General features: G+C 63.0%; 40 protein-coding genes and 3 pseudogenes. 12 read left to right on the top strand and 31 right to left on the bottom strand.

Annotated features, from left to right (window positions below; translation table 11 throughout):
* The 10 genes and pseudogenes from AB4Z10_RS28105 to AB4Z10_RS28060 all read right to left on the bottom strand — a co-directional run.
* Nucleotides 1–1107, bottom strand: a 1107-nt coding sequence (locus AB4Z10_RS28105; protein WP_441473691.1) for a dihydrolipoamide acetyltransferase family protein, incomplete at its 3' end; no start/stop codon positions are given.
* A gap of 2 nt (nt 1108–1109) precedes the next feature.
* Nucleotides 1110–2109, bottom strand: a pseudogene (locus AB4Z10_RS28100) (alpha-ketoacid dehydrogenase subunit beta).
* Nucleotides 2109–3140, bottom strand: a complete 1032-nt coding sequence (locus AB4Z10_RS28095) for a thiamine pyrophosphate-dependent dehydrogenase E1 component subunit alpha (protein ID WP_441473690.1) — start codon at nt 3138–3140, stop codon at nt 2109–2111. The pseudogene AB4Z10_RS28100 and the gene AB4Z10_RS28095 overlap by 1 nt, the downstream one beginning before the upstream one ends.
* Before the next feature lie 3 nt (nt 3141–3143).
* Nucleotides 3144–4469 (bottom strand): NAD(P)H-dependent oxidoreductase, encoded by a 1326-nt coding sequence (locus tag AB4Z10_RS28090; protein WP_441473689.1) that lies wholly within the window; start codon nt 4467–4469, stop codon nt 3144–3146.
* A 158-nt stretch (nt 4470–4627) separates the two neighbouring features.
* Nucleotides 4628–5860 carry a phosphopentomutase gene (locus AB4Z10_RS28085; protein WP_441473688.1) on the bottom strand — a complete coding sequence of 411 codons (1233 nt, stop codon included), beginning with the start codon at nt 5858–5860 and terminating at the stop codon, nt 4628–4630.
* A gap of 21 nt (nt 5861–5881) precedes the next feature.
* Nucleotides 5882–6895 carry an ABC transporter ATP-binding protein gene (locus AB4Z10_RS28080; RefSeq protein WP_441473687.1) on the bottom strand — a complete coding sequence of 338 codons (1014 nt, stop codon included), beginning with the start codon at nt 6893–6895 and terminating at the stop codon, nt 5882–5884.
* A gap of 94 nt (nt 6896–6989) precedes the next feature.
* The gene (locus tag AB4Z10_RS28075) at nt 6990–8654 is read right to left on the bottom strand and encodes an ABC transporter permease (protein WP_441473686.1); all 1665 of its coding nucleotides are present in this window, start codon (nt 8652–8654) and stop codon (nt 6990–6992) included.
* A gap of 4 nt (nt 8655–8658) precedes the next feature.
* Entirely contained in the window at nt 8659–9582 is a 924-nt protein-coding gene (locus AB4Z10_RS28070) for an ABC transporter substrate-binding protein (protein ID WP_441473695.1), read from the bottom strand.
* A 278-nt stretch (nt 9583–9860) separates the two neighbouring features.
* Nucleotides 9861–10020, bottom strand: a pseudogene (locus AB4Z10_RS28065) (IS6 family transposase); the annotation flags it as partial.
* A gap of 216 nt (nt 10021–10236) precedes the next feature.
* Nucleotides 10237–10554, bottom strand: a complete 318-nt coding sequence (locus AB4Z10_RS28060) for a carboxymuconolactone decarboxylase family protein (RefSeq protein WP_441473685.1) — start codon at nt 10552–10554, stop codon at nt 10237–10239.
* 339 nt (nt 10555–10893) lie between these two features.
* On the opposite strand from AB4Z10_RS28060, the gene AB4Z10_RS28055 reads away from it, so the two are divergent.
* A complete protein-coding gene (locus tag AB4Z10_RS28055; RefSeq protein WP_441473684.1) occupies nt 10894–11376 on the top strand; it encodes an alkaline phosphatase family protein in 483 nt (160 codons plus the stop codon).
* A gap of 600 nt (nt 11377–11976) precedes the next feature.
* On the top strand, nt 11977–12183 hold the full coding sequence (locus tag AB4Z10_RS28050; RefSeq protein ID WP_441473683.1) for a hypothetical protein: 207 nt from the start codon (nt 11977–11979) through the stop codon (nt 12181–12183).
* Nucleotides 12184–12695: 512 nt separating this feature from the next.
* Here the strand turns inward: AB4Z10_RS28050 and AB4Z10_RS28045 are convergent.
* The 9 genes from AB4Z10_RS28045 to AB4Z10_RS28005 form a co-directional block, all read right to left on the bottom strand.
* The gene (locus tag AB4Z10_RS28045) at nt 12696–14108 is read right to left on the bottom strand and encodes a M20 family metallopeptidase (protein ID WP_441473682.1); all 1413 of its coding nucleotides are present in this window, start codon (nt 14106–14108) and stop codon (nt 12696–12698) included.
* 337 nt (nt 14109–14445) lie between these two features.
* Nucleotides 14446–15186, bottom strand: coding sequence for an aspartate/glutamate racemase family protein (locus tag AB4Z10_RS28040; RefSeq protein WP_441473681.1), 741 nt, complete (start codon nt 15184–15186; stop codon nt 14446–14448).
* 52 nt (nt 15187–15238) lie between these two features.
* Nucleotides 15239–16153: an N-carbamoyl-D-amino-acid hydrolase gene (locus AB4Z10_RS28035; RefSeq protein ID WP_441473680.1), complete on the bottom strand. Its 915-nt coding sequence runs from the start codon at nt 16151–16153 to the stop codon at nt 15239–15241.
* Nucleotides 16154–16182: 29 nt separating this feature from the next.
* The gene (hydA, locus tag AB4Z10_RS28030) at nt 16183–17688 is read right to left on the bottom strand and encodes a dihydropyrimidinase (RefSeq protein WP_441473694.1); all 1506 of its coding nucleotides are present in this window, start codon (nt 17686–17688) and stop codon (nt 16183–16185) included.
* Nucleotides 17681–18526: an ABC transporter permease gene (locus AB4Z10_RS28025; RefSeq protein WP_441473679.1), complete on the bottom strand. Its 846-nt coding sequence runs from the start codon at nt 18524–18526 to the stop codon at nt 17681–17683. Before AB4Z10_RS28025 ends, hydA begins: the two co-directional genes overlap by 8 nt.
* Nucleotides 18523–19500: an ABC transporter permease gene (locus AB4Z10_RS28020; RefSeq protein ID WP_441473678.1), complete on the bottom strand. Its 978-nt coding sequence runs from the start codon at nt 19498–19500 to the stop codon at nt 18523–18525. The genes AB4Z10_RS28025 and AB4Z10_RS28020 overlap by 4 nt, the downstream gene beginning before the upstream one ends.
* Before the next feature lie 18 nt (nt 19501–19518).
* Entirely contained in the window at nt 19519–21138 is a 1620-nt protein-coding gene (locus AB4Z10_RS28015) for an ABC transporter substrate-binding protein (protein WP_441473677.1), read from the bottom strand.
* 229 nt (nt 21139–21367) lie between these two features.
* Nucleotides 21368–22144, bottom strand: coding sequence for a FadR/GntR family transcriptional regulator (locus AB4Z10_RS28010; RefSeq protein ID WP_441473676.1), 777 nt, complete (start codon nt 22142–22144; stop codon nt 21368–21370).
* A 186-nt stretch (nt 22145–22330) separates the two neighbouring features.
* A complete protein-coding gene (locus AB4Z10_RS28005; protein WP_441473675.1) occupies nt 22331–23761 on the bottom strand; it encodes a chlorohydrolase family protein in 1431 nt (476 codons plus the stop codon).
* Between the two features lie 253 nt (nt 23762–24014).
* On the opposite strand from AB4Z10_RS28005, the gene AB4Z10_RS28000 reads away from it, so the two are divergent.
* From AB4Z10_RS28000 to AB4Z10_RS27990, 3 genes are all read left to right on the top strand, one after another.
* A complete protein-coding gene (locus AB4Z10_RS28000; protein ID WP_441473674.1) occupies nt 24015–24608 on the top strand; it encodes a hypothetical protein in 594 nt (197 codons plus the stop codon).
* A 547-nt stretch (nt 24609–25155) separates the two neighbouring features.
* Complete coding sequence (gene motA / locus AB4Z10_RS27995) at nt 25156–26199, top strand: flagellar motor stator protein MotA (RefSeq protein ID WP_441473673.1); 1044 nt, start codon at nt 25156–25158, stop codon at nt 26197–26199.
* A 28-nt stretch (nt 26200–26227) separates the two neighbouring features.
* Entirely contained in the window at nt 26228–27097 is an 870-nt protein-coding gene (locus AB4Z10_RS27990) for a flagellar motor protein MotB (protein WP_441473672.1), read from the top strand.
* A 1110-nt stretch (nt 27098–28207) separates the two neighbouring features.
* On the opposite strand, the gene AB4Z10_RS27985 is transcribed toward AB4Z10_RS27990, so the two are convergent.
* Genes AB4Z10_RS27985 through AB4Z10_RS27975 form a run of 3 tightly spaced genes read right to left on the bottom strand, consistent with a single transcriptional unit; the run spans nt 28208 to nt 31767 of the window.
* The gene (locus tag AB4Z10_RS27985; protein WP_441473671.1) at nt 28208–29092 is read right to left on the bottom strand and encodes an ABC transporter permease; all 885 of its coding nucleotides are present in this window, start codon (nt 29090–29092) and stop codon (nt 28208–28210) included.
* Nucleotides 29092–30045 carry an ABC transporter permease gene (locus tag AB4Z10_RS27980; RefSeq protein ID WP_441473670.1) on the bottom strand — a complete coding sequence of 318 codons (954 nt, stop codon included), beginning with the start codon at nt 30043–30045 and terminating at the stop codon, nt 29092–29094. The genes AB4Z10_RS27985 and AB4Z10_RS27980 overlap by 1 nt, the downstream gene beginning before the upstream one ends.
* A 45-nt stretch (nt 30046–30090) precedes the next feature.
* Nucleotides 30091–31767, bottom strand: a complete 1677-nt coding sequence (locus AB4Z10_RS27975) for a peptide ABC transporter substrate-binding protein (protein ID WP_441473693.1) — start codon at nt 31765–31767, stop codon at nt 30091–30093.
* A gap of 301 nt (nt 31768–32068) precedes the next feature.
* On the opposite strand from AB4Z10_RS27975, the gene AB4Z10_RS27970 reads away from it, so the two are divergent.
* From AB4Z10_RS27970 to AB4Z10_RS27945, 6 genes are all read left to right on the top strand, one after another.
* The gene (locus AB4Z10_RS27970; protein WP_441473669.1) at nt 32069–32686 is read left to right on the top strand and encodes a cupin domain-containing protein; all 618 of its coding nucleotides are present in this window, start codon (nt 32069–32071) and stop codon (nt 32684–32686) included.
* Nucleotides 32687–32743: 57 nt separating this feature from the next.
* A complete protein-coding gene (locus AB4Z10_RS27965) occupies nt 32744–33088 on the top strand; it encodes a RidA family protein (protein ID WP_441473668.1) in 345 nt (114 codons plus the stop codon).
* A gap of 82 nt (nt 33089–33170) precedes the next feature.
* Nucleotides 33171–34607, top strand: a complete 1437-nt coding sequence (locus AB4Z10_RS27960) for an NAD(P)/FAD-dependent oxidoreductase (protein ID WP_441473667.1) — start codon at nt 33171–33173, stop codon at nt 34605–34607.
* A gap of 663 nt (nt 34608–35270) precedes the next feature.
* The gene (locus AB4Z10_RS27955; protein WP_441473666.1) at nt 35271–36083 is read left to right on the top strand and encodes a methyltransferase; all 813 of its coding nucleotides are present in this window, start codon (nt 35271–35273) and stop codon (nt 36081–36083) included.
* A gap of 12 nt (nt 36084–36095) precedes the next feature.
* A complete protein-coding gene (locus tag AB4Z10_RS27950) occupies nt 36096–36593 on the top strand; it encodes an MmgE/PrpD family protein (RefSeq protein ID WP_441473665.1) in 498 nt (165 codons plus the stop codon).
* A gap of 8 nt (nt 36594–36601) precedes the next feature.
* Complete coding sequence (locus AB4Z10_RS27945; RefSeq protein ID WP_441473664.1) at nt 36602–37105, top strand: hypothetical protein; 504 nt, start codon at nt 36602–36604, stop codon at nt 37103–37105.
* 30 nt (nt 37106–37135) lie between these two features.
* Here the strand turns inward: AB4Z10_RS27945 and AB4Z10_RS27940 are convergent, their stop codons facing one another.
* The 8 genes from AB4Z10_RS27940 to AB4Z10_RS27905 all read right to left on the bottom strand — a co-directional run bounded on the left by AB4Z10_RS27940 (nt 37136) and on the right by AB4Z10_RS27905 (nt 46782).
* Complete coding sequence (locus AB4Z10_RS27940; RefSeq protein WP_441473663.1) at nt 37136–39232, bottom strand: catalase; 2097 nt, start codon at nt 39230–39232, stop codon at nt 37136–37138.
* An 804-nt stretch (nt 39233–40036) separates the two neighbouring features.
* Entirely contained in the window at nt 40037–40222 is a 186-nt protein-coding gene (locus tag AB4Z10_RS27935; protein ID WP_441473662.1) for a hypothetical protein, read from the bottom strand.
* Between the two features lie 637 nt (nt 40223–40859).
* On the bottom strand, nt 40860–41726 hold the full coding sequence (locus AB4Z10_RS27930; protein ID WP_441473661.1) for a hypothetical protein: 867 nt from the start codon (nt 41724–41726) through the stop codon (nt 40860–40862).
* A gap of 821 nt (nt 41727–42547) precedes the next feature.
* Complete coding sequence (locus tag AB4Z10_RS27925) at nt 42548–43615, bottom strand: histidine kinase dimerization/phosphoacceptor domain -containing protein (RefSeq protein WP_441473660.1); 1068 nt, start codon at nt 43613–43615, stop codon at nt 42548–42550.
* A 22-nt stretch (nt 43616–43637) separates the two neighbouring features.
* The gene (locus AB4Z10_RS27920) at nt 43638–44051 is read right to left on the bottom strand and encodes a response regulator (RefSeq protein WP_441473692.1); all 414 of its coding nucleotides are present in this window, start codon (nt 44049–44051) and stop codon (nt 43638–43640) included.
* A gap of 26 nt (nt 44052–44077) precedes the next feature.
* Complete coding sequence (locus AB4Z10_RS27915) at nt 44078–45574, bottom strand: sensor histidine kinase (protein ID WP_441473659.1); 1497 nt, start codon at nt 45572–45574, stop codon at nt 44078–44080.
* A 169-nt stretch (nt 45575–45743) separates the two neighbouring features.
* Entirely contained in the window at nt 45744–45998 is a 255-nt protein-coding gene (locus AB4Z10_RS27910; RefSeq protein ID WP_441473658.1) for a DUF6894 family protein, read from the bottom strand.
* Between the two features lie 34 nt (nt 45999–46032).
* Nucleotides 46033–46782: a Crp/Fnr family transcriptional regulator gene (locus tag AB4Z10_RS27905; RefSeq protein WP_441473657.1), complete on the bottom strand. Its 750-nt coding sequence runs from the start codon at nt 46780–46782 to the stop codon at nt 46033–46035.
* A gap of 291 nt (nt 46783–47073) precedes the next feature.
* On the opposite strand from AB4Z10_RS27905, the pseudogene AB4Z10_RS27900 reads away from it, so the two are divergent.
* A pseudogene (locus tag AB4Z10_RS27900) lies at nt 47074–47350 on the top strand (aldo/keto reductase); the annotation flags it as partial.
* Nucleotides 47351–47624: 274 nt separating this feature from the next.
* Here AB4Z10_RS27900 and scpB read toward each other — a convergent pair.
* Nucleotides 47625–48145, bottom strand: a 521-nt coding sequence (gene scpB / locus AB4Z10_RS27895; RefSeq protein WP_441473656.1) for an SMC-Scp complex subunit ScpB, incomplete at its 5' end; no start/stop codon positions are given.

Here is a 48145-nt window from a genome sequence, read left to right as displayed (position 1 = left end):
GTCCTTGACCCCGAACATGCCGAGGTTCGAGACTGCCGTCGTGCCGCCCTGATACTCCTCGGGCTTCAGCTTGCGGGCCTTGGCGCGGGCCGCCATGTCCTTCATCTCGTTGGAGATCTGCGACAGCGTCTTGTGGCAGGCATCGCGGATGATCGGCGTGATCAGACCGCCCGGAATCGAGACGGCGACGCCGACATCGGCATGCTTGTGCTTGAGCATCGTGTTCTCGGTCCAGGATACGTTCGCATCCGGAACGGCCTTGAGCGCCAGCGCCAGTGCCTTGATCACCATGTCGTTGACCGAGAGCTTGTAGGCCGGCTTGCCGTCCTTCTCCGGCGCTGCAGCATTGAGCTCCGCGCGCAGCTTGAGCAGCGCGTCGAGTTCGCAATCGACGGTGACGTAGAAATGCGGGACGGTCTGCTTGGCCTCGGTCAGGCGGCGCGCGATCGTCTTGCGCATGCCGTCATGCGGAACCTCCTCATAGGAGCCCGGCTCGAACAGCTTCTTGACCTGCTCGTCGGAGGGGCCGGTGGCAAGCGGCGCGGCGGCGGGCTTGGGCGCAGCCGGAGCGGCAGAAGGTGCAGCTGCCGGGGCAGCCTTGGCTCCGCCGCCCTTCCTGGCTGCCTCGACATCCTTCTCGACGATGCGGCCATGCGGACCGGAGCCGTTGATGGCGGCAAGATCGAGCCCGGCGTCCTTGGCGATGCGGCGAGCGAGCGGGGTCGCGCGCACATCACCATCGAAGGCAGTTCCATCGGTTAGGGGCTGCTCTAGCAAAGCGGCTGCAGGCCCAGGCTTGGCCAATGCTACCGAGACGCCGTTTTCAGCCACGACGGCAGCAGCCTCCGCAACGGCGCCATGAGCTTCCCCATCCTTGTAGATCCATGCGACAGTCGATCCGACGGCAATGTCGATGCCTTCCTTGCCTGTGATGCCGCGCAAGACACCACCAGCCGGCGCATCGACTTCCATAGCCGCCTTGTCGGTCTCGATCTCAAAGAGCACGTCGCCCTTCTCGACCTTCGCCCCGTCCGCGAAGAACCATTTCGATATGCGCCCGGTCGACATATCCATGTCGACCTTCGGTAAAATGACTTCGACGGGCATGATCAGCGTACTCCCCGGACGAGATCCCGCGCTGTCTCCACGATCCGGGGAACCTGAGGAACGGCGGCCTTCTCTAGATCGGGGTTGTAGGGAATAGGTGTTTCCGCGCCGCCCAGTCGCACGATAGGCGCATCAAGGCGGTCGAAGGCCTCGCTTTCGGCGATCATCGCGCTGATCTCGGCGCCTATGCCGAGCGTTTTCACCGCCTCGTAGACGCAGAGCAGCCTGTGGGTCTTGATGACACTGGCGATGATCGTCGCATTGTCCATCGGACGAATGCTGCGCAAGTCGACGACCTCGACGTCGATCCCCTCTGCAGCCAGGATCTCAGCGGCCTCAAGCGCCTTGTGCACCATGATCGAGGTGGCCGACGATGGTCAGATCCGTCCCGGCGCGACGGATCGCAGCCTTGCCTATCGGCACGGTATAATGGCCTTCGGGAACCGGCCCCTTCATCTTGTAGAGCAGCTTGTGCTCGAAGATCATCACGGGGTCGGGGTCCGCGACTGCGGCGAGCAGCATGCCCTTCGCATCGTGTGGCGTCGCCGGCTGAACGACCTTCAGACCCGGAACATGACCGAGCCAGGCTTCCAGACTCTGGCTATGCTGCGCGGCGGCGCCGGTCCCCGACCCGGCCGGGAAGCGCATGACCACCGGCACCGAGACCGCTCCGCCGAGCATGTAGCGCATCTTCGCAGCCTGATTGACGATCTGCTCCATGGCGAGCGTCGCGAAATCCGAGAACTGAAACTCGAAGATCGGCCGAAGACCCGTCACGGCTGCGCCGACTGCGACGCCAGCGCCACCGAGCTCTGATATCGGCGTGTCCATCACGCGCTCAGGCCCGAAGCGTTCGATCAGATCTCCGGTGACCTGAAAGGCTCCACCATAGACGCCAATATCCTCGCCCATCAGGACGACACGCTCGTCGGCCTCCAGCGCGATCGCCATCGCCTCCTGGATCGCCTGCGAATAGCTCAACTCCCTGACCTGGGTGTCCATCACTGTTGTTCCGTATAAACGTAATCGGCGAGGTCAATCGCCGCGGGAATGGGGCTCGCCTTCGCGAAATCGATACCCGCAGCGATCTCCACCTCCACGGTTTGGCGAACGTCCTTGAGCTCTGCCTCAGAAGCGATGCCGAACGTGATCAATTGCGCCTCGTAGCGCGCGATCGGATCGCGATTGGCCATCCAGTCCTCGATCTCGTCCTTGGTGCGATAGCGGTTCCGGTCGCTTTTGGAGTGGCCGCGATGGCGATAGGTCTTGCACTCGATCAAGCTAGGCCCCTCGCCACGGCGGGCCCTCTCCACGGCGTCATGGGAAGCTTCCGCCACCGCGGAAAGGTCGTTGCCGTCGACGATGACGCCCGGCATGGCATAGCCGGCGGCACGGTCGGCGATGTTGGGAACAGCGGTCGAGCGCTCGGTTGATGTCGACATGCCGTAACCGTTGTTCTCGCAGACGAAAACGACCGGTAACTTCCAGACCGAGGCCATGTTGAGCGCTTCATGGAAAGCGCCTTCGTTATTCGCTCCATCACCGAAGAACGAGACTGCGACCTTCCCTGTGCGCAGACGCTTGGCCGTTAGAGCGGCACCGACGGCGATCGGGATGCCGCCGCCGACGATCCCATTCGCGCCGAGATTGCCTGTAGAGACGTCGGCGATGTGCATCGAGCCACCCCGGCCGCCACAATAGCCGGTTGTCTTGCCAAAGAACTCCGCGAACATTCGCTTCACTTCGGCGCCTTTCGCGATGCAATGGCCATGGCCGCGATGCGTCGATGTAATCTGGTCATCGCGGGTCAGCGGCAGGCAGATGCCAACCGCGCTGGCCTCCTGGCCGATCGAGAGATGCATGGTGCCGTGGATCAGGCCCCGCATGTAGCTTTCTTCGGCGGCTTCCTCGAATCGGCGGATCAGATGCATGCGCCGCAGCGCGTCGAGCAGCTGTTCGCGCGGGTATTGCCGGTAAAGGAACGGCAGATTGGTTCCACCTGCCGCGGCAGGCACGTCTTGGGGATCCGTCATGTTTCAGGCTCCTTTGCCGTAGATGAGCGCATCCTGCCGGGCGCGAAGGGCGGCGAGCTTCGAGCCTTCCGCGACCGCCGCATTCGCGTAGGTCAGCATCTCTCCCTTTCGGATGGGCGCGGTGACCGTGCCGCCCTGGAGCATGCCGCAGGGGATGGCGCGCTCGGCGCGAGCCTCGTCAGCGGTCATAATCCAAGCGCGATAGGCGTACTCGCCGATGGCATCGAGCCGGTCGCCAGGCTGCAGATCCTTCTTGGCAAGCGCGCAGACCTCGGCCACCGGCCGGGCGAGTGGCACCATGTCCGGCTTGCCGTAGAGAACGACGCGCGCGCAGGTCAGCGGGACTTCCAGCGACGTCAGATGATAAGGCCGGTGGAAGGTGAAGTAGGGACCCTTTCCCATCTTCAGGTCTTCCATGCGCTCGGAAATGCGCGGGTGTGACATCTCCGCGACGACGAAGACGCCAGGCGCGACCCCCTTGCCGATCGAATAGTCGACGACGCCGACGCGCGAGAGTACGCCGCCGTCCTTCTCCGGAATCAAGGTCGAGGTCAGCTGGTCCAAGGTGGCGGCGGGGCCGTGCATGCCGGGCTTGTCAGGAATTAGGCCGGTCGCATTGGCGATCGCGGCCATTTCGACCATCGTCTTCGAGCCATCGACGAACTCGACGAGCATACGGACGTTCATGTGCCGGCGCGCGGCCTCCTCGGCATAGTCGTCCGGGACGGCGTCGAAATTGAGCGGATTGTTCTTGCCCTTTCCGGCTGCCACGATCGGATGCCCCATCGCGGTGACGAACTCGATCAGCTCCATGCAGGAAGAGGGCTCGTCGCCGGCGCCGAGAGAGTATGTGACGCCGAGCCGGTCTGCCTCACTCTTGAGATAGGCGCCGATGGTGACGTCCGCCTCGACGTTCATCATCACGAGATGCTTGCCGTGTTCCATCGCGGCCAGCCCGATCTCGGCGCCAACCGATGGCACCCCGGTGGCGTCGATGACGACATCAATCAGGCCGCTGTTGAGGATCAACCCGGGGTCGGATGTCACCGCGACTTTACCGGCTTCCATCGCTGCGTTCAGCCCGGATTGGTCGGACGCGTCACGGTAATGACCGTCCTCCTGATAGGCGATCTCGACGGCTTTCCGTGCGGCGGGGATATTGAGGTCGCAGATGGCGCCAACCGTCACGCCCGACATATGCGCGACGCGGGTCACGATATCCGTGCCCATTTCGCCGGAACCTATTAGGCCAATGCGGATCGGGCGCCCACTTTCGGCACGTGCCAGGAGATCACGAGTCAGTCCGGTTGGTGCGACATTGCTGCCCATTGAGCTTCTCCTATTCGAATCATCGGGCTGACCAATCAGCACAGATTCGTACATTTGGTGCTTATTTGATAATAATGTTCATTTTTGGCGCATGCAAAGGCGTCCATCGTGTCATTTGCCAAAGCGCCAAGAACCGCTTCGCCGACCTGCGCCTGCGATCAGTCCACTGCGATATCGTCCAGAAAGCTCGTGCCGATCTCTGTCGCCGCTACCGAGAAGATCTCGGCGGTCGTCGCCGCGATGTCTGACAGGCTGTCGCGCATGAAGATGCCCTTGGGCTTGATACCGGGCGTCCAGACAAGCAGGGGAGTAAACTCGCGGGTGTGCTTGTCATGGCCGATCGTGGGATCGTTGCCGTGATCGCCCGTGACGATCAGCAAATCCCGCGAACTCATTATCGACATCATGTTGCCGATGCCCTCGTCGGCTAGCCGCAGACAGGCGGCATAGCGCTCGGCGCTCTCGTCATGGCCTGCCAGGTCGGTCTCCTGGATGTTGATCGCGATGAGCCCGGAGCGGACACGCGCCATCGACGCGTAGGTCGCATCGAGCACCGGCTGTGTCAGAACATGCGGCTCCTTGTGTGCGCCTTCGCATGTAATGACGTCGGCAACTTTGCCGAGAAGTTCGACCTCATAGCCCGCCTTTTTCAGGATCGTCGGGACCTGAACGTCCGGCGTGGTGCCGCGCGTCAGATGCCGCACCACGTAGTTGCTGGTGTAGAGGCCAAGCGCGACATTGTTGACGCCGCACTGACCTGTCGGCCGGCGCTCCGTGCAATGGCGGATGTCGGCGGCGTGGAAACCGTAGCCGCCCATCGCGACGACCCGGCGCACCCGTGCCACCGAACGCAGGATCTCACCGACTTTGACGATATCCTCGTAGGCCATGTCCTCGATCGAGCCGACGCAGTGATAGGTCTGCAGCGGATCGCTCTCGAGATTGTCCCCGCAGATCATCTTGCCATCGACGAACAGGGCAGAAAGCCCATCTCCCGCCGGTTCGACATGATGCCCGGCCCGCCGCAGCGCCGCAGCTACATCGGCACTCACCGCATCGAACAGCTCTTCCGGCACGTCGGGCACGCGCGAGCCCATGATGACCTGATGGCCGAGATAAGTGTCGGCGCCCTTGTAGCCGAGATTGCACATGCCATGCACCGCGATAGGAGCAGGGTCGACCCTGAGGCCGGACCCCGGTGCGACGGTGCCGAGACCGAGACGTTCCAGGTTCGGCAGCGAAAGCCCGCCCACCGCGCTGACGACGTGTTTCAGCGTGTTGGAGCCAACATCATTGGGACGGACAAGGTGCACATCCGGAAGCGCGCCGATGCCGAGCGCGTCGAGGACGAGGATGATGACACGATCGAAGGAGGGTGTTGTGCCTGTCATGGCTGATCCCGTCGCGGCCCTTCAGGCGTTCGAGTCGCTGCGCGGCAGCAGATGGATGGTTTGTTCCTTGAAGCCGACCCCCACCTGATCGCCCTCGCGGATCCTCCACGAATCCCCGAGCGCAGACCGGACGGCCGTCAAGACCGTATCGCCAACGCGAACCCGGTATTCCGTCAGGTCGCCGAGATACTCGATCTCCTCGACACGGCCAGGAAGCCCTTCGCCCGGCTGGCCGAGGGTAATCGCCTCCGGCCGCAGAAGCGCCAGCACGTCTTTGGGGAAGGTCGCGCTTGGAACGGGAGCTCGCACGCGGGTTCCCAGAAGCTCGATCTCGACCTTCCCGTTCGGCTCGCCGACCACGCCTGCAGGCAGTGCGTTCACCTTGCCGACAAATTGGGCGACGAAGAGTGTGGCCGGACGGGCGTAGATTTCCTCCGGCGCACCGACCTGCTCGATCCGCCCGCTTTTCATGACCGCGATACGATCGGAGAGGCTCATTGCCTCGTCCTGGTCGTGGGTCACGAACAGTGCCGTCGTGCCGAGCCGCCGCTGCAGCCGGCGCAGCTCCGAGCGCACCTGCACGCGCAGTTTGGCATCGAGATTGGAGAGTGGCTCGTCAAAGAGGAGCAGGTCCGGATGCATGACAAGAGCTCGCGCCACGGCGACACGCTGCTGCTGGCCGCCAGAGAGCTGGCCGGGCAGACGTGGCCCATAGTCGTCCAATCCCACCGCAGCGAGCGCGGTAGCAACCTCGCTGCGGACAGTCGCCTCGGCGACGCGCCTTAGCCGCAACGAATAGGCGACATTTTCGAACACGCTCATATGCGGAAACAGCGCGTAGTTCTGAAAAACGAGGCCGATTCGGCGGTGATGGGCCGGCAGCCGCGCGATCGAGCGGGAGTCGAGCAGGATCTCGCCGGATTCGAAATCTTCTAAGCCTGCGAGGGTTCGCAGCACGGTGGTCTTGCCGCAACCCGACGGGCCCAACAGGGTGACGAACTCGCCAGGTGCAAGATCGAGGTTGAAATCCGTCACGACCGGCAGACGCCGCCCGCGGCCAAGCGGGTAAGATTTGTCGAGATTGCGGATTGCGAGGGCCTTGGCGAGTGTCTGTTGCATATCGGTATTCCTAGCGTGCTTCGCGCCAGTCGCTGCCGAGCAGCCGTGGCACACCGTGAATCACCGCAAGCACCATCAGGACGACGATGACGCTGAGAGCGGCGGCCTCGCCGACGTCACCGCGATCCATCTGCGAGAGGATCGTCGGTGTAACCAGAGACCAATGGGGTGAGACCACGAAGATGACGGCGCTGAGCGTGGTGACGCTGCGCGTGAAGGAGAAGATCATGCCGGCGAGCAGCGCCGGCTGTACGATGGGCAGCAGAATCCGCCACAGCGTCTGGCCCGAGGTCGCCCCCATGGTGGTGGAGGCCTCGTCCAACGTCCGATTGATCTGGTTCAGCGCCGCCACGCCGGAACGGATGCCATACGGCAGCGAGCGGACGACGAAGGCGGCGATGATGATCGCGGCCGTGCCGGTCAGCATCAAGGGCGGAGCGTTGAAGGCCAGTCCGAAGGCCAGGCCGATGACCGTCCCGGGAATGGCCAGCGGCAAATTGGCCACGAAATCGAGAAGCGATTGGCCTGGCGCACGCGTGCGGGCCACGACCCAGGCGATCAGCAGGCCGATCGTCACGGACAGGAAGGACGCGACGACCCCTAGCAGCAGCGTGTCCATGAGCGCGCCGCGCGACTTGGTCAGTGCAGCGACGAAATGTTTCGTTGTGAAGCTGTAGTTGATCCCGAATAGCTGGGTAAATGCGCCAGCCAGGATTGTCGCGTATTGCAGGCAGATCACGAGGGTGATCACACCGACAAAAACGAGCGCGRCGAACTGAACACCCCGATGGCGCACTTCGCGATGCCGGCTGGAGCCCTTGGCGCCGACCGATGAGAAGGACATCCGCGCCGTCAGCGCCTTGTGCGCAAAGAACATCAGCACAGCGGGCAAAAGCAGCAGCACTGCCAGCGCCGCCCCTTTCGGAATATCGTACATGCCAATGATGGTCTGATAGATCTGAGACGACAGGACCGGGAAATCGCCACCAAGCAGGAGGGGGTTTCCAAGGTCCGCGAAGGAGTAGCTGAACATCAGCAGCATCGACCCTGCCAGACCCGGCACGAGGAGAGGCAGGCTGACCGTTCGCAGCACGTTCCAGCCATTCGCCCCCATGGTCGAGGCAGCCTCCTCCAGCGAGGCATCGAGCCCGCGGAAAAGATTCAGCATCAGCAGATAGGCGAACGGAAAATATGAGATCAGTTGCGCGACGACGAGGCCGGTAAATCCGTAGAGCCCGGTTGTCTGCACGCCCAACAATTCATGCGTGATCAGGCCGCGGCGGCCGTAAAGCATGATCAGGGCAAGTGCCATCAGAATAGGCGGCGAGATCGTCGGTAGCAACGCGAAGAAGTGCCAGATCTTCTTGCCGGGTATGGCAACGCGGGCGATGGTATAGGCATAGAGCGTCGCGAGAACCGTGCCGAGCACCGCGACGGTTGCGCCGAGCAGCAGCGTGTTCCAGAAAACCTTGCGATTATAGGGATCGGCGACGGTTCCCGTCAGCGAAGCCAGGGAGAAGCGCCCGTCGGTCGTGAATGCCCGGGCCAGCAGGTCGAGCATGGGATAGGCTGTGAAGATGAAGACGAAGACTGCCACGCCGGGAAAGACCCAATAAAGGGTCCAATCCCGACGTTGCGTTCCCTCCGCCATGCCCGCAGGCGCAACGGACGTCATTGGCTCACTTGCGCCCCGCGAGGATATCGTTCTGGAAGCGCGCGATGATCGTCTTGCGCGTTTCCGAATTACCGGCCCAGTCGAAATCGAAGTCGATCAGCTTGGCGCTGGCGAACGGCTTCACGAGATCATGGACCTTGGCCTTGGAGTTGGTCGGCATGTCGAAATATTCCGACGCAGCCAGGATCTCCTGCGAGGCGGGTGTCACCGCCCAGTCGAGGAATGCCTTGGCGGCTTCCGCTTCCGGCGCATCCTTGAGCATGACGGCGCAGAACAGATCGTAACCCGTGCCCTCGCTCGGTAGTGTCATCTCCAGCGGGAAGCCCTTGTGCATGCTGCCGAGGATATCGTGCGCGAAAAGAATGCCGACGCCGACTTCGCCACGGCCGACAAGCTGGGTCGGACCAATTCCCGAACGGGTGTATTGCGAAACGTTGGTATTGAAGCGCTTGATATAATCCCAGCCCTTTTCCTGGCCCATCAATTGAAGGACGGTCGCCAGGAAGGTGTAGCCGGTGCCGGACGTCGCAGGGCTGCCGATGCAGATCTGCCCGGCGAATTCCGGCTTGGTCAGGTCCTCCCAACTGGTCGGCGCCTTGAGGCCCTTCTCCTTGAGAAAAGTCTTATTCGAGGCGATGCCAATGAAATCGACGTCGATGCCGGTCCAGTAGCCCTCCGGATCGACGTGCTTCGCCGGGATGTCCGTGACGCCCTTCGGCTTGTAGGGCTGCAGCAACCCCTCGCTCTTCAATGTCATCATCGAGGGCAAGCCGATGCCGTAAAGCACGCTGGCCTGCGGGCGCGCGCGCTCGGCACGGATCCGGTTCACGGCCTCTCCCGCGGATAGGCGGAGGAAAGTGGTCGAGATGCCCGAGCTACTCTCGAAATCCTTTGCCAACGCCGCGCATGTCGGCTCAGGCGGCCCCATATAGGCGGTCAATTTCTTAACCTGCGCCTGGGCGGCGAAAGCGGGGAGCAGGGTCGTGCCTAAAAGGCCGCCCGCGAACCGCCGGCGATTCAATTTCATCAGATTCCCTCCTTGAACATTATTGTTGCGCAAGGAATATTTGTTCAGTCACTTATTTGTCAAGCAGCCTCAGCCTTAAGCACTGGTTGGTCCCGTCAGCTGGGGGGCATGCACCTCACTTTCCAGCAAACTAAGCACTTAGAAATCCATGGCGGGCGTCCCTAATAATCAAGCACTAACTTCAGCGACCAGCGCCTAACCGTCTCGGAGGAAACGGCAAATGCCGCGCTGCAGCAGCATCTCCTCGACCAGTCGAAGGCTCAGCGGGAAGCGGAAGTACAGCCACACCGCATGGGCGATGATCGCGGGCGGGAAACGATGGCGCTTGTAGGTACGCAGGGCAGGCTTATGCGAACCCACCTACAAGGCTGGTGCTAGGCCGAAGTTAACGTGACAATGCCGTCGACGGGTTCTATGCGGTCAACGTGAAGGTATTCCGGATGCTTCCGTCGGGCACGGTAATCAAATGGTATGTCAAAGACTAGCCCGATCTCGCCACATCAAAGACCGCAGTGGCGCTTTATACGAAAGCTATTGAAGATCAAACTAGTGCACTCATCGATCATATTCGGCAAGCGCAACTGGCAGTGATTGTATGACCACGTTTCCTGCGGCTGGCAAACCGGCAAGAACGGCGCTCACTATTTCATTCCGGCTAGCGCCATGGCCTTTCGCCTGGGCAACGTGAAAAGGCAGGCCGCTGTCCAAGCGTGTGGCTGCTAGGATGCCAATGTAAACGAGCGCCTCTGTTTTCGCATCTAAAGCCGATGCCGTTCCAAGTTTCTCGACAGCTTCAAGCCACGCCTTCTGATGATCAGGCGCGTCGGTCAAGAATGTCTGAAACGCATTACTTACGCGTGAACTGGCCGTCATTGCCACCCCCCCACCCCGATTTGAATCTGTTCAATAATATCAATTTGACGCCATTTCTGCTGCGAACGGTTTATGGCAATCGGTGCATCGTCAGCAACCGGTGCAACCGTGACTTTCAGCGTGTATCGTTGGAGCGCCCTCCACGCCAGCGGTAGCCGCTGTAAGAAGGCATGCGCGACTGGTAGACGGCCACAGGCGTGTGTTTTGGAGTGCACCCCTGCGGGTAGACAGGATCAAGCTGCGGATTTGACCGTGAGGCGGGCGTGTTGATCCTCGAACTGCTGCGGGCTGAGATAACCGAGCGCGGAGTGCCGTCGGTCTGCATTGTAGGCCTGATCGATGAAGCGCGGAAGGTCGGAGAAGGCGCTTGCTGGCCATAATGCCGGAAGCAAGAGCTTCAAAGTGCACCTCGACGGCTATAATCAGGTGGAATACCTCTCTGGAAAGAGCCCGAAGACCGCGCGCAAGGAGTTCTTCTACTTCAGCGACGACGGAGACTTGCTCGCACTGCGCTATGAGCACATCAAGATCCATTTTATGATCCAGGAAGCGACCGGCATCGACGTCTGGCGCCGTCCCTTTACGACCCTGCGGGCACCGATCTTTTTCGATCTCAGCATCGACCCCGGCGAGCGCGCCCAGGAAGGCATGGGATACAACGACTGGTGGTATCGAAGGGCGTTCATCGCGGTTCCGGCGCAGAATATCATTGCGCAGACCCTGGCGTCGTTCAAGGACTTCCCACCCCGGCAGAGACCCACGAGCTTCACCGTGGATCAAGCCATGGAGGCGTTGACGCAGACGTCGGCTGGAAGCAAATAGAGCCGACTGAACCGACAGTTCACCGCATGGCAACTGGCTCGGCTGGGCTGACAGGCCTCACAATCCCCCGAAGGCCGTTGCGAGGCGTGAGGCTCATTTCAGTGTCGCAGACGGAGCCAGAAATCAGCTGACGCTGCGGGGGACGTTACGGGCCGGTTCGTTGCCTTACCGTTCGCACGATCGGGCTAGCCCCCGAGCGGACATTGCAGGTGGCCGCTTTGGGCCAAACTTCGATCGCCGCCCCTATGGCGGCGAATGACTGGGAGCTTAGGTTCGGCGGCACGCTCAGTTTCTGCCGATCCGCGCCCCATTTCCGGACATTGGCTGGCCTCCAGGAAGCGGACGTTAGCATCACCACGCTGAGCGTTCGCTTTCGCCCCGCAAATGGGGAAAGAGCGGGTTCAAACCTGTGGCCGGGCGAGACTGGATATCCAGTCGGAAATCTTTTCACTGGCCGAGCGGCTTTGCCAATCCGAGAAGGTGTAAGGCTTCGAGGCTGCTGCATCCTTGTCGAACAGAGCGGTTTGAAGGGGATCGGGCCATTCTTATTTGAGGAACTGCGCCCCTCGGCATGTGTTCATGGCCCAAGGAGGATACGCCATGAATGCACTGACTTTAGCTCTGCTCTTCGCAGCCGCGATCGCCGCGACAGCCTGTAGCACGACCGAGCAGCGCGTCGGCGGAGCCGCGGTCGGAGCCGGCACCGGCGCCGCAGTGGGCGGCCCGGTTGGCGCGGTTGTCGGCGGAGCAGCAGGTGCTGTTACAGCGCCAACGGTCGTGCGGGAGACGCGGCGGGCGACACGCTGAACCAAATTGCCTCTTGCATCGCCGCACTTGACTATGTCTCGGAAGACAAGGACGCCCCCTACTCTGGCGGCCGAACGATCCCGCGAAAGCGCGTTAAAGAATTTGGACCTCCATGAGATCGGGCGCAGGTCGAAATCGCTGCAGTTTGAACCAGGCCTCCGGCAGCCCAGCTTGCTCGATCATCAGCCGTCCGAGGCCTACCTTGTCGTCTGGTGCCTGCCTGTACCAAGCCTCCAGCCGGTCAACATTCGCCGTGATACCGATCGCCTCGGCTATTTTTCAGCATCGCGCCTGACTGCTGAGTCGGGCAGAAGCACGAAGAAAGAGCAAATGCCTCGATAGATCAGAAGTTACATGGTCGGAGCTCGTTAACATCCTGTCCGCAAGCGGACCTCCAGAATGCTGTTACAGCACAGGTCCTAGTGAGTTTCGGGGCCGGCAATTGGCGAACTCGCCTAAGCGCTTGGGCATGGCCCGACCAAAAGTCGACCCGGCCATCGATCTCCCATTCGTCAGAACATGTGGAAAGGCGGCTTGGCATCGTCCGGCAGGAGCGCCTTGTAGGGCGTCCGGACCAGACGCTCCTGGAAGTCGGCCTTAGCTTGTTCCAACAGCCCCGGTTCGACGAGCACGTCCACGGCGACGCCCGCCATGACCTTCGCGACGTGAACCATGCCCTTGTGCGCCAAGGGTGACTGGCCATGAGCCGTCAACTGCCAGGAATGGCCCGGCGTCCCAATCGTATAGGTCGCACCGCGCGCCTGGACTGTTGGCACTGCCCAGGAGACGTCACCGACATCGGTCGAGCCCATCATCCGCGGTCCCGGCACCTCCTTAGGCGCGATCGCGTTGCAGAGCGGGAAATCGGTCACCGGCAAACCCGAGCGGCGGAAAGCGCTTTCGATATGTGCAGGCGTCACGGTCTTCTGCATGCGCCGGGCGAAGGCGACGTCGTCCCCATCGAACGGAGGCGGACCGAGGCGATCGAAATTGCGCTGCATGGCCTCTTCGAGAGGTGTGTTCGCCAGCAGGTTGCTCATCGCGCTGACGACCTCATCGGTGACAGTGGTCTCGGTCATCAGCGCCGCGCCTTCGGCGATTTTCCGAACGCGGGCAAGGAGCTCGTGCACCTGGGAGACCATCGTCGCGCGCACGACGTAGCGCAGCCTGGCCTTGGCCTGCACGACGTTCGGCGCAATGCCGCCGGCATCAAGATAGGCGTAGTGAATGCGGGCATCGGATGGCATGTGCTCGCGCATGTAGTTGACACCGATATTCATCAGCTCCGCGGCGTCTAGTGCTGAACGGCCGAGATGCGGCGCTGCGGCGGCGTGGCTGGCGCGACCGGAGAACTCGAAGTCGATCGTTGTATTGGCGAGCGACATGGCCGCGGTCACCGCTGCGAAATCCGCCGGATGCCATGAAATCGCGATGTCGACATCCTTGAAGGCGCCTTCCTTGACCATGAACGCCTTGCCAGCCCCGCCTTCCTCCGCCGGGCAGCCATAGTAGCGGACACGGCCCTTGAGCCCACGCTCCGCAAGGAAATCCTTGACGGCCGCGGCCGCCAGCATGGCACCGGCTCCCAGCAGGTTATGGCCGCAGCCATGACCGGCCGGCTGGTTCGGAAGCGGCTGGTGCTCGGAGACGCCGGGAGCCTGCGACAGCTCCGGCAGCGCATCGTATTCGCCGAGGATGGCGATCACCGGGCCATCTTCTCCCGCCTCGCCCATGACGGCGGTCGGCAATCCGGCGATGCCTGTCTCCACGCGAAATCCCTCGCGCTGAAGCTGCTCGGCATGGGCCGCGGCCGACTTGACCTCCCGGTAGTTGAGCTCGGGCATTTCAAAGACGCGGTCGCTCAGCTCGATGTAGTCCGCCTGCTTTGAATCGACGATCGTCCAAATCTTATCGGTATTCTGCACAGTCTTCTCCCGAGATGCATCCGCGCCCGCATGGGCCGCTGAAGGCCGTCGTCAGCCGCGTTGCTCCGGCGTCGGCTGCCTCAGCCGCGAGAAGCTACTACAAGGCGGGCGGCAGAACGGCCGAATTTTGCTCCGAAGAATGGGCGAATGTTGCAGGCCGATCGCGTTTACGCGCGCCCTCCGAAACTCGGGAAGCTTGCCATTATCTGCTCCCGCGTTCAGGGCTTCCCTTGCGCCAAAAGCGGAAATTGGCTGCCTGCCTGATAGCGGGCCTTCATTGCCAGCACGTGTTCAACCGCGCACATCCTCCCGTCGCAGATATGCGGGACGCCTAACGCTACGGAGATTGAAAGCGGACGAGCTCGCCGAGATAGGGCTTCGCGATCGGAGAAGCATAGCCGCCGCTGCGGCTCGTCGACAGCCGCAGGTCGATGAGGCCTTCCAGGATTTTGACGCCACAGGCCACCCCGTCCACGATCGGCACACCGAGTTCGCGGGCCAGTGGGTCTACGAGATCGGCCATGCCGGCGCAGCCGAGAACGATGCAGTCGGCCTTGTCTTCGGCGATGGCCAGCCGGCACTCGGCCAGGATGACCGAGGCTGCATCTTTCCCCTCGGTCTCCAGGTCGAGCACCGCGAGCTCGGTGGTGCGCACACTGCGGCAAGCGTGGTCCATGCCGTAGGCGCGCACGAGATGCTCGAGGATGATCCGGCTGCGATGCTGCGTTGCCACGATCGAGAAGCCGCCGCTGATGAAGGAGGCCATGTGCATGGCCGCCTCCGCAATGCCGACGACCGGGCCATTCGCGATCTCGCGGGCGGCGCGCAGGCCCGGGTCGTCGAAGCAGGCGATCAGGTAGCCTTCATAGCCTTCGGCCGCGCCCTTGCGCACCTCGTCGAGGACGCCGAGCGCGCTGATCGCCTCGTCGTAATGCCCCTCGATCGAGACCGGCCCCATGGCCGGGCTGACCGCGAGGATCTCCGTGCCCGGCCGCGCAACTGCCAAGGCCGCCTCGCCGATCTTGCGGGTCATCGACAGCGTCGTGTTGGGATTGATGACCTTGAGCTTCATCCTCATGCCTCTCTTCTGCGGCGCGACTGCGGGGCACCGCCCTGCAGTCATCCTGCCCTTACTCGGCGGTGATCAGGGCGTAGTTCTTCGGCTGCCGGTGCTGGACGAAGTTGAAGATGTTGTCGCGGATCTCCCGGCAGCGCTCGAAATCCGCGACCGCCGTGATGACCTCGTCCTCCAGCGTCGTTGTCAGGGCAGCGAGTTCCCCCGTGGGCGCGATGATGCAGGAATGACCGAGCAGCATGCAGCCCTCCTCGACACCGGTCTTGCCGGCGGCGGCAGTCCAGGCGCCGTTCTGATAGGCGCCGGCCTGCATCGAAAGCAGATGGTGGAAAGAGCTTAGATGGTCGTGCTGCGGCACGGGCGGGTTGTGCAGCGGCGTGTTGTAGCCGCCGCAGATCAGCTCGGCGCCCTTCAGACCCATCACGCGCCAGGTCTCGGGCCAGCGCCGGTCATTGCAGATGAACATGCCGAGCTTGAAACCCTCGACGTCATAGACCGGGAAGCCGAGGTCGCCCGGCTCGAAATAGCGCTTCTCCAGATGCTGGAACGGCCGGTAGGCCTCGTAGTCCTTGTGGCCGGGGAGATGGACCTTGCGATACTTGCCGACGATGCGGCCGGCCTTGTCGACGGCGATCGCCGTGTTGAATCGGCGCTTGACCCCGCCCTCGACCACGAGTTCCGCGAAGCCGATATTGAAGCCGATGCCGAGCTCTGCCGCAGCCTCGAACAAGGGTCGTGTCGCCGGACCCGGCATCTGCGTCTCGTAGAAGGAATCGAGTTCGGCCTCGTCCTCCAGCAACCAGCGCGGAAAGAATGTGGTGAAGGCCAGTTCCGGAAAGACGACGAAGTCTGCGTTTCGCGCCGCCGCCTGCTTCAGCATGTCGATCAGCCGCGCCACCACGCGCTCCCGGCTGTCGCTGCGTTGGACCGGCCCCTGTTGGGCGACCGCGAGGATGATCTTGCCTGGCATAGTCCTGCCTCCTTGTCCGATGATCCGTTTCAACGCCGGGCTGCGTTGCCGCGCGGCCGGTAGCGCGCGCGCTTGAGGAAGCGGCCCTCGCCGGGCTCACCGACATAATCGCGGTTCTCGACGACCGTCTTGCCGCGCAGCAGCACCGTGCGCGGCAGGCCCTTCACGCTGCGCCCCTCATAGGAGGAGTAGTCCATGGCGTTGTGCATGGCTGATTGCGTGATCGTCATTTCGGCTTCGGGGTCCCAGATCACGATGTCAGCGTCGGAACCGACCGCGATGGTGCCCTTCTGCGGAAACAGGCCGAAGATCTGGGCCGGGCGGGTCGCGACGAGGTCGACGAATTCGGTGAGGCCGATCCGCCCCTCATTGACGCCTTGATAGACCAGCATCATCCGCTCCTCGACGCCGGGAGTGCCGTTCGGAATCTGGCGGAAATCGTCCTTGCCGAGGACCTTGTGGCGGCCGAACGACCAGGAGCAGTGATCGGAGGAGACGGTCTCCAAAACCCGATCGGCCAGCGCGTCCCAGAGCAGCTCCTGATCGGCCTTGGTTCGGGCCGGCGGCGTGAAGACGAATTTGGCGCCCTCGAAGCCCGGCCGGTCGAGATCGTCCTTGGTGAGGTAGAGATATTGCGTGCAGGTCTCGGCGATGGCGTCGACGCCGCGCCGCCTGGCCCGCAGCAATTCGTCGAGCGCCTCGGCGCAGGTGAGATGGACGATGTAGATCGAGGTGCCGACGATCTCGGCCAGCGCGATGGCGCGCGCCGTCGCCTCGGCCTCGACGCGGGGCGGCCGGCTCAGCGCGTGGTAGAGCGGCGCGGTCTTGCCTTCCGCGACGAATTTGTCGCGCAGATAGTCGGCGGCGTCGCCGTTCTCGGCATGGACCATGACCAGCGCGCCGCTCTGCTTGGCCTGTTCGAGCGCCTTGAGCAGGACGGTATCGTCGATCATGACCTCACCGCGATAGGCCATGAACAGCTTGAAGGAGGGAATGCCCTTCTCGGGCAGGGTCGCGAGTTCCGCGAAAACCGCCTCGTTCATGTCGGTGACGATGATGTGGTAGCCATAGTCAACCGCCGCCTTGCCTGCCGCCTTGGCATCCCAATGGGCGATCGCGTCGGCGAGGCTGCCGCCCCGCTTCTGCGCACAGAAGTCTATGATCGTCGTCGTCCCACCGCAGGCCGCCGCGATCGTGCCCGTGCGGAAATCATCGGCGGAGCGCCGCTCCCCCTCACCTACATCGATATGGGTGTGCACGTCGATGCCGCCCGGCATGACGTAGCAGCCGGCGGCGTCGATCTCCCGCGCTGCTTTCGGGAAGCTGCCGCCGATCTGCACGATCTTGCCGTCGGCGATGCCGATGTCGGCCTTCGAGAGCCCGGCCGTGCTGACGACCGTTCCGTTGCGGATGATCACATCCATCGCGTCGCTTCCCTTTCTCATCTGTTGTCTTGCAGCGCCTTGCCCCTTCGGACCCGGGCGCGGGGAGGTCTTCGAGAGATCGTTCCGTGACTCTCGTTCCGCGTCAGCGATTGCGCAGCCTTGGATTGAGGGCGTCGTTCAGGCCCTCGCCGATCAGATTGATGGCGAGCACGGTGAGCAGGATGGCGACGCCGGGAATGGCCGTCAGATACCAGGCGGTGCGAAGCTGGTCGCGGCCGGCACCGATCATCGTGCCCCAGCTCATCACATTGGGGTCGCCGAGCCCGAGGAAGGCCAGCGAGGACTCGGTCAGGATCGCGCTCGCGACCATGATCGAGGCGGTGACGATCACCGGCGAGAGCGTGTTGGGCAGGATCTGGCGGAAGATGATCCGAACATCGCTCATGCCGATCGAGCGGCAGGCCAGCACGAAGTCGCGCTCGCGCATCGTCATAAACTCGACCCGGACCAGGCGCGCCACCGGCGGCCAGGAGACCAGCGAGATGGCGAGGATGATGGTGAGGAGCGAGGGATGAAGCAGGGTCACGATCACGATCGTCAGCAGGAAGGGCGGCACGGTCTGGAAGGATTCCGTGCAGCGCATCAGGATGTCGTCGACCTTGCCGCCGTGATAGCCAGCGAAGGCGCCTGCGACGATGCCAAGAAACAGGGCCGCCAACGTCGCCGCGATGCCGATGCAGAGGGAGATCCGGGCGCCGTGGAAGATGCCGGCGGCGAGATCGCGCCCCAGCGCGTCGGAGCCGAGCGGGAAACCGGCTTCCTCGCCAGGCCACAGCATCGGGCGGGTCACCATCGACCAGGGGTCTTCCGGAAAGACGAGGGATGCGAGCAGCGCCATGGCGACGATCGCGATCAGGAGCAAGCAGCCCAGGACGCTCGTCCAGCGCTGGCAGAAGGCGCGGAGGAACTTGCTGCGAAGGAGCGTCACGACAGGATGATCCTTGGGTCGACCAGCGCGTAGACGATGTCGACGACGATGTTCATGACGAGGACGAGCACGCAGCTGATAACCAGCACGCCCATCAGCAGGTTGAAGTCGCGCTGGAAGATCGCCTCGGAAGCCAACCGTCCGAGCCCCGGCCAGGCGAAGACGGTTTCAATCAGCACGGCCCCGCCGATGAGCGAGCCGACCTGCAGCCCGACCATCGTGACGATCGGCAAGAGCGCGTTGCGGAAGACGTGACGCCACGCGACGGTGTCGTCGGAGAGCCCCTTGGCCTGAGCGGTGCGGACATAGTCGGAACTCTGGACCTCCAGCATCGAGGCCCGCATCAGCCGCGTGTAGATGGCGATATAGAACAGCGAGAGCGCCGCGCTTGGCATCACCGCATGGCGCGCGATGTCGAGGATCCGCTCCCAGGTCGAGAGGCGCACGCCCAGCGTGGTCATGCCGCCGGTCGGGAACCAGCCGAGCTGGACCGAGAACAGCACGATCATCATCAGCGCGATCCAGAAGATCGGCGTGGCATAGAACAGCAGCGCGGCCAGCGAGATGGCGTTGTCGAGCGGCTGGTTGACGTGGCGCGCGGCGGTGACGCCGAGCAGGATGCCGGCGCTGACCGCCGTGGTGATGCTGATGCCAAGCAGCAGGAAGGTCGGCGGCAGCCGCGTCATGATGAGCTCGGACACCGGCTGGTTGGTCCGCAGCGAATAGCCGAGGTCGAAGCTGAGGATGTTCAAGGCATATTTGTAGAGCTGGACCAGGAGTGGCTGGTCCAGCCCGAGTTGCTGGCGCATGCGCGCCAGATATTCTGGCGAGGCCGCGCCCGCCTCCCCCGCGAGGACGTCGACGACGTCCCCGGGGGCACTGTGGAGCAGGACGAACAGCAGGACGATGATGACGAGCATGGTGAGCACGCTCTGCATCAGCCGCCGTGCCACGAAACGGGGCAGGTTCGACACGGCCTGGCTCCTATCGCGCTATTCGGCCAGCCAGGCCGTGGCCAGATTGCCATAAGCGCCGTCCGGGCCGACCGTCGGGTTATGCAACTTCTTGTTGTAGACGGTGGTAAAGCTGAACTCGAACAGGTTCAGGATCGGCAGGTCCTCGGCGACGGTCTTTTGCGCCTGGGCGAAGAGAGCCTTGCGCTTCGTCAGGTCGTTTTCCTCACGCGCCTGCTCCCAGACCTTGTCGAGATCGGGGTTGCTGTAGCCCGAGGCGTTGGCGAAGGTGACGCCCTTGCGGATGTTGGGACCGTAATACAATCGCTGTACGCCGGCCGAGGGATCGGCGAACATGAAGAGGAAGTTGATCGACAGATTGAAGTCGTAATCGGTATAGACGCGGCGCAGGAAGGTCGGCGAATCCGAGGAGCGGATCTCGACCTCGATGCCGATGCGGGCCAGGCTCTGCTTGAGATACTCAGCCATGCGCGAGAATTCGGGAGAGGGCGTCAGCTCCGTCGTCAGCTTGAAGCGCGGGGCGGAACCCTTGCGCGGGAATCCGGCCTGATCGAGCAGATCATTGGCCTTCTTCTGATCCTGGCCATACATCGGCACGCCGTCGGTGGTATAGTATGGTGAATCCGAGGTGAGCGGGCCGGTCGCGATCTTGCCGTAGCCGAAGAGGATGTTGTCGAGGATGAACTTGCGGTCGAGCGCATACATGATCGCCTGACGGACGCGCTTGTCCTTGAGGTATTCGTTGCGCGTGTTCACCTCGACCATCGCCATCGGCGCGAACATCTGGTAGCCGTCCGTCGTCACTGCCAGTTCAGGCTTGGTCAACAGGCGCTTGAGATCCGAGGGCGCAACCGCGTTGAACACGCCGAGCTGGGCCTCGCCGGCCTCCAGCGCGGCCGCCCGCGAACCGCCATCGGGCATGACCCTCATCACGATCTGATCGAGATAGGGCTTGCCCTCCTGCCAATAGCCCGGATTGCGCTCAAGCCGGATATACTGGCCGCGCTGCCACTCCTTGAAGACGAATGGCCCGGTGCCGACCGGTGCATTGTTGACCGGATTAGTGCGGATGTCGGTGTTCTCGTAGAGATGCTTGGGAACAACCTGGGCGTCCCAATTGCCGAGCATCGAGAGCAGGAACGGCACAGGCTTGGACAGCTTCACCACCACTGTCATGTCATCGGGCGTCTCGACGCCTGAGAGGTTCGACCAGGTCACGCCGCTGCGCGGGTGCAGCTTGCTCCAGACCTCGGAGATCGAGAAGGCGACGTCGGCGGCCGTGAATGGCTTGCCGTCATGCCACTTGACGCCCTCGCGCAGCTTGAAGGTGTAGGTCAGGCCGTCCGGGCTGATGGTCCAGCTGGTTGCAAGGGCCGGCACTGGCTGCTGCTTGGCGTCATAGGCGACGAGACCCTCGAGGATCTTGCTGGAGACCATCACGATCGGAGTCGAAGGGTTGAAGGCCGCCGTCAGCATGGCCGGCTCCCAGGTCAGCGCGACCGTCAGGACGCCGCCGCGCCGCGGCGCTTCCTGGGCCAGCACCCCGCCAGCCCCGCCCATTCCCAGCGACAAGGCCGTGGCCGCGGCGCTGCCCAGCAGCGCACGGCGCGTCAGGAATCCCGTCCCGCTCTTCGTCATCACACCTGTCCCCTTTTTTCGCCCCGCAGCGCGGACGCGGCATTAATACAATCATCATTGATGATGATACTGGGTTTGGCAAGGCTTGAATGCGGTCGCTCTCAACTCGGCAAAACGGCGCTCAAAAGGGAGGCAGGTTGCACCTTGCCAGCGCAGGGAATGATTGGCCGATAGGCATCGAAGCTCTGTTTGCGGCTGTATATGGAGCGCCTCGGGCCGGAGTGGCCGATCAGCCCCCGACCTGCATCGAATCGCGGTAGCCGCGAACGACGGCGATCAGCTTATCGAGGTGCCGGCGCATCGCATGCTCGGCCTCCGCCGGGTCGCGTTCACGGATCGCCTCGGCGATGCGAGGATGATCGAGCGCCATGCTCATCGCGGTCCCAGTGTTGTCGGCAATGTGGTCAAGCAACTTAGCCAGCGGATCATGCCGTGGGTCGAGCAGCATCATCGTCATCGCCGCGAGCATTTCATTGTGAGAATAACGCGAGATCAGCTCATGGAAATTATGGGCGGACACAGCCCGACTGCTGGCTTCGACGCAATCGACATGCTGCATCGCGGCCGCAACAATTTCCGCCACCTCCGCTTCGGTCGCCCGTTGCGCAGCCAGTCCGGCTGCCTCGATCTCGACCGCTCGACGCACATGCAGCAGATCGATCAGCTGCTGGATCGTGCTGCCGCCGACAGCGGCCGTGACTCGCGCGCCATGGGCCGCGAGGCTGCCGCTCTGAACGAGTTCTGCGAGCCTGTCTTCTCCCTGCGGGGTCAGGATACGCCCGCGCTTGCCAAGCGAGCGGGTAAAGCCGAGCTCGTCGAGCTGCCGCAGGTAACGTCCCGCCGTCGCCTCGGCGACATCGATCCCCGCGCTGCGGAAGGCGCCCGCCAAACTGAGCGCACCGGACGGGCCTTCCGCCTCAGCCAGAACCCGCAACGCGATCAGCTGCATGCGATCCTCCAGTGGAAGATTCGTATCGGAGCCCGCGTCGTTACCGTTCGTCATCATCTGGTCCACCGCCAGGCACCGGATGTCGCTGCGCGAATCACGCGGGCTCCTGCAGCAAAGACATCCCCAAGCCATCGTCATTCCGCCTGCATATCCTAAATCCACAATCCGCGTGAATTTCCTCCCGGAAAGCGGAAAAGCGCGACGGGCCATCGGCCCGCCGCGCCCCGCGCAAGCGCCTGCGCCTCAGGGCTTGAACGCCGGGAAGCTTTCCGGCGAGAGCTGGTCGATCGTCCGCTTGGCCCAGTCGCCGTTCTCGGTTCCGGCCCACATCTTCGCGGCCGCCTCCTGAACGCCGGCGGCGAGCTTCGGCAGGTCGACATTGGGGATGTGCCGCTCCCGCATGATCCACTCGCCATCGACGATCGAGCTGTTCAGGTCCTCGGCCTGCGCGGAATAGACGATATTGCGGATCGGATCGCGCACCGGGGTCATGAACATGCTGCGCCCTTCCCAGAGCAGCATGTCGGCCTTGGCGCCGACCGAGATCCGGCCGAGGTCGTCGCGCCCCAGCGCCTTCGCGCCATTGAGCGTGGCGGCGTTGAACACGTCTGCCGCCGTCGCGACGTCGGTGCGCCGGTCGACGATCTTGCTGACGACGGCGGTCCAGCGCATCGCTTCGATCATGCTCTGCGGGCAGGTATCGGTGGCGATCGTCATGTTGACGCCGCGGGCGAGGTAGCGCGCGAAACTCTCCATGGCGATACCGCGCCGCGCGAAGACCCAGACCGCGTGGGCGACATTGGTGCCAGTGTCGGCGAGGATACCGATGTCGTCGGCATGGTAGTTCGTCCAGGAGGTGCCACCGGGCATAATGGCATGGCCGAGGATCACGTCGGGGCCGAGGAAGCCGAGCTTGTTCAGCCATTCGATCGGCGTACAGCCATGGCGGCGCGTCATCTCGATGAATTCCGGCACAGACTGCGAGACGTGCAGCGCGAGCGGCACCTTCATCTCCGTTGCAGCCGCGCGCGTGCGCTTCAGCATGTCTTCCGATGTGGTGTCGACCTGATAGGGCGTCAGGAAGCCCTTGATGCGGCCGTTCATCATGCCATCGTGTTTTGTGATGAACTGCACGGCCTTTTCTAAGCCGTCCTGGCCATCATCCGGCAGCCAGGTGTATTTCACCGTCTTGCCGTCGTCGGTGTACCAGCGGCCGGAGCGATGGCCCTGGCCGACATAGGCGCGCAGACCCGCCCCGCCGGCCATCCTGACCGTATCCTCGCCATAGCCGCCGATCTCCATGATCGTGGTCGTGCCGGTGCGGATCAGCTCCGGGACCGAGAACGCGATGCAGGCGCGGCGCATGTCGTCGGTGATCGACACGTCGCGCGCGATCAGGAACTCGAACAGACCCGAGAGATAGAAGGAGCGCGGCCCGCGATCCTCGACATAGCTCTTGTCGAGCGGGGATTCGGTCAGATGGGCGTGGGTGTTGATGAAACCCGGCGTGACGATCTTCTCCGGCGCATCGACGACCTCGTCGACCTCTCCCTCGAAACTCTTGCCGACATGGATGATCCTGTCGTTCTCCCAGACGACGACGCCGTCGCGGAGATGGCGATGGCCTCCGTTCTGAAAAGCGATGATGTGGCCAGCCTTGATCATTCTGCGCATGCGTCGTCCCTCCCGATGCCGAGCCATGGGCCCTGCCGGTTCAGTATCGCATTGGACAATCATCATCAATAATGATTAAGAGTTCTCGGCCCAGTGGAGAACGCATGATGCCGGCAGATGCCACCCGGATTCTGATGGAGCTGCGCGAAACCGGCCGGACCATGCAGCCGATTGCCGATATTCCCTATGAGACCGGCTATACGGTCCAGCGCGAGGTTGCCGAGGCCCTTGGCCAAACGTCGGCGGCTGGAAGGTGGCGATCGGCCCCGGCGGCGTGCCGATCGGTGCGCCGCTTCTGGCTTCGACCATCCATGGCGACGGCGTCTGTCTCGGTCTTCCGGCCGGTGACTTCATCAAGATCGAGACCGAGCTCGCGCTCCGCCTGGCCAGCGACCTTCCGCCGCGGGCCGTTCCCTACACACGCGGGGACATCGTGGCGGCGATCGCGTCCGCAAGTTCGGCCTTCGAGATCGTCATTCCGCGTGCCGGCGAGCCGCCCGAGATCCCCTTTGGTTTCTATCTTGCCGATTATCTCGGCAACGGCGCGACGGTCCTCGGCCCGCCCGCCGCCTGGACACCTCCGCCGCAAGGATGCAGGGCCCAGCTCTGGCTCGACGAGGCTTTCGCCGCGACGGGAGAACACCCGCAGATCGACCCGCTGGCTTCACTCCTCGCTTATGCCAACTGCCAGCCGGACCAGATGGGAGGTCTGCGGGCAGGGCAAATCGTGATGACCGGTTCGATCACGAAGCCGCTCCTGCTTGGAAAGGCCAGATCGGCACGCGGACAAGTCGGCGAGCTAAGTCCGGTGAACTTTTTTCGACCAGAGTTGCGCTCAACGAGCTGAGCTCGTGGGAAGATTTGAGCGGCGTGTGCCTCGGCGACTGGCGGAGTAGGAGCGCCTCTGACCGTCTCGCGCCACAACCGGACATTGGGAGCTCGCTCAAATCCGGACACTCCTCGTTGCGCCAGTGCCAGCTGGCGCCCCAAGCGGACGTGACAGTCCGGTTCTGCGCACTCAGCAAGCATCGGCTAAAAATCCGATATTCGGTCAACCTTCTTGGTCAGCTTTCCTGCGACTCGATAGCGTTGTCCGGAGGTTGGATTGGCGCCGGCGAGAGAACGCAATCAGAGGCATGCCAGATGGTCCACGGAACCGAGGGCGAGCCATCGCCTTAGAGTGCTTGACGCAGCGGTCCACAAGCCGGGCGTTCAGCTCCCTGTAGCTTGCGAAGCGCGGCGTCGGCGCGAAGCAGCGCTCGCACACGTTGCCCGCCTGGTTCTCACCCGCGTCATCCTCAGCCTCGCCGCGCCACAGCAAAGCGGCGCAGCGCAGATGATCCCCGGAAACGGTTCCCTATTGGACGCCGATCACCGGAATTGGCGGAGACTCATTGCACCCCGATTTCTTCGCTGGCCTACCCCGCCGCCCCAAGCCTCAAAGCCGCGGCCGGAGGACGATGCTTACAAACCTGCGGCCAGCGGCCATAAACTCGCCCTTAACCTCGATCGGTCATTTCGTCGGACTAGTTAGTGGCTTCGCGCGGGCTGTACCTGCTGCGGCGCGAGGGTGGCAAACCATGCGGCTGATCGTCGGCACAATCATCGTCTTCGTCTGCGTCTTCGGCAGCTACGCGGCGATGGGCGGCCACCTCGAGGTCCTTTGGCAGCCGTTCGAGTTTGTTATCATCCTCGGCGCAGCGATCGGTGCCTTCGTCATCGGCAACCCCGCGCCGGTGCTCAAGGCCGTGCCCGCCATGCTCGGCACGCTCATGAAGGGCCCCAAGTACAAGCAGGAATGCTATGTCGAACTGCTGGGGATGCAGTATTCGTTGTATAAGCTTGTGAAGCAGAAGGGCATGCTCGCGGTCGAGCAGCACATAGAAAATCCGAGCGAGTCGACGCTGTTCAACGCCTTCCCGACTTTTGCAGCGAACCATCATGCGGTCGAGTTCGTCTGCGACTACATGCGCATGTTGACGATGGGCGCCAACAACGTCCACGAGATGGATGCTCTCATGGACGAGGAACTGGAGACGCACCATCAGGAGCAGGAGCGTGTCGTTGCGGCCATGCAGTCGCTCGCCGACGGAACACCGGCGCTCGGCATCGTCGCCGCCGTGCTCGGCGTGATCAAGACGATGGGGGCGATCACCGAGCCGCCGGAGGTGCTGGGACATCTGATCGGCGGCGCGCTCGTAGGCACCTTCTTCGGCGTCTTCGTCGCCTACGGCTTCTTCGGGCCCATGGCGCAGTCGCTCAAGGGCATCTATGAAGCGGAATCCAAATACTACCTTTCACTCAAGGCGGGTCTCCTCGCCCATATCAGCGGCCAGCCGCCGGTGATGGCGGTAGAATTTGCCCGCAAGGCTCTGATGAGCGACGTCCGCCCGACCTTCAGCGAAGTGGAAGCGGCAACCGCCGGTCTGCCCGCCTAGATCTGACCCAATCTCCAGCAGGCCCTCGATGACCAAGCCCACCCAGCCGATTATCGTCAAGAAGGTCAAGAAGGCCGCTCATGCGCACCACGGCGGGGCCTGGAAGATCGCCTATGCGGACTTCGTGACCGCCATGATGGCGTTCTTTCTGCTGATGTGGCTGATCAGCATGACGACGCAGGAGCAGAAGATCGGCCTGGCGGAATACTTCGCGCCGGCGGCTCCAAGTCTTACAACCAGTGGCGCTGGCGGTGTCATGATGGGCACCGCCCTGGACAAGTCAGGCAGCAGGCCGTCGGCGCCCCGCGACGCGGCGAGGGGCACTAACGGGCAGGAGGACAAGGCGCGCCCACCCAGCTCGGGCCGCAGCGACCGCGAGGTCAGCCGCCCGGCCGCCGGCGTTGAGGCCAACTACAGCGCCATAGCCAGCCTCCGGCAGGCGCTCCAGAAAATGCCCGAAATTTCCGAGCTGTCGCGCAACATCGTGATCGAGCCGACCAAGGAGGGGTTGAACGTTTCCCTCGTGGACGAGTACGGCCGCTCCATGTTCCCCGAGGGCTCGGTCCAGCCCTACGACCGCACCCGTCTCGTGCTGGAAGCGCTCGCGCCCACCCTGCGCCGGCTGCCCAACCAACTGTCTGTCGCCGGCCACACGGCCGCCGCGCGCCCGGGCTCGGTGCAGGCCGCCGATTCCTGGAGCCTCACCGCCGGGCGCGCGCTCGCCGTGCGCGAGATCCTGTCGGGTGCCGGGCTCCCCAGCAACCGCTTCGCTTCCGTGGTGGGACACGCCGACACCGAGCCGCTCTTCGTCGATGACCCCTACAACCCGTCGAACCGACGGGTGACGATCACGCTGCTCAATGCGGAGCCGCCGCTGCCCCCGGGCGCCTTGCCCTGACGACAAGGCGCTTCGGCCACCTCAGACTCCGCTTGAGATTGAGCTCAGTGGCTGACACGTAAGAGGCTGACCATTGCGACGTGGATCATCGGCTCGGAGACGTCGATGCGCTGCGCGAAGTTACGGACCGGGCGCCGCGAGCAGTCATCTACGCAGGGGTCCGTCCTACGACCTATGGCGTCGGTGGGACCCTCGAAGCCTTTCCGGTTCGTAAGCGCTCGGCTTAGATCCAGGAGCGGAAGGTCCATGCCTATAGGCGCCCGCCTTCCCCTCTTAAGCCCGAGGAGGCGTTGCCCAGCGGCGCGGCGAGGCCCGGCTCGGCCGTGCGCGCTTGGGACTTCAACGACAGGCCGATACAGTGCCGATAATTGAAGATTATCGGGAAAAACGACCAGGTCCTTAACACGGTAATCTGCGGCTGCCCGCTCGACCATGATGTCCGCCGCCATCCTGTACTCGCTCGTCATCCTCGATGTGCGGCTGAAGCCGAAAAGGTTGAGGTCGGCGTTTTCATGGTGATGGTCGGATTGGGCAAAAAGCCTGTCCCCTGCCTTCGGCCAGCGGATGACCGAATTGCCGCCAGATTCTTCTTCGTCGGCTATTGCCTAGCCTCAGAGCGCCCGCGCTTGCAGCAATTCCCCGCTAGCGCGCGAACGCCTTATCATTGGTTCCGCCTGCGCAGCTACCGACCTCAATAGCGCGCCACTAAACCGACATTCCGAGCGCGAGCTAATGGGCCAGTTTTGGCGGTTCAAGAGTATCTCAGCCAGCCCGCCGGAAAGCGGACGCTCTAGGCGTCCGCAATGGGCCGGAACCGCCCTGCTCCGCTCAGGTCGAAATGCGCCGATTGTGTTGAAAAAGTCCGGCTAGCGCCAAATTCGTTTGAGATCGGCGCTCGACGGAGAGGAATTTTCTTCACGATTCAGGAAAATGCCCTTCGCGTCCAAACATCGCTTCAGCGTAGAGGTGAAATTTCTACTCTTCGGCCGGGTAAACCGGCGCGAAGTATTGCAGCCGACTTTTTCAACATAATCCACCCGCTCCGGACATCGAGTTACTGCCTCGAAGCGGACGTTTGGCGCATCATCGGCCGGCCGCGCGAGTTCGGTTTCACAGCTTCGGGTCCAAAGCGTCCCGCAGCCCGTCGCCTATGAAGTTGAACGAAGTTACCGCGAGCGTTATGGCGGCGCCGGGGATGATCGCGAGCCAGGGCGCGCTGGTGAGGTAGCTCTGGGCGCTTTCGAGCATGTTGCCCCAGCTCGGCGTTGGCGGCTGGATGCCGAAGCCGAGGAAAGAGATATAGCTCTCGGCGAGGATGGCATGTGCCACGTTGAGTGTCGCCGCGACGACGATGGGCGCCACAGCATTCGGCAACAACTCGCGCAGCATGATGCGTCGGCTGCTGGCGCCGAAGGAGATGGCCGCCTGGGCGAATTCGCGGGTTTTGAGGGAGCGGATCTGGGCCTCGACCACCCGCGCGACCTCCATCCAGGACGTCATCGCGATCAGAAGCACGATCGACGGCACCGAAGGCGAGACCAGCGCTGAAATGGCCAGTAGCAGGAAGATCGACGGAAAGCAGAGCATCGCGTCCACGAAGCGCATAAGCGCGGCGCCGAGAGYCCCCTCGTAGAAGCCTGCGACCATCCCGACGGCGATGCCGATGCCCATGGCGATCAGCATGGCGGAGAAGCCGACTGCAAGCGAGATACGGCCCGCCATCAGAAGACGGGCGAGGATATCGCGGCCGAGCGGATCGGTCCCGAGAAGGTGCGGGCCGGAGAAGGGCGCGGCAAAGCGGGAGCGAATATCGATGAAAGTATCCGTATAAGGCAGCAGCATCGGCCCGAATACACAGGCGAGTGTCAGCAGCACGATGCTGCAGCTGCCGAAGACCGCAAGCTTGTGGCGGCGAAATCGCCGGAACCCTGGGCTGTTCCAGAACCCTGGAGCCGGTCCGATCGAAACCCCGCTCATGAATGGCGCATCGCTCATCAGCGACTCCCGGAAATGCGGGGGTCGGCTACCCCGTAGAGCAGGTCGGCTATCAAGGAACCCAGCAGGACGAGGACGGCCGAGAACATCAGGATGCCCATCACGACGGGATAGTCGCGATAGCTGATTGAATCGAGGAACAGGCGGCCCATCCCTGGCCAGGTGAAGACGGTTTCCGTCACGAGGGCGCCCGAGAGCAGCGTGGGAACGTGCAGGCCGGTGATGGTGATCATCGGCAAGAGCGCGTTGCGGAGCGCATGCCGAAGCAGGATCTGGCGCTCGGGGACGCCTTTCGCACGAGCCGTGCGGATGTAGTCCTGGTTGACGACGTCCAGCATCGAGGAGCGCATGTACCGGCTCCAGACCGCGGTCGAAACCAGGGCCAGCACGATGCAGGGCCCGATCAAGTGATGTAGCTGGTTGAGCAGGGAGCCGTCACCGACCGTGTAGCGGTTGCCGGCCGGCAGCCAGCCGAGCCCGACGGAAAAGACGTAGATCACGACGAGGCCGAACCAGAAGGTCGGGATCGAAAGAGCCACCATCGCACCGACGGTCGCCAGCGCATCGAAAAGCGAATAGCGCTTGATGGCTCCGAGGATGCCGACCCAGGCGCCGATCGCCATGGCGATCAGCGTGGAGGTCAGCATCAGTTCGAGCGTGGCTCCCAGATGCGACGCGATGACGTGAATCACCGGCTGCTGATCGCGGTAGGAGCGGCCCCAATCGCCGCTCAGCATGCGCCAGAGCCACTCGACATACTGGATCGGCAGCGGGCGGTTCAGGCCGAGCTGTTCCGCTATCCGGTCCAGATCGGCCTGGGTCATATCGCCGCCCGCAGCGAACTGCGAAAGCGGGCCGCCTGGTGCCAGATGCAGGATCGCGAAACCGATCATCGAGACGATGAGCAGCAGCAACAGCGACTGGCCCAGTCGGCGGATAAGGAACCCGATCAAGACATCGCTCTCCCGATCTTCTTCATGAAGTCACGTCGGACCGGCTTACTTCGCCCAGTACCAGCTGCCCATGTTCCAGGCATTCTGGCGCTGGTTGATGTTGGGGCGGTATCCGACGAGCCCTTCCTTGACGCCTTCGATCGGGGCGTACTGGAAAATCGGAAGGATCGGCAGCTCCTCGCGGACAATCTCCTGCAGCTTGAAATAGATCGCCTTGCGCTTTTCCTGGTCGAAGATTTCCTGGCCCTGTTTCATCAGGGCGTCTGCCTCCGAGTTTTCCCACTGCATGTAGTTGCCCCCGCTGCCGCCCTTCACCGGGATCGCATCGGAGGCGAAGCGTGAGGCCGGGTCGGGATCGACGCCCGTGCGGAAAGTGGTCCCGACCAACAGGGACTGGAATTTCGAGCGAACGTAGAACTCGCCCCAGATAACGGCCGCCGGCATATTGTTGATCGTCATCTTCGCGCCGATCTGCTGCCAGTCCTGTTGCAGCAGCTGCTGGCACTGCTCGCGCAGCTGGTTGCCGGTCGTGGTCGAGACCGCGAATTCTAGCGGAGTGCCGTTCTTGATGCGGACGCCTGAACCCGAGCGCTTCCAACCGGCATCGTCGAGCAGCTTGTTGGCCCGATCCAAGTCACGCTTCTGAGCCGGCAGGTTGGGATTGAACGCCCAGGATTCCCGCGGCGCGAAGGACTCGGTCGGTTTCGGAACGCCGTAATAAATCGCGTCGATGATGGCCTGCTTATCCATTGCCGCGTAGAGCGCGTGACGCACCGCTTTCTCGGCGAAGGCCTTGTTGCCGAGGTTCGGCATGATGATCTCGAGGTTGCCGCTCGGCGCAACCGCAACCTTTCGCCCCGGCAGCTTGATCGCTTCCTGATAGAAATTGGCGGGAATGCCCGAGATGATGACGAGGTCGACTTGCCCAGTGCGGAATTGGGCGTACAGCGCCGTCATGTCCGGCACGTATTTGAGGACGGCCTTTTCGAGATAGGGGCCGTCGCCGTGATAGTTCTCATTCGCGACGAGCGTGATGTTGTCGCCCGGCTGACGTGTACCCCAGCGGAAAGGGCCTGTTCCAACGGGAGCGTTGTTGAACGGCGCTGTGTTCGGGTCCCCCGCCTTCCCAAGAATATGCTTCGGCACGATGTGGGTGTTGGCCAGCATCGCCAGATAGGGCGCATAGGCCTTCTCCATCCGCCAGCTGATCTCGTGCGGTCCCTTGACTACGATGTCTTTGACGAAGGCGTGGCCGACTCGTGTGCGTGCCTTGAAGCCGGCAGTGTTGATCAGTTCCAGCGAGTACTTGACGTCTTCCGCCGTAAACGGCGTGCCATCATGCCATTTGACGTCGTTGCGCAGCTTCACTGTCCAGGAGAGGCCGCCCTCCGCGATGCCGCCATTGGCTTCGCTGGGGACCTCGACCGCGAGGTCGGGCTTCAGGCTGCCATCGGGCTCCGCGACCCACAGCGAGTTGAAGACGCTCGTCCAGACGACCTCGTCGACTTCAACGCCAGGCATCAGCGGATTGAACGCGACCGGCTCTTGAGAAAGACCAACGACGACCACGCCTTTTGGCTTGGTGGGAGGCGGCGGATTGGGCTTGCCTGCAGACTGAGCATGAGCGCCGAAGTTTGTGGCGGCGGCCAGAGCCCCCGCACCGAGCCCGAATAGATCACGGCGATTGAGGTCGAACGGCCATCCGGCGCGGTTACTCGTCATGTTTGTATCTCCCTTCCCAAGCGCCCCGCGGCCGCTTTCGGCCATTGATCAAACATCAGAATATTGAAACTATTAGCGAGAGTTGCCGTACGCGTGGTTCACTTTGGCCGAAAATTTTCATCATAGCCGGCTGCCGTCAAGCTGAATTTGGGCGCTAACGTTGACTTATCGGGCGTCAAAACCTTTTAACTATCTGATATTGAATATCTTTCTCCGCAAAACTTCATATTTTCAGTATAATGGTTGCATCCGCTCACTCCTCATCATATCGTTCACTGAACTTACCCAGCCGCGAGCCCCCATGTCGGACACCACTCAGACTGCCGAAAGCCTCGAACCCGAGACCGAAGAGCAGTTGGAGAATCAAAGGATCGGCCGACGCCTTCGCGCTCTGCGCACCGAGCGCGGCATGACCATTCTTGAGATGGCGGCGAAGGCTGGAGTGTCGGCCGGCAGCATCAGCCAGATCGAGCGCGGCGCGACAAACCCCTCGATCAGCACCCTGCAGAAGCTGCGCGCTGCGCTCGGTGTGACGCTGTGGTCTTTCCTAGAGAGCGAGGCGGAAGCTCCGCGCGAGAACCCATACGTTCGACGCCCTGGCGAGCGACCCAAGATCGTTGTTGGCGGCAGCCATTTCACCAAAGAGCTGCTTTCTCCCCGCGACAACAATCAGCTCCGCTTCATGATCCTCACGGTGCCGCCAGGTGCCCAAAGCATGGATGTGCTTACTGGGCCGGGCGACAAGGCGGGCTACGTGACGTCGGGCAATGTTGATCTGACAGTGGGAGAAGAGGTCTTTCAGCTCGCGGAAGGCGACAGCTTCCAGTTTCCGAGCACGATCCCGCATTACCTCACCAACCGCTCTGACGGTGAGGCTAGGCTGATCTGGATCATCAACATCCGGGAATCGCACCTCTAGGGCGATAGCGTCGGGCCGCGTGAGGCTGCCCATTCTTCTAAACTGTCACGAGGAATCATGATTACGCGTCACGAAGTCACCGGCCGCCTCAGCAAGGTGCTGGTTGCGAACGGGTTCGCTTTCCTGTCCGGCCTGACCGCCAAGGACCGCAGCGGCGGCGTCAAGGAGCAGACCGCAGACATCCTCGCCCAGATCGACAATTACCTGGCGATGGCCGGCACCGACAAAACGCGCATTGTTGTCGGGAACATCTGGCTGAAGGACGTGAGCACCTTCAACGAAATGAACCAGGCCTGGGAAGCCTGGGTCGACCCCAAGCAGCCCCCGGCTCGCGCCACGGTGGAGTCGAAGTTGGCTGCCGACGACATCCTCGTCGAGATCCAGGTTCAGGCGCTGGTCTGAGCCCGATAGCCCTCCGCCCTCCTGCGCGGCGGAGGGCATCGATCTTCCGTTTCGTTTCACCTCGCCAGCCCGGTGCACAGCCATGTCGCAGCCATCCGTTTATCCATCGGTTTGCCCCGGTGATCCTTCCTGGTGGTTCAGCGATGCGCTTCGCGCCGAGGCCGGCGAAAACCCCTCTCCTTCGCTCTCCGGCCAGATCACTGTCGACGTCGCGATCGTCGGCGGAGGATTCACCGGGCTCTGGACAGCTCTAGCTTTGCGCGAGCGCGCGCCTCAGCTCTCGATCGCCCTCGTCGAAGCCTCGCTATGCGGCTCCGGCGCGAGCGGCAAAAATGGCGGCAAGGTCCACGGATATTGGGCCTCGCTCGCTGGTATGGCTGCTAACATTGGTGCGGATGGCGCACTCGCCGTGGCGAGGGCAGGCACACGCGCTCAAGACGCCATTCGGGCTTTCGCGACGGCCCCCGGGCGGGACGTCTGGTGGCGCGAGTCCGGCAATGTCCGCGTTTCGGCAGCACCCGCTCAGGATGCTAAGATCCAGCTTTACGTCGAAACTGCAAAGCGCCTTGGCGTGCCGGACACTGCGCAGGCGCTGACGCCCGAGCAGGTCGCCGACTATTGTCGGTCGCCGGTGTTCCGCGGCGGCCTGTATCTGCCCGAAGGCGCGAATGTGCATCCGGCTCGTTTGGCGCGGGCACTCCGCAAAGCTGCTATTGAGGCGGGCGTCGCTGTTTACGAGAATTCCCCGATGACGGGGCTTGCCGCCGGCTCGCCGAACCAGATCTCAACGCCGGCCGGCGAAATCATCGCCCGTGAGGTCGTCCTCGCCACGAACATCGAATTGGCGAAACGTCCAGAAGTCAGCCCGCATGTCAGCGTGTTTTCGTCTTATGCGCTGATGACGGCCCCCGCACCCGACAAGCTTGCTGCGATGGGCTGGATCCGCGACCAGGGCCTCGCGGACCTGCGCATGTTCGTCCACTATTTTCGCAAGACAGTGGACGGCCGCATCCTCATGGGGTCCGGTTCCGGCCCAATCAGCTTTGGTGGAAACACAAAAAACCCGGCATTGACCACCGACCGCGCCTCGGCGGCGAGGGCCGAGAAAGGGCTGCGCAGGCTCCTGCCTGGTTTGTCTGATGTCCCCGTTGAAAAGATTTGGGGCGGCGGCATCGACGTTTCATCCGACCGGCTGCCCTTCTTCCGCACCGTGGCCGGGACACGCGTCCATTACGGAGCCGGCTACTCAGGCCACGGCGTCAACCCGACCTATATGGGAGGACAGTGCCTGGCATCGCTCGTTCTGGGCGTGAAGGATGAATGGTCGACGTTGCCGCTTTGCACACGCGATGTGCCGAAGTTGCCACCGGAACCCTTCCGCGCGGTCGGCGGCAGGCTAGTGCGATGGGGCATTATTGGATGCGAGGAGGCGGAGGAGAAAAGCGAGCGTGCCGGTCTCTTCATGCGGGGCGCAGCGGGGATCCCAAAGGCCTTTGGCTTGAGAATCGGAACGCGCTGACTGACATCCGCTTATGTTCGCAGGGTGGTACGAAACAAGGGTTGGAGCTGGCGGTTAGCTCCCGCCAGCATCTGAGCGCGAGTTCGCGCCTGCCAGTCCGAGTCACATCGTGACGCGCAGGCCGGAGGGTAGATATCCCAGTCTATTTCCGGCTAGCGCGAAGACAGCGACGCGCCAAAAGCTGACCTTGACTGACCACCCGCAAGCCGACATCCGCAGGCCAGATGCCGCGATCACAACTTCATCCTCAAGGCCGCCCATGGTGCGCGCCCCGTAGTTGCCGTCGCGCTGGAGCCAACGCGAACCCGACTACGTCCCCGAAGACATGATTGAACCTCATCAATGTCGTGCCGGGGTTGGCCGGTCGTGATATCTAGGGTTGCGGTAGCAGTCGGTTGTCGGTCTCTCGGGAGAGTACCATGGACGACACTCCCCACGCCGCTTCGCCCCTTGCGCCGCCGGCGGCACCGCGGGAGCTTCCCCCGCATGTCACCCTGATCCAGATGGCGACGGCCGCTTGGGTTTCGCGCCTGGTCTACGCAGCGGCGAAGCTCGACCTGGCCGACCACTTGGCCACCGGCCCTCGCAGAGGACCTGGCCGGCCCGCTCGGGCTCCACGCGCCCTCGCTCCATCGCTTCCTGCGCTGCCTCGCCAGCCTTGGCATGTTCGCAGAGCAGGTCGGCCAGCGCTTTGCCCTGACGGAGCTGGGGGAGGCGCTGAAGACGGGCGCGCCCGGTTCGGCGCGGGCCGCCATCCTCACCGTCGGCAGCCCCTGGTTCGCGGGGGCCTTCGACGAAATCGTCTATTCGCTGCAGACCGGCAGGACGGCGTTCGAGAAGGCGCAGGGCGCGCCGGTCTTCGACTATCTCGGCCTGCATCCGGACGATGCCTCGCTGTTCAGCGAGACGATGATCGGCTTCCATGGTCGGGAGCCGCCCGCTGTCGCAGAGGCCTATGACTTTTCGGCCTTCGGCACCGTCGTCGACGTAGGAGGCGCCAGCGGCAACCTGCTGGCGGCGATCCTGGCGCGGCACCCGGGGCCGCGCGGCATCCTGTTCGACCGGCCCCATGTGGTAGTCGACGCGCCGGCCTTGCTGGCGGAACGGCGCGTGCAAGCGCGCGTGGCGATCGAGGCAGGCGACTTCTTCGAGAAGGTTCCCTCCGGCGGCGACGCTTATGTGCTGTCCCACGTCATCCACGACTGGAGCGAGGAGCATTGCCTCACCATCCTCGGCCATGTCCGCAAGGCCATGCAGCCCGACGGGCGGCTGCTGCTGGTGGAGATGGTGCTGCCCGCCGGCGACACGCCCCATCCGGGCAAGGTGCTCGATATGGTGATGCTGGTGCTGCCCGGCGGCCAGGAGCGAACGGAGGAGGAATACCGCCAGCTCCTCGCCAAGGCCGGCTTCCGCCTGACGCGGGCTATCCCCACCAGTTCCGATGTGAGCGTCCTCGAAGCGATGCAGGAGGCGTAATCAGGGATGTGATTGATTAGTGAGCGCCTGAAGCTGCTGATTCTGGATAATATCGGCTGCGCGATTGCGGGCGCACGGCTGAAACCGATCCGGCTGCTTCTCGAGCATTTGCTGGAGATCAGCGGTCGAGGCGGCGCAAACGTTCTTGGCGACGACATATCGCTTCCGGCCTCCCATGCCGGCTATGCGAATTCATACGCAGCCTGTCTTCTGAGCTTCGACGACTTTCATGTTCACTTGGGACATCTCGGCACAGCAATTATCCCCGGTGCCTTGGCCGTCGCGCAAGAACTCGGGCTATCCGGGCGCGAGGTCGTCACGGCTTTAACAGCCGGTTATGAAATGGCATTGGGGTTGGGAGAAGCTATCCGTCCGACGCCGGCCAAGGCCGCGCAGGTGCAATCGCGCCAGCCAGCGCTCGGCAGATTGCGGAACTGGTCGGCACCCTCCAGCTGGGCGGTTACGTCGTCGCGAGCCAGCTCCCGGAAGACCGTCGAGCTTTGCGGCTGAGCCCTTCGATGGCGCTGCTTCAGGAAATCGGCCGCTCACCCTTGGCTTTTCTTGAAGCCTCCGAGCACTTGGATCCGGCTGCGTCGCCAATGGCTGCGACGTTTCGCTTGGACGCTGGCGGGATGGGCGATTGGCTGGGGGCGTCCTACGAGATGTTTCTGCAGGAGGACCTCTACTTCGTTCCCTTTTCCAACGTCGTCGAGCTCACAGGGTACGATTGCGGCTACCCTGTGCTGTCGGCCGTTCTTGCTGCGCACTATGCCGCGCTCGCCGGCGTCGCTGCGCCGGCGCCTCTCTCCTATGGCGGGCTGGCCGAGCGATTTCGAGTCTCACGACAGCACGTCGGCAATATCCTCGCGAGCGCGGAACGACGCGGCTATTTCAGCGTCGACCGTGGAGGTCGCAGCGTCACGATTTCGGCTGACTTTCTATCAGAGTTCGAGACTTGGGCGGCACGCCAGATGGGACATTCCCGCCTACTCGCCGAGCGCGTCTTCATCACGCTCCGCTGAATCGTTCGCTCGGCTGCCGCGTCCCACTCGTCACGCCAGCATGCGGACATTCGGCTCGCGAGCCCATTGCCGCGTGCGTGCCGGGGGCAGGAACGCCTTGGCGTCCTTGTCGAGCGCGACGATGCCGTCATCCTGCTCGACTCCGGCCTTGTCGAGAAGCGGCCTGGCCTCGCCACTGTATCCGATCGCCTTGAGATGCCCGTAGGCGTCCTTGGCGAAATCAATCGCCGCGCTTTCGTTCATTAATGCGGCGCAGCCGGCCTCGGAGAGAATGATGGCGACGGCGTCGAAGAGCACGGACGGCGAGCCAGCGAGCTGACCATCGGCCTTGAGCATCGCTCCGTCTTTAAGCTTCACGCCGCCGATCTTCGGCGCGACGAACTTGACGGCTCCGCCATCGCCTTCGACGGCGGCCTTGACGGCGGCGATCAGGGATCCGTCCGCCCCATCCGAGACCAATATGCCGACAGCCCGGCCCTTCAGGGTCTCAGGGTACTTGCCGACGATCCGGAGCGCCGGCGACGGCTCCATGTCGACCGGCGCTACCGTCGGCTTGGAAGCCTTCGGCAAAGGCATGGCGAGCCCGTCCGCCACGCGCTGCGCCAAGCTCTCGTCGACATTGATGAGGTTCGACATCACGCGGTTGCGGACATGCTCCAGCGTGACTTTCGACAGCTCGAAAACGAGAGCGCTGGCGAGATGAGCCTGCTCGATCTCGCTCTGCGAGCGAAAAAACAATCGTGCATGGCTGTAATGATCCGCGAAGCTCTCCGCGCGCAGTCGCACCTTGTGCTCTTCGAGCGGAATTGCAGCCGTCCGGAACCCGCCGACCGGATCCTCACGCGGACCGCCAGTCTCGCCTGCCTCGCTGAGGCTGTTGGGCTCGTAATTCGCCCGGCCGGTAAAGACCTGAGTCTGCATATGTCCGTCACGTTGGAGATTCTGGAAGGGGCAGCCCTTGGCCCGATTGATTGGGATCTGGTGGAAGTTCACCGTCCCGAGCCGGGAGAGCTGCGTGTCCTGATAGGAGAACAGGCGCCCCTGAAGAAGCGGGTCCTCCGAGACGTCGATCCCGGGCGGCATGTTGGTCGGCAGGAACGCCGCCTGCTCGGTCTCGGCGAAGAAATTGTCCGGGTTGCGGTTCAATACCATGCGGCCGATCATGCGGATCGGAACCAACTCCTCGGGGATCACCTTGGTCGCGTCGAGAATGTCGAAGGGCAGCGCGTCAGCTTCGTCCTGGCTGAGGAGTTGCACGCCGAATTCCCATTCCGGGAAATCGCCCTTGGCGATGGCTTCATGCAGATCGCGGCGATGGTAGTCGGGATCGGCGCCGGCGATCTTCACCGCCTCGTCCCAGCAGGTCGACTGCGTGCCGAGCTTGGGGCGCCAGTGGAACTTGACGAAGGTCGGCTCGTCCTTGTCGTTGAGCAGGCGGAAGGTGTTGACGCCGAAGCCCTCAATCATCCGCAGCGAGCGCGGGATAGCGCGGTCGGACATCGCCCACATGATCATATGGGTCGATTCTGGCATCAGGCCGACGAAGTCCCAGAAGGTGTCGTGCGCGCTGGCTGCCTGCGGATAGCCGCGATCGGCCTCCATCTTCACGGCATGGATCAGGTCGGGAAACTTGATCGCGTCCTGGATAAAGAAGACGGGAATGTTGTTGCCGACGAGATCCCAATTGCCTTCTTTGGTGTAGAACTTCACCGCGAAGCCGCGCACGTCGCGGGGCGTGTCGACGGAGCCAGCGCCACCGGCGACAGTCGAGAAGCGCGTGAAGACCTCAGTCCTGACCCCGACCTCGGTCAGCACCTTCGCGCGGGTGAATTCGCCGAGGGACTCCGTCAGTTCAAAAAAGCCGTGGGCGGCCGAACCGCGCGCATGGACAATGCGCTCCGGAATTCTCTCGTGATCGAAATGCTGGATCTTCTCGCGCAGAACGAAGTCTTCGAGCAGCGTCGGTCCGCGATTGCCTGCCCTCAACGAATTCTGGTTGTCGCTAACGGGGACACCGTGATTGGTGGTGATCCGCGTGTCGGGCGCACAGGCTGTCTGGTGCAGTTCGCCGCCATTGCCGATCGTGGCATTGGAATTGGAGGTGTCGTGGCGGGGAGAGCGGGCCATGGATCTTTCTCCTTCATGTGCTGACGCGTCAGCCGCCGATCCGCGTGCCGCCGATGTCGCGATCGTGTCGAGCGGCTCGAGGCGCAGCTGGATCGGTTCGGTGACGAGGGAGTGTCGATATCTCCGCACTCGCGGAGTGCTCACAGAACGAAGTGGAACGGTTCTGAGTTCCAGCGTCCGCTGGTAAGGGCCTTACTGTTCGACTGATGCCTGGCTTCGTCGAGAATGCCTCAGCGGCGGCTTCGATGCCGAAGTCGAACCATCTCTCCGACCCAATCGCGTTGCAAGTTCCGGGCGACAAACTGCGCGACATCGAAAGGGTCAGATGCGGAGCTGGGTGATTGTCAGACCCCTGAGGCTGTATCTGGCCAACGAGGCGGCGGGCGGCGGATTTGATGTCGAAGACGTGCTCGCGGAACTGGCCGGTATCGTTTCCCGGAGCCGGATCGCTTGTTGACCTCCTAGCGTCAGCATCGAAATTTGGGGAGCCGCTTAAGCATTAGACAATCCTCGGCTCGCGAGCGGTTTAGCACTGTTTGGCTTCTGCCGCGTCCGACCAGGCCCAGATTTCCTGCTCCCGGCCGACGCCCTTGGTGGCGGCGGTGGAGTTACATTCTTCGCCTCACGGGCACGAACATCTTGGTTCCAGCGGTGGAATCCATAACCGATGGCTCCTGCAGGAGAACGGGAGTCGGAATGCACGTGCCAGCAGCGTTAGCGGGACAGCGCGTTTCTCAGGGATGTCACCCCTTTCGACGTTCCGTGCGATCCAGGCTCCGGCCAGGCCCGAGAATGCGGCTCTGATCATTTCCGTTTCTCTGCCGCCCCTGGCGTGACGGGTACTTGCTCGGCCACAGGGTCGCTTGCGGGAAATGTATCCTTGAGCGCCCGTTCCAATTTCTGGTCGGGCGTCATTTCGCGCTCTTCTTTTCGTTGAGTTTTTTGCTCTTGCTTGAGGCTTTCGACCGCCGGGCTCTTCTCTTGCGCCATTTTAGCCTCCACACGTTGCCTATGCGCAGCGGAGGAGGAACGCCGAGAGCGGGTCTGCCGTTCCCCTCCACTTTCGCTCAAAGGCCGTGGCGATCTCTCGATGACATCGAGGACATCGGCGGATGCGCAATGCAATGGAATTCAAAGGCGCCGCCATCGCTGGCGCACGCCGTTGCAAACTCTCTCGGAACGGTGGAGCAGGCCGGCAAGATGCCACAATGTAAGAAGTCGCCTTCGCTCGCGTTCACGATCTCATTTGACCCGCGTCCATGCCTCATCGGAGGCCGCCTGGGCGCGCGCGAGATCTGCCGGTGATGTGGCGATGACAATGGCACGGAGCCCAGCCTGGAGAGGCTGCCCCATGCGCGCACCGTCATGAGAGACCCCGCGAGCTCCGCTGACGGGGCCGATTGTAATAGAGAAGCGTTGGGTCTTTCTTCTGGATGACGAAGTGAGGCGATGGAGGGAGCGGGCGCGAGCGCGTCGTTGTGCTCATTGGTCCGCCATTTCGCTCGCAATTACGGTCGATCGGCGCATACCCTTTGTTGCCGGAGCAACGCTGCCGCGATCCAATCGTTTCCGTGGACCGCAAAAACGCCCGGCTCCAAGCGGAGCCGGGTTACGCAGGCGCAATCAATCAGAGCGTTGGATCGACCCGTAGGTTCTCGTCGCGATGCTCTCCGCCGAGCGTCGCCGCCCAGGCCGCGGCTGCAGCCCCCACCAGGAGCGCAGCCGCCGTGAGAAAAGCCGTGAGGACCGCAATCTTGCGCGCCCGCTCCGCCGCCTGCTTGGCGGTTTCTCTGGCCTGCGAGAGCCGGGCATAGGAATCGTCGATGCGCTTCTGCGCATCCTGCTCACTGATGCCGGATCGCGCGGCGAGCCGCGATGCGAGATAATCCCGGTCGCTCTGTTCGATCTTGTCGTTCTTGAGCGCGCTGACGAAAATCCGCGAGGCTTCGTCACGTTCCTGGGCCGTCGGCGGCTGACCGTTGGCGCGCATGACGTTGTCGAGCGTCATCGCGAGCGGATCGACATTCTGCGAGACTAGCGATGCCAGCCCGGAGCTGGCGCTGGCGACGCCGCTGGCCGCCGTCTTCGCCGCGCCGAACAGCGATGAGGTCGCGACCACGGTGATCAGAAGCGCACCGGTCGCCCAGACGAGTAGACCATGGGTCGCATCGCGCACCTTGCGCTCCTCGCCATTGGCATCAAAGTTCGGCTGGCGCATTCGCCCTGCGAGATAGCCGCCAGCCATCGTGGCCGAAGCCATGACCCAGAGCGCCCACAAAGCGCCTGCAATCGCCAGCGCCGTGGCACTGGAGCTCTTTTCGAAATCGACGGAGACCATCGACAGGCCAATCGCGGATCCGAAGACCGTCATGATGGTCGAGATGGCAGTCGCGATGACCGCGCCACCGAGGATCGGACCCCATTGCACATAGGAGCGGTTCTCCTTGTTGACGGTCACGGGGGCGACGACGACGTCCGTTCCAGACATGGACATGGCGATTTCCTATCGAAGACCGAGGAACGACAGGATGGCCATGATGACCACCACGAGACCGACGAGATAAATGATGCTGTCCATGAGCCCCTCCTGCTCGTGAGCGAAAGTGAGGGCGAAACGGCTGGCACTGCGGATAGGTTCCTGAACTGCTTACTCTGGATACTTCCTGGTCGTGCCAGCAACCTGTCGCCCTGCGCGTTATTGACGATGGGGCATCGCTAGGCTCGCAGTCTCTCATCGAGATCGGGGGGGGGAGCGTTATCTGATCGCCGTGCCCATGCTGTTCAGACGATCCTCTCGACCGTCGCTGAAGAGCGCCAGAGGGCGAGCCGCTGGCTGGAAATCCATGAAATCGCTTCTGCCGTGAGGAAGGCACCCGGCGGGAAGCAAAAGGGTGTCGCCCTCTGCTGGCTCTCAGCCTATTCGCGGGACAAGACACCGACTAATCTGCGCAGCGGCCCCGGCTTCCGCGAAAATCTATCGAATCTATAGGAGCAGAGGCTCCTTCATCGATGTCGTCGCGACGCTGCCGGATTGACGACCTCGCGCTTCCTGGGCGTCGCGGAGACTGCAACGCTGCGCGAGCCCTATAGCCTCGCCTCGCTCGAAGGCGCGCGGCGCAACCTTGTTGGTGCCGGCTAGGGTCTGCTGACTTGATGCGAAAACGCATAGTCATCCCGGGCTTGACCCGGGATCCATCGTAGAGCGCTACGTCCTTCGATGGATTCCGGGTCGGCGCCGCTGACACGGCTTGCCGGAATGACGACGCATTTCTGCGACAGTGAAGCACGCTCCTGCTTTCGAGTTTTCGATGCGGCTCAGGCCATCTCGGAGATGGGAGGCGCGAGTCCGGCTAGGGACAGGTCCATGACGGCATGGGTGCCGCGTCCGCCCGTATCCTCGTAGCGCAGTTCGGCGGCGAGGCTTTTGGCCATCGCACGCACGATCTTGCTGCCGAGGCCGGTGCCCTTGATCGTGCCCGTCCCGGTCCAGCCGATGCCGTCGTCGAGGACCTTCAGGGTTACCTTGTCTCCCTCGCTGGAAAGGATGACCCGCACTTCGCCGGTGCCGTTCGGGTAGGCGTATTTCAGCGCATTGGTGACGAGCTCCGTCGCGATCAGCCCGATCGAGATGGCCTTGTCGGTTTTCGCCAGGGCCGGCACCGCCTCGAAGCGGATCGTCGGCATTTGGCCGGAGCCGGTCAACGACTGCGCGAAATCCTCCATCAGGGAGCGAAGATAGCCGGCGAGATCCACGAAGCGGACATCGTCGGAGGTGTAGAGGCTGCGATGGAGGTTGCCGATCGCGGTGATGCGGGCCTGCGTCTCGGCGAGCGCCGCCTTGGCGCCGGGGTCCTTGAGGGAATTGGCCTGCATCCGGACGAGCGAGCCGACCAGCGACAGGCTGTTGGCGACCCGGTGATTGACCTCGGCCAGCAGCGTCACCGCCCGGTCGCGCGCGGCCCGCACTTCCTGTTCCGCCTGTTCGCGGGCGCGCGTCAACCGCGTCTTCACCACGGCATGTTCCAGCGCCGCCCGCAGCAGGATCTCGAAATCCTCGCCGACGGTCTTGACGACATAATCCATGGCACCGGCTTTCAAGGCGGTCACCGCGATCGACAGCTCCGAGGAAGCCGTCACGTAGATGACGGCGGGGGCGGCGGCATCGGCGGAAAGCGCCGAGAGGACATCGAGCCCGGATGCCGTTCCGAGATCATGATCGAGGATGATGACGTCGATCCCGCCCGCTTGTGCCCGGGAGAGGCCTGCCTCGTCGGTCGCGACGTGCTCGACGACATAGTTGTGGCGCGCAAGCATGCGCTGCACGAGGCGCCCCAGCGTGGCGTCGTCGTCGATATAGAGGACGTTGATCGGCCGGTTCGGCATCAGCGGCGGCCCCGCAAGCCGGTCATGGCGTTTCCGGAACCTGGATGACGGAGAAGAACAGCCCGAGCTGGCGGATCGCATTGGCGAAGCCGTCATAGTCCACGGGCTTGGTGATGTAGACGTTGGCGCCGAGGTCGTAGCAGCGCTGGATCTCGCGGCTATCATCGGTCGTGGTCAGCACGACGACCGGCGAGCGCTTGGTGTGGATGTTCCCCTTCACCTTTTCGAGGATGTCGACGCCGCCCATGTCAGGCAGGTTGAGATCGAGCAGGATAAGGAGTTGGCGGCCGGCGCTGACGGCGCCGGTGCCGTCGGCGCCGAAGAGATAGGCCAGCGCATCATTCCCAGTGCCGAAGGGAATGATTTCGTTGCTGACACCGGCGCGGCGGATGTTCTTTTCGATGAGGCGGGCATGGCCTTCATCGTCCTCGATCATGATGATCGAAACGGGCTTTCCATTGGTCACGCTTCGGCACTCCGTCTGTAGGCCGCAAGGTCGGGTGGCAGGGTCACGGTAAAAGTCGTGCCCTTTCCAAGTTCTGAGCGCACGGTAATGTCGCCGCCGAGATTGCGCACCAAGGTGCGGACATGGGCGAGGCCGATGCCTTCGCCCGCCGTGTTCTGTGTACCGGCCCGGCGGAACAGTTCGAAAATGCGCTCGTGGTCGCTCGCCGCGATGCCGCGGCCATTATCCTCGATCTCGATCTTCACCCAGCCGTGGCGCTCCCGCCGTGTCCGGACGGCTATCCGGATCGGCCGATCCGGCGCCCGGTACTTGATGGCATTGTCCAGGAGATTGCCCATGACCTGGTCGAGCGACAGCCGATCGCTGACGACGCGAGGGACGTGCGCGTCGATCTCGATCCCGCCGCCCTCCTCCGCGCTGGCCTGGTGATGGACCGCCGCTGCAGCGGTCTCGATGAGCGCGGTGAGATCGAGGCTCTCGGGCCGCAACTCGCGCCGGCCCTCTCGGGAGATCTTGAGGATCGCGTTGATGAGCCCGTCCATCTTGCGCGTCGACGAGCGGATGAAGCCGATCGCCTCGGCGACATCGACGCGCAGCGCTTCCTCGGCCGCAGCCTTCTGTTCCGGCGAGGCGACGGCTCCGGCGCCGACATAGGTGTCGATCGGCTTGAACATCGCCTCCAGCTCGCTGGTGAAGCCCATGATGTTTACCAGCGGCGCCCGAAGATCATGCGTCACGATATAGGCGAAGCGCTGAACCTCCTCATTCGCTTTGACGAGTGCATCGGTGCGCTGGCGTACGCGCTCCTCAAGTCCGATATTGAGCCCCTCGACCTCCCGGCGCGTCTCGACGAGCTCGCGCGTGTAGCTGATGATCGTCCAGCTCGCCGCCCCGGCCATTGCCAGAAGCAGGATTGCGCCGATGATCGTCGTCCAGCGCAGCCTGGCCGAGGCCGTGACCTGCGCGTCTATCGCTTCCCTGAGCTCCGTTTCCGAAATGGCGAGAATCGCGTTCAGGTCGGCTCGCAATTCATCCATGAGCCGCTTGCCGGCGCCGCTGCGGACTAGGTTCATCGTCGCCTCGGTATCGCCCTTGCGCGTCGTCTCGACCGTTGCGGCGAGCTCCGCCATCTTTTGGTCGAGTACGCGGTTGACGCGCTGCAGGATCGGGCCGATCTCGCGCAGCCGGGCCGCGGCCCGTTCAAGTCTGGCGCGCTGTTCCGGAAGCCTCGAGACCGCAGCGTTATAGGGAGCGAGATAGCTTTCATCGCGCGTCAGCAGATAGCCGCGCTGGCCGGTCTCCGCGTCCTGCACGAGCGACAGCAGATCAGCGGAAGAGCTGCGTACCGCGCGGGCCGCGGTCACCTCGCCGAAATAGCGTTCGCTGGCCGTCGTCAGCCAGAGCGACGTGGCCACGATGACGACCAGCACCGCGATGCCGACGGCCAAAAGCAGGGCGTTAGAGCGTTGGAAGAACGCCTGGGAGATAGGCATGCAGAGGACCGGTTGGTGGGATAAACCTCTTCTGCGCCAATCAAAGCTTCCCGAGCAACAGCAAAAGACATTGCTACGCGCTTGTCCCTGTGCAGGGCGGCGAAAGACTTATCCGCTGGATTGCCACGATGCGGCATTGGCTGAGTGCGGCTGCGCGCTGGGCCTACCTTCAACTTTTTCTGTTGGGATTTGACGACGGAAGGCCGTCCAAACGCAAATTGGCTACGTAGATCTCTGTCCCTTGCGCGTTCTGCACCGTGACCGAAAGCGACATATGATCGCCATTGGGCAGCTTTTCACGGTTCAAAGCAGCGAGCAGTTCCTTGGCTGCATTTCGCGCGCTTTGGTCATCGGGCAAATCCGTGCCCTCCTCGTCGATCTCGAGCTTCTCTCCGTCGCGCGTATGAAAGAAGTAGCTGGGCATGCCAGCCTAATGCCCTCGGGGCCCAACCTGTTCCTCAATCGCTCTCGATTTTCGCGGCGCCAGGCTGGAGATGCAGATAGTCCGGATCGAAGCCCGCCAAATGGCAGAGCCCCTTCCAGTCCAGAACCGTCAGGCGGTTGGCTCGAATCCGAACGAGTTTGGCCTCCCGGATTTCTCGAAGTTTCTTGTTCATGTGGACCGTGGACAGCCCCAATGCGTCGGCGATTTCGGGCTGCGTCAAAGGCAGGTTGCAGGTCACGCCATCGGACAGGCCAATCGCCGTCATCTTGGTGATGAACTCGCAGAACAAGTGGGCGATCCGACTGGGCGCCGAGCGGCGCCCAATGCCCACCATCCATTCGCGGTAAATCGAGGCTTCAATGAGCGTTTCTCGCCAGAACGCTTCGGAAATTCGGTAGGATGCCCTTGTGAGTGCGCGAACGGCATCGTGAGGAATCAAGCCAACCACTGCCGGCGTCAGGGCCCCCAGGCAATGATCCATGCGCTCGATGAGCAGCGAGTGGATATCTGGAATGTCGCCGGGAAGATGAAGCGACAGGATCTGTCGGGCGCCATCGCCCACGATCTTGTAGCGGCAAACGAGCCCTTCGGCGACCAAGCAGCACTGCTTCGTGATCTCTCCCTCGCGGACAATGTCCTGGCCGGCTTCGAACCGCTTCAGGGCGAGCGGCAAATCCAGCAGCTTCTCCCGCTCGGCAGGCGGCAGAGGAACATGGGTTTCGAGCTTGAGAACGAGACGCTCCAGATAAAGCTGCTTATCCATTCGTTCCCTGCCGTTCAGGTGGCGCGATGCCAGGACGTGTCATCCAGTTCCATGCGCACTTCAAATGCGATGCCAGCAGAACGCAACTATACCCCTTCGATGTCATCGCCACATGCCGCGCATCTTGGCCCTGACATCAACCTTCGGTCCTCCCGGCGAAGCCCGAGGGCGGTCTGGGGCTGAGATGGGCCGGGCCGTCCGCTCACACTGCCTGCGAAGCGCATTCGGATTGAAGCGGGTCCGGTTAGCGTAGACATGTCTGTCACCCGTTGCAGACTGTCCATGCGTGAAGACGGTATCGCCTGCGTGCCATTCTTCCCGCTCGGTGGTTTCTCGCCGCTTCAATCGACCGTTCTGTCGGACGCCGCCGCCACGCTTGGAGTGACGCCGATGCAAGACCGCACTGGCTTGGCTGCTGCGCCGGTCGGCCAACGTCCTTCTGATCCCCGGGACAACGTCACGCGGCGATCTGCGCGAGAATCTTGCCGCTGCACGTGTCGACCTGGATGATGCGRTTCTTGCCCGCCTAGAGTCGATCGCCGAATCCCTGTCGGCACCCAAAGCGTGAACAGCGGATTACTCGCGGTGACCTTCGCGTCAGGAAATCGTCGTGACGGGGGCGCGGGAATCCGACAGCGTGGAAGGGTCGGGCGGTCGCGGACGGCGACTGCTGTAGACTGTTTCCGACCCCGCGGGGGGCATTATAGTCGGGAAGCCCCGGGGAGGATGCGAACCGGCCGGGGGCATGGCCAGTTTATCTCAAACTGAACCGCCCGAAACCGGACGTTGTCAGTATCCGGAGAGGGCCAAAGTTGCGCGTTAGCCCGAAATCGCCTGCCCGCTCATTCGTCGTCGAAAGAGGTGTCCGCGCGATCAATTTGCTCAGCGTCTCCCGCGCTCTCGCCGACCGACAGTAGCGGCAGCAGATCCCCCTCCAGCAGCCTGTCCTTGCTAAGCAGTCCGGCATCCTCGAGCCGCTCGAAATCCGGCAGATCGCGCAGGGTCTCGAAACCGAACTGCGACAGGAACGCTGGCGTCGTCACATAGGTATAGGGCGCGCCGGGCTGTGGGCTGCGCGGTCCTGCGGCGATGAAGCCGAGCTTGCGCAGATGCCCGATCGTGTCGCGGCTGACCTCCTTACCAAAAACCTGGCCAAGCTCGGCGCGGGTGATCGGCTGGAAGTAACCGATGCACAGCAGCACCAGGCTCTCGGACTGCGACAAGGCCTTGTCGCAGCGCTCGCCAAGCCCGGTCGCCGTCCGGATCGCGACCGCGAATCCCTTCTTCGTCCGGTGCTGCCAGCCGCCGGCGACAGAAACGAGCTCGTAGGGTCGGCCGGCCAACTCATCGCGGATTCGCGGAT

The organism is Allobosea sp. RAF48 (assembly GCF_052114025.1).
In the GTDB taxonomy this organism is placed as follows: domain Bacteria; phylum Pseudomonadota; class Alphaproteobacteria; order Rhizobiales; family Beijerinckiaceae; genus Allobosea.
This window is presented reverse-complemented; position numbering and strand designations above follow the sequence as displayed.

What these genes read in the sequence shown, in the direction of transcription:
- AB4Z10_RS28095 (WP_441473690.1), bottom strand. Translation starts at nt 3,140, where the DNA reads ATGACGGATCCCCAAGACGTGCCTGCCGCGGCAGGTGGAACCAATCTG.
- AB4Z10_RS28090 (WP_441473689.1), bottom strand. Translation starts at nt 4,469, where the DNA reads ATGGGCAGCAATGTCGCACCAACCGGACTGACTCGTGATCTCCTGGCA.
- AB4Z10_RS28085 (WP_441473688.1), bottom strand. Translation starts at nt 5,860, where the DNA reads ATGACAGGCACAACACCCTCCTTCGATCGTGTCATCATCCTCGTCCTC.
- AB4Z10_RS28070 (WP_441473695.1), bottom strand. Translation starts at nt 9,582, where the DNA reads ATGGGGCCGCCTGAGCCGACATGCGCGGCGTTGGCAAAGGATTTCGAG.
- AB4Z10_RS28060 (WP_441473685.1), bottom strand. Translation starts at nt 10,554, where the DNA reads ATGACGGCCAGTTCACGCGTAAGTAATGCGTTTCAGACATTCTTGACC.
- AB4Z10_RS28055 (WP_441473684.1), top strand. Translation starts at nt 10,894, where the DNA reads ATGAAGCGCGGAAGGTCGGAGAAGGCGCTTGCTGGCCATAATGCCGGA.
- AB4Z10_RS28050 (WP_441473683.1), top strand. Translation starts at nt 11,977, where the DNA reads ATGAATGCACTGACTTTAGCTCTGCTCTTCGCAGCCGCGATCGCCGCG.
- AB4Z10_RS28040 (WP_441473681.1), bottom strand. Translation starts at nt 15,186, where the DNA reads ATGAGGATGAAGCTCAAGGTCATCAATCCCAACACGACGCTGTCGATG.
- AB4Z10_RS28035 (WP_441473680.1), bottom strand. Translation starts at nt 16,153, where the DNA reads ATGCCAGGCAAGATCATCCTCGCGGTCGCCCAACAGGGGCCGGTCCAA.
- AB4Z10_RS28015 (WP_441473677.1), bottom strand. Translation starts at nt 21,138, where the DNA reads ATGACGAAGAGCGGGACGGGATTCCTGACGCGCCGTGCGCTGCTGGGC.
- AB4Z10_RS28010 (WP_441473676.1), bottom strand. Translation starts at nt 22,144, where the DNA reads ATGATGACGAACGGTAACGACGCGGGCTCCGATACGAATCTTCCACTG.
- AB4Z10_RS28005 (WP_441473675.1), bottom strand. Translation starts at nt 23,761, where the DNA reads ATGCGCAGAATGATCAAGGCTGGCCACATCATCGCTTTTCAGAACGGA.
- AB4Z10_RS27990 (WP_441473672.1), top strand. Translation starts at nt 26,228, where the DNA reads ATGACCAAGCCCACCCAGCCGATTATCGTCAAGAAGGTCAAGAAGGCC.
- AB4Z10_RS27975 (WP_441473693.1), bottom strand. Translation starts at nt 31,767, where the DNA reads ATGACGAGTAACCGCGCCGGATGGCCGTTCGACCTCAATCGCCGTGAT.
- AB4Z10_RS27970 (WP_441473669.1), top strand. Translation starts at nt 32,069, where the DNA reads ATGTCGGACACCACTCAGACTGCCGAAAGCCTCGAACCCGAGACCGAA.
- AB4Z10_RS27965 (WP_441473668.1), top strand. Translation starts at nt 32,744, where the DNA reads ATGATTACGCGTCACGAAGTCACCGGCCGCCTCAGCAAGGTGCTGGTT.
- AB4Z10_RS27960 (WP_441473667.1), top strand. Translation starts at nt 33,171, where the DNA reads ATGTCGCAGCCATCCGTTTATCCATCGGTTTGCCCCGGTGATCCTTCC.
- AB4Z10_RS27955 (WP_441473666.1), top strand. Translation starts at nt 35,271, where the DNA reads ATGTTCGCAGAGCAGGTCGGCCAGCGCTTTGCCCTGACGGAGCTGGGG.
- AB4Z10_RS27945 (WP_441473664.1), top strand. Translation starts at nt 36,602, where the DNA reads ATGGCGCTGCTTCAGGAAATCGGCCGCTCACCCTTGGCTTTTCTTGAA.
- AB4Z10_RS27940 (WP_441473663.1), bottom strand. Translation starts at nt 39,232, where the DNA reads ATGGCCCGCTCTCCCCGCCACGACACCTCCAATTCCAATGCCACGATC.
- AB4Z10_RS27935 (WP_441473662.1), bottom strand. Translation starts at nt 40,222, where the DNA reads ATGGCGCAAGAGAAGAGCCCGGCGGTCGAAAGCCTCAAGCAAGAGCAA.
- AB4Z10_RS27930 (WP_441473661.1), bottom strand. Translation starts at nt 41,726, where the DNA reads ATGTCCATGTCTGGAACGGACGTCGTCGTCGCCCCCGTGACCGTCAAC.
- AB4Z10_RS27925 (WP_441473660.1), bottom strand. Translation starts at nt 43,615, where the DNA reads ATGCCGAACCGGCCGATCAACGTCCTCTATATCGACGACGACGCCACG.
- AB4Z10_RS27920 (WP_441473692.1), bottom strand. Translation starts at nt 44,051, where the DNA reads ATGATCGAGGACGATGAAGGCCATGCCCGCCTCATCGAAAAGAACATC.
- AB4Z10_RS27915 (WP_441473659.1), bottom strand. Translation starts at nt 45,574, where the DNA reads ATGCCTATCTCCCAGGCGTTCTTCCAACGCTCTAACGCCCTGCTTTTG.
- AB4Z10_RS27910 (WP_441473658.1), bottom strand. Translation starts at nt 45,998, where the DNA reads ATGCCCAGCTACTTCTTTCATACGCGCGACGGAGAGAAGCTCGAGATC.
- AB4Z10_RS27905 (WP_441473657.1), bottom strand. Translation starts at nt 46,782, where the DNA reads ATGGATAAGCAGCTTTATCTGGAGCGTCTCGTTCTCAAGCTCGAAACC.